This window comes from Variovorax sp. FG153 (genome assembly GCF_057809595.1).
The window spans coordinates 1-50,159 of record NZ_JBMDKG010000056.1; the positions used below are offsets into that span (position 1 = coordinate 1).

The 50,159-nt window shown below is 66.6% G+C and carries 79 protein-coding genes (1 of these 79 running past the window's edge); 33 read left to right on the forward strand and 46 right to left on the reverse strand.

Annotated features, from left to right (window positions below):
* Window positions 1–168 precede the first annotated feature (168 nt).
* From ACODT0_RS36320 to ACODT0_RS36430, 23 genes are all read right to left on the reverse strand, one after another.
* Complete coding sequence (locus ACODT0_RS36320) at window positions 169–891, reverse strand: hypothetical protein (RefSeq protein ID WP_489043472.1); 723 nt, start codon at window positions 889–891, stop codon at window positions 169–171.
* An 83-nt stretch (window positions 892–974) separates the two neighbouring features.
* A complete protein-coding gene (locus ACODT0_RS36325) occupies window positions 975–1,499 on the reverse strand; it encodes a lysozyme (protein WP_489043473.1) in 525 nt (174 codons plus the stop codon).
* Window positions 1,496–1,834, reverse strand: coding sequence for a hypothetical protein (locus tag ACODT0_RS36330; RefSeq protein ID WP_489043474.1), 339 nt, complete (start codon window positions 1,832–1,834; stop codon window positions 1,496–1,498). The genes ACODT0_RS36325 and ACODT0_RS36330 overlap by 4 nt, the downstream gene beginning before the upstream one ends.
* Complete coding sequence (locus tag ACODT0_RS36335) at window positions 1,831–2,169, reverse strand: phage fiber-tail adaptor protein (protein WP_489043475.1); 339 nt, start codon at window positions 2,167–2,169, stop codon at window positions 1,831–1,833. Before ACODT0_RS36335 ends, ACODT0_RS36330 begins: the two co-directional genes overlap by 4 nt.
* A gap of 9 nt (window positions 2,170–2,178) precedes the next feature.
* Window positions 2,179–2,781: a hypothetical protein gene (locus ACODT0_RS36340; RefSeq protein ID WP_489043476.1), complete on the reverse strand. Its 603-nt coding sequence runs from the start codon at window positions 2,779–2,781 to the stop codon at window positions 2,179–2,181.
* A 75-nt stretch (window positions 2,782–2,856) separates the two neighbouring features.
* Complete coding sequence (locus ACODT0_RS36345) at window positions 2,857–4,254, reverse strand: SGNH/GDSL hydrolase family protein (protein ID WP_489043477.1); 1,398 nt, start codon at window positions 4,252–4,254, stop codon at window positions 2,857–2,859.
* Complete coding sequence (locus ACODT0_RS36350) at window positions 4,254–4,661, reverse strand: hypothetical protein (RefSeq protein ID WP_489043478.1); 408 nt, start codon at window positions 4,659–4,661, stop codon at window positions 4,254–4,256. The genes ACODT0_RS36345 and ACODT0_RS36350 overlap by 1 nt, the downstream gene beginning before the upstream one ends.
* Before the next feature lie 84 nt (window positions 4,662–4,745).
* Entirely contained in the window at window positions 4,746–5,780 is a 1,035-nt protein-coding gene (locus ACODT0_RS36355) for a hypothetical protein (protein ID WP_489043479.1), read from the reverse strand.
* A 1-nt stretch (window position 5,781) separates the two neighbouring features.
* Window positions 5,782–7,620 carry a hypothetical protein gene (locus ACODT0_RS36360; protein ID WP_489043480.1) on the reverse strand — a complete coding sequence of 613 codons (1,839 nt, stop codon included), beginning with the start codon at window positions 7,618–7,620 and terminating at the stop codon, window positions 5,782–5,784.
* A 4-nt stretch (window positions 7,621–7,624) separates the two neighbouring features.
* Entirely contained in the window at window positions 7,625–9,178 is a 1,554-nt protein-coding gene (locus ACODT0_RS36365) for a hypothetical protein (protein WP_489043481.1), read from the reverse strand.
* A complete protein-coding gene (locus ACODT0_RS36370) occupies window positions 9,178–9,846 on the reverse strand; it encodes a hypothetical protein (protein WP_489043482.1) in 669 nt (222 codons plus the stop codon). The genes ACODT0_RS36365 and ACODT0_RS36370 overlap by 1 nt, the downstream gene beginning before the upstream one ends.
* 14 nt (window positions 9,847–9,860) lie before the next feature.
* Window positions 9,861–10,301, reverse strand: coding sequence for a hypothetical protein (locus ACODT0_RS36375; RefSeq protein WP_489043483.1), 441 nt, complete (start codon window positions 10,299–10,301; stop codon window positions 9,861–9,863).
* Window positions 10,302–10,312: 11 nt separating this feature from the next.
* Window positions 10,313–10,816, reverse strand: coding sequence for a hypothetical protein (locus tag ACODT0_RS36380; protein WP_489043484.1), 504 nt, complete (start codon window positions 10,814–10,816; stop codon window positions 10,313–10,315).
* Window positions 10,813–11,979, reverse strand: coding sequence for a hypothetical protein (locus ACODT0_RS36385; protein ID WP_489043485.1), 1,167 nt, complete (start codon window positions 11,977–11,979; stop codon window positions 10,813–10,815). The genes ACODT0_RS36380 and ACODT0_RS36385 overlap by 4 nt, the downstream gene beginning before the upstream one ends.
* A 117-nt stretch (window positions 11,980–12,096) precedes the next feature.
* Window positions 12,097–12,753, reverse strand: a complete 657-nt coding sequence (locus ACODT0_RS36390) for a phage adaptor protein (protein WP_489043486.1) — start codon at window positions 12,751–12,753, stop codon at window positions 12,097–12,099.
* Window positions 12,754–12,755: 2 nt separating this feature from the next.
* Entirely contained in the window at window positions 12,756–13,217 is a 462-nt protein-coding gene (locus tag ACODT0_RS36395; RefSeq protein ID WP_489043487.1) for a hypothetical protein, read from the reverse strand.
* A 62-nt stretch (window positions 13,218–13,279) separates the two neighbouring features.
* Window positions 13,280–13,636: a hypothetical protein gene (locus ACODT0_RS36400; RefSeq protein WP_489043488.1), complete on the reverse strand. Its 357-nt coding sequence runs from the start codon at window positions 13,634–13,636 to the stop codon at window positions 13,280–13,282.
* A gap of 66 nt (window positions 13,637–13,702) precedes the next feature.
* The gene (locus ACODT0_RS36405; protein ID WP_489043489.1) at window positions 13,703–14,743 is read right to left on the reverse strand and encodes a N4-gp56 family major capsid protein; all 1,041 of its coding nucleotides are present in this window, start codon (window positions 14,741–14,743) and stop codon (window positions 13,703–13,705) included.
* Window positions 14,744–14,759: 16 nt separating this feature from the next.
* Window positions 14,760–15,554, reverse strand: a complete 795-nt coding sequence (locus tag ACODT0_RS36410) for a hypothetical protein (protein ID WP_489043490.1) — start codon at window positions 15,552–15,554, stop codon at window positions 14,760–14,762.
* Window positions 15,555–15,585: 31 nt separating this feature from the next.
* Window positions 15,586–15,798 (reverse strand): hypothetical protein, encoded by a 213-nt coding sequence (locus ACODT0_RS36415; protein ID WP_489043491.1) that lies wholly within the window; start codon window positions 15,796–15,798, stop codon window positions 15,586–15,588.
* Window positions 15,795–17,960: a portal protein gene (locus ACODT0_RS36420; protein WP_489043492.1), complete on the reverse strand. Its 2,166-nt coding sequence runs from the start codon at window positions 17,958–17,960 to the stop codon at window positions 15,795–15,797. The genes ACODT0_RS36415 and ACODT0_RS36420 overlap by 4 nt, the downstream gene beginning before the upstream one ends.
* 1 nt (window position 17,961) lies before the next feature.
* On the reverse strand, window positions 17,962–19,398 hold the full coding sequence (locus ACODT0_RS36425) for a terminase large subunit domain-containing protein (protein ID WP_489043493.1): 1,437 nt from the start codon (window positions 19,396–19,398) through the stop codon (window positions 17,962–17,964).
* Window positions 19,391–19,939: a hypothetical protein gene (locus ACODT0_RS36430; RefSeq protein WP_489043494.1), complete on the reverse strand. Its 549-nt coding sequence runs from the start codon at window positions 19,937–19,939 to the stop codon at window positions 19,391–19,393. Before ACODT0_RS36430 ends, ACODT0_RS36425 begins: the two co-directional genes overlap by 8 nt.
* Before the next feature lie 78 nt (window positions 19,940–20,017).
* Between ACODT0_RS36430 and ACODT0_RS36435 the strand changes: the two genes are divergently transcribed.
* Window positions 20,018–20,320 (forward strand): hypothetical protein, encoded by a 303-nt coding sequence (locus tag ACODT0_RS36435; protein ID WP_489043495.1) that lies wholly within the window; start codon window positions 20,018–20,020, stop codon window positions 20,318–20,320.
* A gap of 638 nt (window positions 20,321–20,958) precedes the next feature.
* Here the strand turns inward: ACODT0_RS36435 and ACODT0_RS36440 are convergent.
* The 19 genes from ACODT0_RS36440 to ACODT0_RS36530 form a co-directional block, all read right to left on the reverse strand.
* Window positions 20,959–21,249, reverse strand: a complete 291-nt coding sequence (locus tag ACODT0_RS36440; RefSeq protein WP_489043496.1) for a hypothetical protein — start codon at window positions 21,247–21,249, stop codon at window positions 20,959–20,961.
* A gap of 142 nt (window positions 21,250–21,391) precedes the next feature.
* Window positions 21,392–21,598: a hypothetical protein gene (locus tag ACODT0_RS36445; RefSeq protein WP_489043497.1), complete on the reverse strand. Its 207-nt coding sequence runs from the start codon at window positions 21,596–21,598 to the stop codon at window positions 21,392–21,394.
* A gap of 78 nt (window positions 21,599–21,676) precedes the next feature.
* Entirely contained in the window at window positions 21,677–21,991 is a 315-nt protein-coding gene (locus ACODT0_RS36450; RefSeq protein WP_489043498.1) for a hypothetical protein, read from the reverse strand.
* A 54-nt stretch (window positions 21,992–22,045) separates the two neighbouring features.
* Window positions 22,046–22,555 carry a hypothetical protein gene (locus ACODT0_RS36455; protein WP_489043499.1) on the reverse strand — a complete coding sequence of 170 codons (510 nt, stop codon included), beginning with the start codon at window positions 22,553–22,555 and terminating at the stop codon, window positions 22,046–22,048.
* Window positions 22,552–23,016, reverse strand: a complete 465-nt coding sequence (locus tag ACODT0_RS36460; RefSeq protein WP_489043500.1) for a hypothetical protein — start codon at window positions 23,014–23,016, stop codon at window positions 22,552–22,554. Before ACODT0_RS36460 ends, ACODT0_RS36455 begins: the two co-directional genes overlap by 4 nt.
* A complete protein-coding gene (locus ACODT0_RS36465) occupies window positions 22,989–23,231 on the reverse strand; it encodes a LexA family protein (protein WP_489043501.1) in 243 nt (80 codons plus the stop codon). The genes ACODT0_RS36460 and ACODT0_RS36465 overlap by 28 nt, the downstream gene beginning before the upstream one ends.
* Window positions 23,228–23,746 (reverse strand): nuclease domain-containing protein, encoded by a 519-nt coding sequence (locus tag ACODT0_RS36470; protein ID WP_489043502.1) that lies wholly within the window; start codon window positions 23,744–23,746, stop codon window positions 23,228–23,230. The genes ACODT0_RS36465 and ACODT0_RS36470 overlap by 4 nt, the downstream gene beginning before the upstream one ends.
* A complete protein-coding gene (locus ACODT0_RS36475; protein WP_489043503.1) occupies window positions 23,743–24,288 on the reverse strand; it encodes a hypothetical protein in 546 nt (181 codons plus the stop codon). The genes ACODT0_RS36470 and ACODT0_RS36475 overlap by 4 nt, the downstream gene beginning before the upstream one ends.
* Complete coding sequence (locus tag ACODT0_RS36480; RefSeq protein ID WP_489043504.1) at window positions 24,285–24,584, reverse strand: hypothetical protein; 300 nt, start codon at window positions 24,582–24,584, stop codon at window positions 24,285–24,287. The genes ACODT0_RS36475 and ACODT0_RS36480 overlap by 4 nt, the downstream gene beginning before the upstream one ends.
* Window positions 24,581–24,802, reverse strand: coding sequence for a hypothetical protein (locus tag ACODT0_RS36485; protein WP_489043505.1), 222 nt, complete (start codon window positions 24,800–24,802; stop codon window positions 24,581–24,583). Before ACODT0_RS36485 ends, ACODT0_RS36480 begins: the two co-directional genes overlap by 4 nt.
* Window positions 24,799–24,987 (reverse strand): hypothetical protein, encoded by a 189-nt coding sequence (locus tag ACODT0_RS36490; protein ID WP_489043506.1) that lies wholly within the window; start codon window positions 24,985–24,987, stop codon window positions 24,799–24,801. The genes ACODT0_RS36485 and ACODT0_RS36490 overlap by 4 nt, the downstream gene beginning before the upstream one ends.
* The gene (locus ACODT0_RS36495; RefSeq protein WP_489043556.1) at window positions 24,984–25,442 is read right to left on the reverse strand and encodes a RusA family crossover junction endodeoxyribonuclease; all 459 of its coding nucleotides are present in this window, start codon (window positions 25,440–25,442) and stop codon (window positions 24,984–24,986) included. Before ACODT0_RS36495 ends, ACODT0_RS36490 begins: the two co-directional genes overlap by 4 nt.
* Window positions 25,442–26,854 carry a replicative DNA helicase gene (locus ACODT0_RS36500; protein ID WP_489043507.1) on the reverse strand — a complete coding sequence of 471 codons (1,413 nt, stop codon included), beginning with the start codon at window positions 26,852–26,854 and terminating at the stop codon, window positions 25,442–25,444. Before ACODT0_RS36500 ends, ACODT0_RS36495 begins: the two co-directional genes overlap by 1 nt.
* Window positions 26,851–27,873, reverse strand: coding sequence for a hypothetical protein (locus ACODT0_RS36505; RefSeq protein ID WP_489043508.1), 1,023 nt, complete (start codon window positions 27,871–27,873; stop codon window positions 26,851–26,853). The genes ACODT0_RS36500 and ACODT0_RS36505 overlap by 4 nt, the downstream gene beginning before the upstream one ends.
* Window positions 27,866–28,117, reverse strand: coding sequence for a hypothetical protein (locus tag ACODT0_RS36510; RefSeq protein WP_489043509.1), 252 nt, complete (start codon window positions 28,115–28,117; stop codon window positions 27,866–27,868). The genes ACODT0_RS36505 and ACODT0_RS36510 overlap by 8 nt, the downstream gene beginning before the upstream one ends.
* A complete protein-coding gene (locus tag ACODT0_RS36515) occupies window positions 28,114–30,738 on the reverse strand; it encodes a DNA methyltransferase (protein ID WP_489043510.1) in 2,625 nt (874 codons plus the stop codon). The genes ACODT0_RS36510 and ACODT0_RS36515 overlap by 4 nt, the downstream gene beginning before the upstream one ends.
* Window positions 30,738–31,070, reverse strand: coding sequence for a hypothetical protein (locus ACODT0_RS36520; RefSeq protein WP_489043511.1), 333 nt, complete (start codon window positions 31,068–31,070; stop codon window positions 30,738–30,740). The genes ACODT0_RS36515 and ACODT0_RS36520 overlap by 1 nt, the downstream gene beginning before the upstream one ends.
* Window positions 31,067–31,411, reverse strand: a complete 345-nt coding sequence (locus ACODT0_RS36525) for an XRE family transcriptional regulator (RefSeq protein ID WP_203205727.1) — start codon at window positions 31,409–31,411, stop codon at window positions 31,067–31,069. The genes ACODT0_RS36520 and ACODT0_RS36525 overlap by 4 nt, the downstream gene beginning before the upstream one ends.
* Window positions 31,412–31,621: 210 nt before the next feature.
* A complete protein-coding gene (locus ACODT0_RS36530) occupies window positions 31,622–31,795 on the reverse strand; it encodes a hypothetical protein (protein ID WP_489043512.1) in 174 nt (57 codons plus the stop codon).
* 82 nt (window positions 31,796–31,877) lie between these two features.
* Between ACODT0_RS36530 and ACODT0_RS36535 the strand changes: the two genes are divergently transcribed.
* Genes ACODT0_RS36535 through ACODT0_RS36560 form a run of 6 tightly spaced genes read left to right on the forward strand, consistent with a single transcriptional unit; the run spans window position 31,878 to window position 34,646 of the window.
* On the forward strand, window positions 31,878–32,204 hold the full coding sequence (locus tag ACODT0_RS36535; protein ID WP_489043513.1) for a hypothetical protein: 327 nt from the start codon (window positions 31,878–31,880) through the stop codon (window positions 32,202–32,204).
* Between the two features lie 29 nt (window positions 32,205–32,233).
* Window positions 32,234–32,683, forward strand: a complete 450-nt coding sequence (locus ACODT0_RS36540) for a hypothetical protein (protein WP_489043514.1) — start codon at window positions 32,234–32,236, stop codon at window positions 32,681–32,683.
* Window positions 32,673–33,512 (forward strand): LexA family transcriptional regulator, encoded by an 840-nt coding sequence (locus ACODT0_RS36545; RefSeq protein WP_489043515.1) that lies wholly within the window; start codon window positions 32,673–32,675, stop codon window positions 33,510–33,512. Before ACODT0_RS36540 ends, ACODT0_RS36545 begins: the two co-directional genes overlap by 11 nt.
* A 17-nt stretch (window positions 33,513–33,529) precedes the next feature.
* Window positions 33,530–33,763, forward strand: coding sequence for a hypothetical protein (locus tag ACODT0_RS36550; protein ID WP_489043516.1), 234 nt, complete (start codon window positions 33,530–33,532; stop codon window positions 33,761–33,763).
* Between the two features lie 15 nt (window positions 33,764–33,778).
* Window positions 33,779–34,330, forward strand: coding sequence for a DUF4124 domain-containing protein (locus ACODT0_RS36555; RefSeq protein WP_489043517.1), 552 nt, complete (start codon window positions 33,779–33,781; stop codon window positions 34,328–34,330).
* Window positions 34,331–34,340: 10 nt separating this feature from the next.
* Window positions 34,341–34,646: a hypothetical protein gene (locus ACODT0_RS36560; RefSeq protein WP_489043518.1), complete on the forward strand. Its 306-nt coding sequence runs from the start codon at window positions 34,341–34,343 to the stop codon at window positions 34,644–34,646.
* Here the strand turns inward: ACODT0_RS36560 and ACODT0_RS36565 are convergent.
* Window positions 34,638–34,811, reverse strand: a complete 174-nt coding sequence (locus tag ACODT0_RS36565) for a hypothetical protein (RefSeq protein ID WP_489043519.1) — start codon at window positions 34,809–34,811, stop codon at window positions 34,638–34,640. The two genes, ACODT0_RS36560 and ACODT0_RS36565, sit on opposite strands and share 9 nt — an antisense overlap.
* A gap of 374 nt (window positions 34,812–35,185) precedes the next feature.
* Between ACODT0_RS36565 and ACODT0_RS36570 the strand changes: the two genes are divergently transcribed.
* Window positions 35,186–35,395 (forward strand): hypothetical protein, encoded by a 210-nt coding sequence (locus ACODT0_RS36570; protein ID WP_489043520.1) that lies wholly within the window; start codon window positions 35,186–35,188, stop codon window positions 35,393–35,395.
* 40 nt (window positions 35,396–35,435) lie between these two features.
* Here the strand turns inward: ACODT0_RS36570 and ACODT0_RS36575 are convergent, their stop codons facing one another.
* Window positions 35,436–35,717, reverse strand: coding sequence for a hypothetical protein (locus tag ACODT0_RS36575; protein WP_489043521.1), 282 nt, complete (start codon window positions 35,715–35,717; stop codon window positions 35,436–35,438).
* Between the two features lie 177 nt (window positions 35,718–35,894).
* Between ACODT0_RS36575 and ACODT0_RS36580 the strand changes: the two genes are divergently transcribed.
* From ACODT0_RS36580 to ACODT0_RS36650, 15 genes are all read left to right on the forward strand, one after another.
* Window positions 35,895–36,107, forward strand: coding sequence for a hypothetical protein (locus tag ACODT0_RS36580; RefSeq protein WP_489043522.1), 213 nt, complete (start codon window positions 35,895–35,897; stop codon window positions 36,105–36,107).
* The gene (locus tag ACODT0_RS36585) at window positions 36,107–36,322 is read left to right on the forward strand and encodes a hypothetical protein (RefSeq protein WP_489043523.1); all 216 of its coding nucleotides are present in this window, start codon (window positions 36,107–36,109) and stop codon (window positions 36,320–36,322) included. Before ACODT0_RS36580 ends, ACODT0_RS36585 begins: the two co-directional genes overlap by 1 nt.
* Complete coding sequence (locus ACODT0_RS36590; protein ID WP_489043524.1) at window positions 36,319–36,468, forward strand: hypothetical protein; 150 nt, start codon at window positions 36,319–36,321, stop codon at window positions 36,466–36,468. Before ACODT0_RS36585 ends, ACODT0_RS36590 begins: the two co-directional genes overlap by 4 nt.
* Window positions 36,465–36,968 (forward strand): hypothetical protein, encoded by a 504-nt coding sequence (locus ACODT0_RS36595; RefSeq protein WP_489043525.1) that lies wholly within the window; start codon window positions 36,465–36,467, stop codon window positions 36,966–36,968. The genes ACODT0_RS36590 and ACODT0_RS36595 overlap by 4 nt, the downstream gene beginning before the upstream one ends.
* Window positions 36,965–37,120, forward strand: a complete 156-nt coding sequence (locus ACODT0_RS36600) for a hypothetical protein (protein ID WP_489043526.1) — start codon at window positions 36,965–36,967, stop codon at window positions 37,118–37,120. Before ACODT0_RS36595 ends, ACODT0_RS36600 begins: the two co-directional genes overlap by 4 nt.
* Window positions 37,117–37,377, forward strand: coding sequence for a hypothetical protein (locus tag ACODT0_RS36605; protein ID WP_489043527.1), 261 nt, complete (start codon window positions 37,117–37,119; stop codon window positions 37,375–37,377). Before ACODT0_RS36600 ends, ACODT0_RS36605 begins: the two co-directional genes overlap by 4 nt.
* Window positions 37,362–37,553: a hypothetical protein gene (locus tag ACODT0_RS36610; RefSeq protein WP_489043528.1), complete on the forward strand. Its 192-nt coding sequence runs from the start codon at window positions 37,362–37,364 to the stop codon at window positions 37,551–37,553. The genes ACODT0_RS36605 and ACODT0_RS36610 overlap by 16 nt, the downstream gene beginning before the upstream one ends.
* Window positions 37,554–37,567: 14 nt before the next feature.
* Window positions 37,568–38,566, forward strand: coding sequence for an ERF family protein (locus ACODT0_RS36615; protein WP_489043529.1), 999 nt, complete (start codon window positions 37,568–37,570; stop codon window positions 38,564–38,566).
* Between the two features lie 12 nt (window positions 38,567–38,578).
* Window positions 38,579–40,318 carry a YqaJ viral recombinase family protein gene (locus tag ACODT0_RS36620; protein ID WP_489043530.1) on the forward strand — a complete coding sequence of 580 codons (1,740 nt, stop codon included), beginning with the start codon at window positions 38,579–38,581 and terminating at the stop codon, window positions 40,316–40,318.
* Between the two features lie 26 nt (window positions 40,319–40,344).
* A complete protein-coding gene (locus tag ACODT0_RS36625) occupies window positions 40,345–40,629 on the forward strand; it encodes a KTSC domain-containing protein (protein ID WP_489043531.1) in 285 nt (94 codons plus the stop codon).
* Window positions 40,630–40,631: 2 nt separating this feature from the next.
* On the forward strand, window positions 40,632–40,871 hold the full coding sequence (locus ACODT0_RS36630) for a hypothetical protein (RefSeq protein ID WP_489043532.1): 240 nt from the start codon (window positions 40,632–40,634) through the stop codon (window positions 40,869–40,871).
* A 121-nt stretch (window positions 40,872–40,992) separates the two neighbouring features.
* Entirely contained in the window at window positions 40,993–41,856 is an 864-nt protein-coding gene (locus tag ACODT0_RS36635; protein ID WP_489043533.1) for a hypothetical protein, read from the forward strand.
* A gap of 5 nt (window positions 41,857–41,861) precedes the next feature.
* On the forward strand, window positions 41,862–42,029 hold the full coding sequence (locus tag ACODT0_RS36640; protein WP_489043534.1) for a hypothetical protein: 168 nt from the start codon (window positions 41,862–41,864) through the stop codon (window positions 42,027–42,029).
* A complete protein-coding gene (locus tag ACODT0_RS36645) occupies window positions 42,026–44,038 on the forward strand; it encodes a DNA cytosine methyltransferase (RefSeq protein ID WP_489043535.1) in 2,013 nt (670 codons plus the stop codon). The genes ACODT0_RS36640 and ACODT0_RS36645 overlap by 4 nt, the downstream gene beginning before the upstream one ends.
* Complete coding sequence (locus tag ACODT0_RS36650) at window positions 44,035–44,307, forward strand: hypothetical protein (RefSeq protein ID WP_489043536.1); 273 nt, start codon at window positions 44,035–44,037, stop codon at window positions 44,305–44,307. The genes ACODT0_RS36645 and ACODT0_RS36650 overlap by 4 nt, the downstream gene beginning before the upstream one ends.
* Window positions 44,308–44,582: 275 nt before the next feature.
* Here ACODT0_RS36650 and ACODT0_RS36655 read toward each other — a convergent pair whose 3' ends face one another.
* Both ACODT0_RS36655 and ACODT0_RS36660 read right to left on the reverse strand, forming a co-directional pair.
* Window positions 44,583–44,825 carry a hypothetical protein gene (locus ACODT0_RS36655; protein ID WP_489043538.1) on the reverse strand — a complete coding sequence of 81 codons (243 nt, stop codon included), beginning with the start codon at window positions 44,823–44,825 and terminating at the stop codon, window positions 44,583–44,585.
* 3 nt (window positions 44,826–44,828) lie between these two features.
* On the reverse strand, window positions 44,829–45,107 hold the full coding sequence (locus ACODT0_RS36660) for a hypothetical protein (RefSeq protein WP_489043539.1): 279 nt from the start codon (window positions 45,105–45,107) through the stop codon (window positions 44,829–44,831).
* A gap of 29 nt (window positions 45,108–45,136) precedes the next feature.
* On the opposite strand from ACODT0_RS36660, the gene ACODT0_RS36665 reads away from it, so the two are divergent.
* The 10 genes in view from ACODT0_RS36665 to ACODT0_RS36710 are tightly spaced (each overlapping or abutting the next) and all read left to right on the forward strand, a layout consistent with a single transcriptional unit that may run on beyond the window.
* Entirely contained in the window at window positions 45,137–46,366 is a 1,230-nt protein-coding gene (locus tag ACODT0_RS36665) for a phosphoadenosine phosphosulfate reductase domain-containing protein (protein WP_489043540.1), read from the forward strand.
* Complete coding sequence (locus ACODT0_RS36670) at window positions 46,366–46,563, forward strand: hypothetical protein (protein WP_489043541.1); 198 nt, start codon at window positions 46,366–46,368, stop codon at window positions 46,561–46,563. Before ACODT0_RS36665 ends, ACODT0_RS36670 begins: the two co-directional genes overlap by 1 nt.
* Window positions 46,553–47,572, forward strand: coding sequence for a phage Gp37/Gp68 family protein (locus tag ACODT0_RS36675; protein WP_489043542.1), 1,020 nt, complete (start codon window positions 46,553–46,555; stop codon window positions 47,570–47,572). The genes ACODT0_RS36670 and ACODT0_RS36675 overlap by 11 nt, the downstream gene beginning before the upstream one ends.
* Window positions 47,559–47,882, forward strand: a complete 324-nt coding sequence (locus ACODT0_RS36680) for an ASCH domain-containing protein (protein ID WP_489043543.1) — start codon at window positions 47,559–47,561, stop codon at window positions 47,880–47,882. The genes ACODT0_RS36675 and ACODT0_RS36680 overlap by 14 nt, the downstream gene beginning before the upstream one ends.
* Window positions 47,879–48,109, forward strand: coding sequence for a hypothetical protein (locus tag ACODT0_RS36685; RefSeq protein ID WP_489043544.1), 231 nt, complete (start codon window positions 47,879–47,881; stop codon window positions 48,107–48,109). The genes ACODT0_RS36680 and ACODT0_RS36685 overlap by 4 nt, the downstream gene beginning before the upstream one ends.
* Window positions 48,106–48,933, forward strand: coding sequence for a riboflavin biosynthesis intermediates N-glycosidase (gene ybiA / locus ACODT0_RS36690; RefSeq protein WP_489043545.1), 828 nt, complete (start codon window positions 48,106–48,108; stop codon window positions 48,931–48,933). Before ACODT0_RS36685 ends, ybiA begins: the two co-directional genes overlap by 4 nt.
* Window positions 48,930–49,478: a ribbon-helix-helix domain-containing protein gene (locus ACODT0_RS36695; protein ID WP_489043546.1), complete on the forward strand. Its 549-nt coding sequence runs from the start codon at window positions 48,930–48,932 to the stop codon at window positions 49,476–49,478. Before ybiA ends, ACODT0_RS36695 begins: the two co-directional genes overlap by 4 nt.
* A complete protein-coding gene (locus ACODT0_RS36700; RefSeq protein ID WP_489043547.1) occupies window positions 49,475–49,825 on the forward strand; it encodes a hypothetical protein in 351 nt (116 codons plus the stop codon). The genes ACODT0_RS36695 and ACODT0_RS36700 overlap by 4 nt, the downstream gene beginning before the upstream one ends.
* A complete protein-coding gene (locus ACODT0_RS36705; protein WP_489043548.1) occupies window positions 49,825–50,031 on the forward strand; it encodes a hypothetical protein in 207 nt (68 codons plus the stop codon). Before ACODT0_RS36700 ends, ACODT0_RS36705 begins: the two co-directional genes overlap by 1 nt.
* A protein-coding gene (locus ACODT0_RS36710; protein ID WP_489043549.1) for a J domain-containing protein crosses the window boundary here: on the forward strand, window positions 50,028–50,159 show its 5' end (the start). The gene runs 534 nt beyond the window's last position; 132 of the gene's 666 nt are visible here — the first part of the coding sequence; its start codon is at window positions 50,028–50,030; the stop codon falls past the right edge of the window. The genes ACODT0_RS36705 and ACODT0_RS36710 overlap by 4 nt, the downstream gene beginning before the upstream one ends.

The following is a 50,159-nucleotide window of genomic DNA, read 5'->3' on the forward strand; positions in this document are numbered from 1 at the left end:
CGGCCGCAGCCACTGGCGTGGTTCCAGCACTGTCCTGGAAGAGCGTCGAGATGTCCGAAGGGTCGTACCAGGCTTTCGCGGGGCCAGAGATGGACGCCATGAGCGCAGCCACGCGCGCGGCCAGCGCTGCGGGCGCCTTGTTGCCGCCCATGCGTGTCGCGCGCTGCCTCACGAGAGCTCCGTGACTTCCAGCGTGCCAGTGGTCAGGGTGGCGCCGAGCACCGCGATATTGGGAGTGGCCGGGACCGCTAGATCCAAGCGCTCGCCGGCCGCGATGAAGTGGCTGCCCGACGTTGCGGTCTGCCCGGTCGATCCGATCGCATACCGGATGTCGGCGCCGCGGGCGTAGATGCTGATGCGCCGGCAGGTCGTGGTCAGCGCCAAGTTGGCGCTGGAGCCACTCGAAGCCGCTGCCGCAACTTGTCGCGCCACCAGCGCCTGCTTGATCGTCTCCACGGGAACCGCACCGGTGGACTGCGATGGCAGCTTGCCGTCGATGCTGGACAGCGAGTTGTTGCCCGTGGTCTGGGCGGCGCTGGTGGCCGCGCCCGTAGGCAGCGGCAGAGATGCCGCGCTGATCGGGTGCGTGACGCCCGATCCGTCGACGGGCATGCGGCCGGAGACCAGCGCAGGAATGCGCGCCAGCAACGTCGTCCAGTTTCCCAGGGCGCGCTTCGCCAGCGCGATCAGGGAGAACGTGCCGCTGTCGCTGGTGGCCGCGGCATCGGCCTTGGCGCCAAGTGCGGCGTCCGCGCCGTCGGCCACTGTGACAGCGCCGCCACCACCAGGCGTATCGCCCGCAACGACGACGCGGCGCGCAAAGGTGCCATCGCCCATGTCGACCAATAGCTCGTCGACACCGATGCCTGAAGGGATGCGTTGGTCTGCCATGGTGAATTCCTGCTGTGGTTGCCCAATCGATGCAGTGATTCCACCGTGATGGCCGCGTCCGGCCTATCCCTGCTGGGGGTCTGCTACCAGTGCAGGCAGAGTTCTTCGGTGGTGCCGCGCCGATCGACCAAGCCGGGCAACTTCACGAGCTGCCCCTTCACGCGCCCGTTGACCCAGCGCGAGAGCTCGTCGCAGCCTCCTGCGATGTCCCCACGGTTGAACTTGGCACGCAGGGTCGAGCCGAGCGTCGCGTCATTGACGCCAAGGTTGTAGAACCAATCGATTAGGGCGGCCTGCTGCCACTGGTTGAGCTGTTCGAAGCCGGCGATGTAGCGCCGCGCTGCTGCCTCTGCAATCTGCAGGTGCTTGCGCTCGAGCACGTCGCATTCGGCGCGCGTGTAGAGCTTGCCGGACACGACGTCGGCACCGGTGATGCCGCGGCAGACAGTCGGGACGCCGCCGATGTCCTTGTAGACCTGGTGGTATGTAATGCCATCGCGCACCACAGTGGGTCCGTCACCCTCGTACCACTGCTGCAGCACGCCGGCGATCGCCAGCGCGCCGCCCGCGCCGGCCATGATGAGGCGGTTCCGCAGGGTCGGGTTCATTTGAAGAAGCCCTTGAAGGTGGCCCACAGGCTCAGCACGGCAACGCCGAGACCAGCGATGGCCGCCAGCGGCTTCGCCAGCTTGCCCAGCCCCTCGAGCACCTTGAACGCGCCCTTCCCGCTGGCAAACCAGTCGAGCAATTCGGCGGTGTTGGACTCCACGCGCGCGGTCGCCGCAGTGTTTGCGGCGAGGCTGCGCTCGATGCGCTCCATGCGCTCATCCATCCGCGCCATGCGGCCGTCTCCTTCGTCGAGGCGCTGATGGATAGCGACGACCTCGGCATGCGTGGGCGCGGCGCCGTCGCCGCTCAAATCTGGTGTTCCGGTAGCGCTCATCGCTCAACGATCCTCAAGAAGATGGACCGGTCATCGATCCGTGGCGGGGTGTTGGTGGTCGTGATGCGACAGGTCACGCGCAGCTTGTTGGGCCCGCTGGTCGGCTTCGTGCCGCCCAAGAGCCAGACGGTCGCCGTCGTCGCATCGGAGGCCTGCTGCACAACGGTCAGCGACGGGTCGACAAGAAACTCAACTGAGGCGATCTCGTCGTTGCCGTTCAAAGCGAGCCAAGGCGCCCAGTCGAAGGCATAGTCGAGCGTGGCGTTCGGGTCCTTGTCGATCACGAGATCACCGGAGCGGTCTGGAACGTAGGTCGTGGGCTTCTGGGTGGCCATGTCGTTCTTTCAATCGGTGACGGCAACGGTTCGGCGCTCACCCGCTACGGCATGAGCTCGGGCTTCGGCGATCGCGATGGCGCGCCGCTGCTCTGTCAGCACGCCGGCGCGGCGCCACTCCGCGACCACTGCAACGGTGCGCTCGTTGCGCTCGAAGACATAGGCGTGCTGCACGTGAGCCACCTGCACGGTCGCTGCGGCGGTCTGCTGAGCAGCCACCGAGTTCGCTGGGACGCTGAGCGACGCGAGTTGAGACGTTGGCGCTGCAGCCTGCGCAGCCGAGGCCTGCACCCTGGCGATGAGGACCGCAGCCTGTTCAGTGACCTCGGCAAGTTGGTCGGCCGCCACCGCGCCCGGCCGTGCCAGCACGCAGACCTGTGTCGTCATGGCGGCAGACTGCATCCCCTGCACGGCAGCTCGCACCGCGATTGCGGCCGTCTGCGACGTCGGCGCGGCATGCTGGTCGGCGGTCACGCTGATCGGGGTGGCATCCACCAGCAGCGCCACCTGCGAGGTTTGCTGCGCGAGCTGGGCCGCCGCGGCGATGGCCAGCGCGCCGACGGCGGCGACCTGTGTGGTGGCTGCGGCCGTCTGCGCTGCGACGATCGACACAGCGACGGCACCGGCGCGCGCTGCGCTACCGAGGGGCCTGGAGCTGATGGGGGCGGCGCCGAGCACGTTCGTCCCTCAGAGGCCCGCAGCCCGCAGGAAGCCGTACAGATCGTTCGCCGCCGCATCCGATCCAGTCAGGTTCGGGTGCAGGCTGTCGTAGGCATAGCCCTTGTCGGTGACTCGCGCGAAGCTGCGACCGAACACCCTGCGGCTGTCGTAGAAGAACCAGCCGTAGTCGTTGGCCAGGTTCTTCAACAAGGTCGCGAGTGCGTCGTAGTAGCTGTCGTTCGTGGCCGCCATACTGGCGGGAAAGCCAAGGCACAAGCAGCCGCCCGACGTCACGGAGAGGGCCTTCACGAAGGCTTCCAACGCCGCGTAGTACGTGTTGCCCGCCGTCTTCGCGTTGGCGTCGTTGATCGTGCAGTAGACGATCGTGAAGTCGGGCGCCATCGCGACCAACGAATTGCGGTAGGACCACGGGTCGGTCGACCCGTTGATGTCTGCCGCCTTCGCGCCGCTCCAGCCGCCCTGCAGCATCACTGGGGCGCTCGACCCGTCAAAGGTCTCGATGCCCGTGACGTAGGCCGTGCCGGTCGCCCCGCCACCGATCCCGATCACGTGTGTGCCCGGGGTGACGTTGTAGTCCTTGAACGCGAATGCGCTCGAACCGGCCTGATTGATGGTGTCGACCAGCACGCCGTCGACATACACGGTCATCGCGGTGTTGGCACCTGAGGCAATCGGGTACCAGACCCGGAACTTGCTGAACGCGGCCGCGGGCGTGAAGGTGAGTCGGCCCGCAGGCGCTGCCGTCGATTTCATGAATCGGGCGCCGAAGGTATTGGGCGCCGTGTCACCCGCCCATCCCGAGCCCAACGCGATTCGCGGGTCGTAGCCCGCCACGGTGCCGCCGGCGGCGAGCACGTTCTGCTCACCGAAGAAACTCTCGATCTGGAACCCGGCCAGGGTCGCGAGCTTGCGTGCCATACACGTCGCGGCGGCGCCGGTCAGGCCGTTGGTGCCGGTACCGGTCCCCTGCCCTGCGACATTGCTGTCCCCGCAGAATGCCAAGCGCGCGGGGTTGGTCGCACCGCGTGCTTTCGCGGTCACCCACTTCGCCAGGCTGCCGATGGCCACGGTGGGGTCCAGCAGCTGCAGCCTGCTCGCGACTGCGCTCAGTCCGATGCGTCGCGTCCCGGCCGCCCAGTTCACCGCCGCGTTGCCGTTGCTGCTGGCCTCAATCGTCGTGCGCGCCAGCGTGCCGCCAGTGCCCCAGGTGTAGAGACCGATCTCCCAGCCGCCATTGGGCACACCGCTGCCATCCACTTCTTCGACGAAGCACCGCACGGTGTCGCCGTTGGCGCACACCGACGAGAACGCACGGAAGCCCGAGATCGCACCCGCGAGCGTGTACGAGCCCGTGCTCGTCGTGGTGCTGGTCTCGCAGACCCGGTCAGCGGTGATCTCGGCCATCAGGCCCCCGGCTCGGACACCGTCCAGCTGCCGATGTTCACGGCCTGGCCGCTCACGATGCTGGTGTTGTCGATGGTGACGTCGCCGCCGCCACCGGCGGCAGTCACGCTGCCCTGCTCGTGGCACGTGGTGCCGGCCGAGTCGACGATGCGGTAATGACCCGCCGTCCCGAAGCCAACAGCCGTCCCGGAAATCGGCGTGGCGTTGAAGGCCTTCGAGCCGCCGGACGCGGCCGCCGCCCAATCCGCCCCGAGGGGGTACTCCACCAGCAGCGTGCCTGCTGCTGCGGCGGCGCAGTTGGCAGGCTGCGCGCCGCTGCGGATCTGCACCTTCGCCGACGCGCCGATCGTGGTCTCGATGGCATCGAGGCGCGCGTTGCGCACGGCGGTAGAACGTTGGACGGTCATCGGAAGCTCCTTGATTGGCCGGCATCGTGCCGACACCGGAGCCTCGAGACCAACCCTACTGGGGGACTTCTCCGCGTCCCAAAATCACAGGGATGACGAATCGTTGCCGCTGATGCTCGCGCCGGCGTTGATGCCGTTGAGCGATGCCGCTGCTGCGCTGGCGACTGACTGCGCGTTCGCCAGCGCGGCACGCAACCGATCGCTGATGGCCTGGCTCTTGGCCCGCAGGTTCGAATCCCCGGCCTGAGCCTGGATCTGCGCGTCGGTGATGGCCAGCCGGATCGCTGGGTCGGTGGCCGCGACCTGCGCCTGGAAGAAGGCCACCAGCGTGCGAGCGAACTCCGTGCGCAGACCCATCTGCGACGTTGCTAACTGCGCGGCGACGCGCGGCCCCTCAAGCAGCGCGCCGATGTAGGCGCCCGCGGCCTGAATGGCTTGCAGCCGCAGATTGATGGCCTGCTGCACAGCGAAGCGCGTGTTCTCGAGTTCTGCGCGGAAGGACTCGATGCTGATGTCGCGGCTCTGCTCGGCGAGCTTGTTGCGCAGGTCCTGGTCGACCAGCTGCGTCGCGTGCAGTAGCGGGCCCGGCGGCAGCGGAAAGCCGCGATTTGCGAAGCCCTGCACCAGGTCTGCCTTGGCGCGCTGCGCCTCGACATTCAGGCGGGCGCGGCCACGCTCATAAAGGTGCTGCTCGACCGCAGGCTTGATGCCGCTACCGCCGTCGACGATGGCGCGCTCGAGCCAGCCGAGCGCTGCGCTGTAGTAGGCCCCGTCGGGGAAATAGGTCTCCAGGAAGCTCGTGTAGCCGCCTTCGGTCAGCGCCTGGATCTCGAGCCGCGCATCGTCGTACAGCGCCTTGGCCTCGGCCGGGTCCATGTCCGGCAGCAAGGGCGGCGCCGGCGGCAGGTAGCTCTTGTCGAGCACGGGCGTCAGCATCTGCGGCGCCGGATCGGCGAGGCCTACCGCAGCGTCGCTCAGCGCGAACGACTTGTTCAACAGCATGATGCCGTTGCGCCAGTTGCCGTTGATGACTTGAGAGACGATGACCGGCGCGCCGGCCCCGCCAGTGCTAGGGTCGGGAACAGAGACGAGATCGCCGGGGTTAATGGGGGTAGTCATTTCAGATTCTCCGGGTGAGGTCGACCACAACAAAGTCGATGGTGTCTATCTCAAAGGGTTCGCCATCGGTGTTGCTGAACGTTGGGACCACGTAGGTGCTCTTTAGGCCTTGACCCAGTTGAAATCGAACCTCGCGCATCGAAGCCCCATGACCGCGTGCGCTGTAGATGAAGCCAACGAGCTCGTCCTTCAGCAGCGCTTGGAGCGTCAAACTCATTGCTCCTGCTGCGGCGCCCAGATAGCAATGACTGACCGTCTTTTTCTGAGGACTGCCGAAGTTCAATTCGCCGAAACCGAACACAGCGTCGATCGCCTCGCCGTCGTCGTCCTCACCCTCGAGCAGGAACAGGCCGTCGAGCTTCGCACCGTAGTAGCGGTCGCCGATGCGCGCGAAGCTGGTGAACGGGTAGCCGGTGTAGGCGGTGCTGCCGTACCCGTCGAGATTCACCGCGTGCACCTCCAGGTCGGCGCCGGGCAATGAGAGCGCGATCGAGAACCGGATCGTGTCACGCATCTCCACCACCTCGACCTCGGTGGTGGTCATGACGACGTCCAGCACCAGCATCGCCAGCAGTTCGACGTCGGCCACCGTGGTCGCAGTCATCTCGACGCCAAGGCGCAAGACATCGCGCATCTCGACGCGATCGACCTGGATCGCATCCAGGGCCACGCTCAGGCGGATCGTCTCGAGCATGGTCGCCATCGAAGGGTCTTCGACGTAGCTCAGCGCGACCAGGCCGGGCAGCACGGCCGTGGAACTGCCCGACGGGTGGTCGGCCGACAGCGCGCGCATGCCCGGCAAGATGCCCGTGCCGCCCCCGGTCTCGCCCACCAGCAGGATCGATGCCGCGGTCAGGCCCGGCAGTTGAGCGAGCGACGATGTGCTGGGGACCACCACCAGCGTGCCCCCGTAGGAGTTGGCGGCCAGGGCCGGCATGTCGGCCCGCGACACGCCGCCGGCATGATCGCTCGAAAGCGCGCGCAGTGCAGGCAGCACCGCCATGCTGCGCGCCAGGATGCCCGAGCTCGCGCGCAGCGCCGGGAACACGGCGAGCGACGTCATGACGGCAGCGTCTTCGACGCTGAACGCGGACAGCGCCGGCAGCGTGGCCAGCGACGTGCCGGACTGGAATTCGACCAGCGTGGGATCGTCGACAGCGTCGCCAGCGCCATAGAGCGCGGCCGCGAGGAACAGGCCCTCGGTGCTGCCGTAGCCGTTGGCTTCGGTCGCCAGCGGCGCGTCGTTCTTCAGGTAGGCGACGCCGCCCTGGCGCACGCGCATGCGAAACACGTCCGAGGCCGTGTAGCTGCCCAGCGCGGCGCCGGTGCGCAGATTGCGCACGGCATCGCTCGAGAACAGCAGGCCTTGCCGGATGTGGCTGTAACCCGGGCTCGGCACGGCAACACCGGACAGGCCGACTGCCACGCCCGAGGCCTTGCTCGACACCGTGAAAGTAGCGTCGCCGGTGCCGTGGATCAGCGCAACGGAGTGACCGTGCGCCGTCCACCCCAGGGGCGGATCGTCGACGCGCACAGCCGGCGTGCCTGGCGTCGGTGGGATCGCCGGGTGGTAGGTGGCCTCGACCACCGTGTAGCTCTTGGTGGTGCTGGTGATGATGTCCGACTGGCCGCCGGTACCGAAAGGCACCCAGATGACGCGGCGCGTGTAGCCATCGAAGTACGTCACCCAGCGGCCACCACCAGGTGCACCAGGCCTCACGGTCAGCGTCGTCTCGGTGATGACGCGGGTCTCGTAGGAGGTGTAGGCCGGGCGCCCCGGCGTGCCCGGCACCTCGGGGATGGTGTAGGAGAAGCCGTTTCGGATGAGCTTGTTGGTCATGGCGTCACACCGGTGCGGGGATGCGGCTGTCCATCACCCACGGCGCGGCCGGCATGAAGCTAGCCGGGAAGCCGTCCTGGCGCAGGAAGGTGACGATCCCGAAGTTGTCGAGGAAGAACGGCGCGTACTGCGCGAAGCGGTCCGGCGGTTGCGGCGCCACGCCGCGGGCGGTGATGGTTGCGCGCCGGCGCCAAGTGGCGCCAAGGTCAGCGGACTCGTACAGCCAGTGCCGACCGTCGTACATCGGGCAGACCAGCGTGCGCCGATCGACGAACGACGGCGCACCGGTGCGGTAAGAGGGAAACGGCATAGTGCCGATGTCATCGAGGCTGCCGCCGTCGGCGGTGAAGCGGATGCGACGCGGCTGCGCCAGCGCGTCATACCAGTCCAGCGGGTCGACCGCATCCGGCACTACCGGTCGCGTGAGCACCAGAGCGCCGCCGGGCGCGGCCATGATGCCAGCGTTGTAGGCGATCGCCTCCGGCAGTTGGCCGTCGAACAGCGTGGCCGTGGTCGTGATGGAGCCGCCGCCGGTCAGGTCCATGATCCCGAGCTTCACGCGGCCGCGCTGTTCCAGGCCGGGCCCGATGTACGGCACCACGGCCAGCACGGCCGCGCGCGTCGCGCTCAGCGGTGCGCAGGAGATGGTCGCCGCCGACACCACGTTGTTGAAGATCAGGACCGCCGTCGGGCCGGTGCCCAGCGCGATGATCGATGCCATCTCGGCGGCGAACATCGAGACGCCGCCGACCAGGCCCCAGGTCGCGCCCGCATCCGTCGACATCGTGAAGACCAGGCCGGGGCACGAAGGGACGTCGACCGTGCTCCCGCTGTAGTGGGGCCGCAGGTAGCGCGTCATCATCAGCCAAGCCGCGGGCCCGAGGCGGATAACGTCCGAGTCGTTGGTGAGCTGGTCGGGCACCGATACGGTGGCGCCCAGCACCTGGCCGGCACTGCCGAAGTCGCGCACGAACAGCGGCGCATGCTGCCCGTCGCCCTCGATGCGCATGCCGGAGAACGCGGACTGGAAGACGTGCTTCGAGCCGTCGAAGTAGTAGCCGCCGGGGTGAATTGCGAACTGGCCGCTCTGCTGGTAGTCGATGGAGTGCGTGACGGTGTACAGCTCGCGCAGCCCGCGGCCGGTGCGCGTCACGGACACGGCCGTGTCGTAGGTCGGGCACGGCTTGCCGTCGAAGTCCACCAGCGCGCCGCCTTCGACGGTGCCCATGACCGCGCCGAAGCCCTTGCCGTAGTAGGCCAGCGTGGCGACCTCGAAACCACCAGCCTCGGGCGCTGGGCCGCGATCGGTGAAGACGCCGCGCGCCGTGGGCGAGCCGACGATGCGAGTTCCGCCTCCCTCGACCTGGCCGAGCGAGTAGTAGCCATCCTCGGTGTCGGTCTTCGTGACGTAGAGGAAATCACCCTTCTTCTCGGCCAGCGAGCCAGGCGCTCGGTGCTTCAGGAACGGAACGTCGATCGTGTCCAGCATGCGAGCGTCGGCGCGGCCGCCGGGCGCGGTGCCCAGGCCCCGGTTGTGCGGGAACTTCGTGTAGTCCATCAGACCACCTCGCGAGCCGCGATCAGGTCGGTCCAGAAGTTCGCGAGGACCAAGACGTCGGCATCGACCTTGAGGGAGCTGAGGAGAAAAGCACCGCCGCCGTCGATGCTCCTCGGATTCAGCAGAAGCCCGAGCTGTATCGCGCCTGTGTTCATCGGGCTCGAGCTGGCCGCGGCCTGAGTCAGCACGGTGGCCCCGTCGATCTTGACGACGCAGTCGCAGGTCTCGGCATCCACCTCGAGACGCAGCGTCAGCGGAAACGAAAGCGACGGCATCGGCGACACGGGGAACGAACTGACGTCTCCGTAGAGCGTCAGCGAGGGCGCGAAGCCACTGTTCAGGCGTCGCAGCGTGATCGACAGCGAGTTGCCTCCGTCGGCGAACAAGTCGACGTTCACGCTGGGCCCGCCGTCGGTGCCCGGGTCGCCGGACCACGACCCGGTGTAGCTGATCACCGCCTCGACGACCAGCGCACGAGCCGCTGGCAGATTCTCCGACTGGTTCGACCCGAAGTCGCTGTCAGCGCATCGCACGTTGCCCGACCCATCCAAGAACAGCGACGGGTCACCCAGCCCTGTGTCCGGAAGCCAGGCGCCGACGTCAGCGTTGCGCCCAAAGAGAGACGTGTCCGCCGGGCCCGCGAAGGTGTCGAGGAATACGGTGTCCACGCGCTCTCCCAGGATCAGCCCGCTGGCAGCGCGACGGCGTGATAGTCCAGCGTCTGGGTGGCGCCTGAGCTCAGCGTCGGCGCCGTCAGATTCATGTCGCCACCGCCGATGCCGACCGTGCCCTGGTAGCGCGGCGCGGTGGTGCTGGCGTTGTTGGTGTCTGCGGTGAGCACGTGCCGATAGAACGAAGGCGCGCCAGAGGCGGCCACGATGCCGCTCCAGGTCTCGGCCGGGTTCTTGGCCAGCACACCGCCCGCGGGCGTGGCGTCGAAGGTGATGCCGCTGGATCCGTTCTTGATCGTCACCAGCAGAGTCGCACCGGTGGTGGCGTCATCGGCGCTGGCCGGCACCGGGCCCGCGAAGATGCGGATCTCGCTGCCGGCGTCGAAGATAGCCTTGAGGCTGCTCGATGCCAGCAGCAGATTGCGCAGGCCGTTGGAATTCTTGATCGACATGAAATGCTCCTTTAAGCAGAAACGGCCGAGGGGCCAACGAATGCGCGCAGGATGGAACCCACGTCGTAGCTCTTGGGGGAAGGCAGTCGGACCACGCTGGCCGCAACGCCGGAGCCGCTGCCCTTGGCCGATGCGGAGGTCAGGGCGAGCACGCGCACGGTCTTCACCGCGGTGAAGGTGAATTCGGCCAGTGCCGCTGCGTTGCTCACGGCACCGTCGTCAACAACTCCGGGCACGAACTGCGGGCGTGTGCTCGGGGTGTAGGTTGTGATCTCGGTAGCAAGCGCACCCAGCGTGGCCGCCGTGACGTCGGGCGTCGGGGTGTAGTCGCCCTCGTAGATGCTCACGTACCAGGCCGGCACCACCGAGCCGCTCTTGAACAGCAGCGACAGCGCGAAGTTCAGGCCCTCCTCGGGCACCAGGTTGTGAGCCTCGAAGCGATCGATGACGTCGCCTGCAGGGCTGAGAACCTCGAAAGACCAGTTCAGGCCGAGGGGCGGATGGATGGAGGTCATGGCTCGTTTCCTTTGACGATGGATTCGATGGCGGGGAACGCTGACGAGGCAGCGAACGGCCGCGCGGCGTCCTGGCGCGCGGCGAGGATGTGGTGGGCGCCATCTCGTTCGCGAAAGAGCGTCGCGCCGGCGCTGGCGCCGCCGAACTTCAGCGCGCGCTCCTGCACGTTCACTGCAGCGCCGTCGGGCGTGCCGATCACGAGCCCGCGCGGTGAGAGCCAGAACGCCTGCTGGGTGGTCTGCGCGCCGTCGGTGGTCCGCACGGCACCGCCGCTGCCTGGCAGGCCGCCATACGGCAGCACCGCTGTCGGCGTGGTGTCCAGCAGGCCGCCCGGCAGCCAGTAGGTGCGATCGGCGCACACGAACACGCCGGTCTCGCAGGGCTCCATGACGGTGATCGGGGCTGGGAACGGGATGTAGCCCTTCGAGGGCTTGTACAGCGCGTAGTAGAACGGCTCGGAGAAGAACAGGTAGGGCCCGTCCGCGACCAGCAGCGATCCCTTGTAGTGGCGCACGATACTGCCGGGCGGCATGTCGGCCAGCATCGGGTCGGCCAACTCGGCACCGGTGTTCGCGAGGCTCACGATGGCCGCACCAGCGTCGATGCGGTTGAAGATGGCACCATCGGGCCCGGTGATGTAGACCGCAGTACCCTGCCCCAGCCCGCTCAGCGCGAGGCCGCCGCCGTCGGCCGGGACCTCGATCGCCACGGGCACCGTCGACCCCGACTCACCGAGCGGTCCGATCTGCGTGAACGCGAGCTGGTACCGGCCCTTCGGCAAACTGCCGCTGGTCAACGCCACGACCGGAACCGGGGATGGCCGAGCGGTGCCCAGCGGCAGCGAGGCGGCGCCGCGCAGCCGGCCAATACGGTGTCCATTCGACCAGACGACATCGCCATCGGGCATGCGCGTGTAGCTCAGCAGCTGCAGCTCGGGCAGGCCGCCCAGCGCTACGGTGCGATCGAGGCCGCGTTCGCCCGGCAGCAGGTGCACCAGCTCGTTGCCGAAGACGCAGTAGCCCTCGGTCTCGTCTCCCCACACCGAGTGCGTCGCTGGTGCGCGGTGCTCGGGCACAAAGCCGGTCCGGCTCTTCAGGAATCCACCGCTCACAAGGTCCACGTTCTGCGCGACTCTGAGATACGCACCGGTCTTATCGACCATGCGCGACAGCGCCAGCCTGTTGTTCAGACCGAGTACAGGACCGACGGGAACTAGACGCGACGCCATAAGCAGGCAGTGTTCCCGCCGCGCCTCCCCACGTCTAACCCTAGTGGGTGCCTATGCGAGAGGCGCCGGACTCGACACGTTGGCAGATCGCGACCATTCTTCGTTGCGCGCGCCGGTGCGCTTGCCGAACTCGGCCTCGAAGCGCTGCAAAGCCTCGGCAGCCAGACCTGGTGCAAGTTGGTCGGCATCTCGTCGGCTGTATGCCCGATAGAGCATCCAATCGACCAAACCCTGGTGCCATTCCGACCGGATCTCGGGCTCGTCCTCGTATTCAGCGAGTTGGCGAAGGGGCAGCCTGTAGACCTCAAGTTGCAAGATGCCGCCGCTGTTGGGCCTTGGATAGAGATGCAGCTTGCCAGTGTCCAGGCCTCGGATGAGACTCGTAGGTGTGTCACGCATCGGATCGGCGCGCCATGAGGGGAATCTGCAAGCCATCGCTTCCGCGGTGAGCAGGGCCATCTCCCTGGCGCCATTCCATGCAGCTCGCACCTCCAGGATGAGCGGATCGAGGCTGATCGTGGCGTCGTTGGGCCCGTAGCTCACCGTGCACAGAGCAGAAGTCGAGTCAGCCAGCAGGAACGCCCGGCGGCAAGCCTCGACTTGCCCCTCATTCGCAAACCGAGTTAGCCGCTCGTCGGAGCAGAAAGGCGGCTCGGCGACATCGTTAGACTCGTCGCGGTACGCTTCGATCAACTCCTCGAGCGTCATGATCAGCGGGCCCCGGCAAGAACCCGCTTGAGCCACTCAGCGCCGGCCGGGTTCTTGTCTTCGATCACGGAGAACGGGTACTTCAGCGCGCTGCGCTGCTTGAGCTTGTTCATCTGCTCGCCGAGCATGGGGTTCAGGTCTTGCTTGTAGTCGGAAAGCTTCGCGCGGGCGAGCACTTCGACGTACTTGCGCTTCACGGTTTGGGTATTGCCGCGCTGCAGATACTGGGTGACGCCATTGACACCCACGTGCACGAGATCCGGGTCGTTCTCGTCGGTGGATTCATGGACCATGATCGTCACCGGTTCGTTCATGAAAGCCTCGAGTGCCATCGCGTCCTGAGGTACGACACGATCCACGACTTCGATGTCGCTGTCGTGATGACCGATCTCCCCAATCTCGCGGGTTTGTTCGGCGCCGAGGTATTCCGATGCGGCTTCGAGTTCTTTGGTTCCACGTGCCATTTCTGTTCTCCAATTCAATGTTGTGACAGGACCCGCCCCACGCGCGGGAGCGGGCCCACGGGTTACATCACAGCGATGTAATAGACCGTCTGGGATGCGGCGATGGCGGCCAGCGTGGCGTTCTGCGAGATGCGGAAGCCGCGCGGATCGGTCTTGATGCCCGCCGAGCCCGAGGTAGTAGCCGCGCCGGCGGCATCCAGCTTAAAAGCCGAGCCTTCGGCCATGCCTTCGAAGAACTCGATGCTCACGCCGTTGGTGTTGCGCACCTTCACGTACCGCGGCTTGAATCCGCAGTTGACGAAGGTGTCGTCGCCCGCGGTGATAGCCGTGGCGTCAAAGACGATCTTGCCGGTAGCGTTGCCCGAGATGCCAGGGTCGACGGAGGGTGTGCGGGTTTGGCCCGCGGTGTTGTCAGCCATGATTTTTCCTTTCATGCGCGGGGGCACTGAGGCCCCCGCATTTGGATTAGCTCGAGTGAGCCTCGCTTACAGCGCGGTAACGCCGGCTTCGATGAGGGACATCCAGCCCTCGTTGAGCAGCTTCGCGTTCATGTAGAACTTCGCACCGATGTAGCCGCGCTGGCCCAACGGGTCGGACTTCGTCTTCTCACCCGGCGGGATATAGGTCGGGTCGATCGCGTCTTCACCACGGAGCGCCAGTTGGCCCCAAGCATCCTCGCCGGTCAGGATGAAGGGGTAGACGTCGACGTTGACACCACCGATGGACACCAGGTTGGTCGAACCCACTGCAGCCCCTGCGCCCGGGTAGGGAGCCAGTTCCGGCGACGTGATGAACCGGAAGTTCTCAACGCTGCCCAGCTCGTATTGGCTCACCACCTTGCGCGTGCCGTACTGCGCCACCGGCACGAAGCCAGTCAGGTCCCGCACATCGCTCTCGGCATCCGTGTGCACGAACACCAGGTACGAGGCTTCGATTGGCGAGGTCTTGATGTCCTCTGCCGGCGCCAGGATGGCGGTGATCCGCTTCGCGTGGTTGGCCTGCAGGTTCCGGCTCACGCGACGCAGCAGCTGCAGCGTGATCTTCGAGGCCACTGCAGTACGACTGGAGCCACCGGCATAGTTGACGTTCGTGCAGGCCTTGAGCACGCCGTAGCGCACCATCTCCTGCACCAGCGAAACCCGCTCGCCGCACTGCTTCTTCATCTCGGCCGGAACGTCGTCCTCGTAGAGGTCGGCAGTCTTGTCGGTGAGCTGATAGAGGCAACCGAATTGCCGCAGCGAAACCTGCACGTCCTGCGGCACGAGGGTATCAGCCGACGGCGTGACGCCTTCCTGCAGCTCGTGCGCCACCGGGTCGGCCTTCGGGCGATTCTGCGTGTTGAAGTCCACCGCAGTCGCGCCGTAGGGCAGGTAGCGACGGTACACGACCGTGTCGCCCTTGTTCTTGGGCAGGTCGCGCTGCATGCCGGTGATGCCCATCACTTCGATGGCAACGGCGTGGGCGAGGATCTCGCCCTTGAGCTTGTTGATGCGGCCCGGGGGCAGCGAATAGGTAAAACCGCTCATGTCCAACTCCTAGCCCTTAGCGGGCCATGATCGACCGGAAACCGGCCTTGAATGCTTCTTTCTCGCTCGGCTCCGTCTTGGGCCGCACAGGGTTGCCTGCCGGCGTCAGAGAGTTCGCAAGCCGAGCGCTGCTCTTAGCCTGTTGCGTCTGCTTGGCAGCGCCCCAGGCGTCAAATTTGGCGATGACCGCGCTCAACTCCTTGGCTTTCGACGTGGAGTTGAAGGTGTTGCGGACATCCTCCGGCTGGGCAGCGAGCCACAGTTGGAAGTCCTGTGATCCGATCTTTTCGCGCCAGCCCTCGTGGAAGTGGTCCATGAGCTCGGCCTGCAAGTCCTGCTGTTGACTCGGCAGCTGTTGTTGCTGCGGGGTCGGCGCGGACTCGGGGGCCTCGGCCACGGGCATGCGTGCATTGATGAACGCGGCGACGTCGGGATGGCTGGCCTCCAACTCCTTGATCCGCTCGGGCGTCAGCGCCTGGGGCGCCGGGGCCTTTCGCAGTTCTTGGATGAAGCCGCCGTACTCACCGAGCTTGCCGTTGACCTTGCGCAGCGCACTCTCGAGCTCGGGCACGCGGCCCAGCAGCGTTCGCACCTCGGTCTCGGTCAGACCTGCGATGCGGGGCTGATCTTCGACATTGGCGCCCGCTTCGGGCTGAGCTGTGCCACCGGCCGGCTGCTCGCCACCCTTGTCCTCGGCGCCAGGGTTCTCCTGCGCGGGGGTGTCCAAGGGCTTCTCAGCACCGGCAACGCTGGCAAATCCAGCGGAGAAAGTGGCACCGCTTTCCTGTTGTTGCTGCGTCAGTTCGTCCATTTGCACTCTTCTCCTAGTGTTTTGCCGGGGGTCAGTACTGATCGCCAGCTGGTTGCGCCGGGTCTGCCGAGTTGGACAGAGCCAGCAATTCTTTCCAGGCCGCGATCTGCCCGCGCGTATAGGCGGTCTCGTCGGGGCCCATGTTCATGCGGTCGTTCTTCAGGCGCAGCTCGGCCAGACGGCTAGTGCCGTGCGCCTCGAGAAATCGCCATGTGCTCGATTGCGGATCGATTTCGAGCTTCACGATTGGCCGCCTTCAATGCCGGCGTTCAAGCCCACAGCCGGATTCACGGGGTTGGCCGGCGTGAGCGGATTCGTGTTGTGCTCGGGCGGCAAAGCCGGCACGTCGGCTGCGGGGATCGCCGGATCCTGCGGCGTCGCGTCCTGGCCACCGGCGGCCGCCCACATGGCGTCTGCGACCGGAGCCACCTCGGGATTCATCGCAATGTTCTGGCCCGCCTGCGTGGCGCTGTACATACCCTCGACGTTCTTGGTCGCGGTCTTGGCCTTCGTTTCCTCGGTCTGCGCCGAGAGCAGGCCCGCCCGTGCCGTCGCTTCTCCTGCCTTGGCCTGCGCCAATGGATCCGGCGCGGGCTGGCCCTGCTGCGCCTTCTCCTCCGGCGTGAATTGGATGCGCTTCGGATCGATGCGCTGCCCCTTCAACAGCTCGGCCATGAACTTGCCGGGGTTGATTTCGTACGCAGGATCCTTGACCACGTTGACCAGGCCGAGCAGGAACTGCTGCTGGGCATCGCGCTCGACCAACGCCGAGGAGGCGCGCACGTCGACCTGCATGTCGCCCTTGATCGCGTCGTCGGAGCTGTGCTGCATCATCCAGTCGAAGTAGCGCTCGATGTGCGGCCGCGTCACGTAGTCGTCGAAGCGCTTGGCAAGGCGGCGCAGAACGCTCGAGGCGTTGTTGTTCTGCATCTGCATGCCGCCCAGGGTCTTGGGCGCATCGCCGCGGATGCCTTGGAGCATGGCGGGCATGCCCGTGGTGTCCTCGGCCATCTTCAATGCGAAGTTCACTACGTTCATGAGCTCCGCCTGAACGGACGGCACGACGAACGAATTGAAGGCGGCGCGCACGTCTGGGACGTCGGCCTCAGGGGTCACCCGCCACGTCTTCCCCGGTCTCAGGGAAAGATCGTTCCCACCATCAGCGGGGGTCACGCCGTTGCCGAGGATGATCTGCGGCGCTGAAGACAGGGCCGAGTTGTCCATCGTGGCGCGCACTGCACCATTCAGCATGCGCTGCACCGTGCGGATCTGGCGCGAGATGCCCATGCCCCAAGGGAGGCCCGGCCGCGCCTGCCAAGCGAGCACGTCGTATGGGAAGTCGCCCGAGTCCAGAGCCGACAGCGTGACCTTCACGAGCCGGTCATTGACCAGCACCGCCATCGCGGGAATCTTGTCGTCCTCGACGTCGTCAATGTCCTCGACACCCACGGCGCGCAACTGCTCGGTGTCGCAATACCCGTAGAAGATCCACATCTCCCACTGGTCATCTTGACGCAAGGTCGTGCCGTCCTTGGCTTCGCGCGCTCCGGTTTGGGAGGGCCCTTCCTTCAAGGCCGCGCGGATCTCGTCGACGTCAAAACCCGGCATCGAGATCATTTCGAGCAACTGCCGGCGGCTCAGGTATTCCCGCTCCCACGTGTAACCACCGTTGTGGATGTCGTCGCCACAGTTCGGGTCGGGGAAGAAATTCCAAGGGTCGATGCGCTTCGATCCCGGCTTGATCTCGCTCACAACAATCTGCGAGACGTTGCCCAACGCGTCGCGTTGAACGAGGCGCGCCGAGCGTTTGACGGGGAACGGGCCCTTGAGCACGCCGGTCCCCAGGCGCCCTGAGTCCTCGATGAGTTTGCGCACCTCCCCGTGCCAATTTGCCTCGACCAAGCAGTCATCGATAGCACGCTGCATGCCGTCAGCAGCCTTGTCGGCCTGGTCCTTCTGCTCTTGGACGAAGGCTTCCATCTTTGCCTGGTCGTAGATGCCGCCCATGAAGTCGACAAGCTGCTGTCGGATAGCCGAGCTCAGCTCTGGGAGGGGCGTCGCCTGAAGCTCCCACGATCGATCGTCGGTCGGCAGCAACATGTCTGCAACGCGCGCGGCGGCTGAGTCGACATATGGCCGCGTGATGTTCAGGAAGATCACCGAGCGCGTCGCTCCCTTGCCGTCTTCGCGCTGCTCGATCCAGCCTTTCAGATTGCTCGTGCGGTAGGTGGCCTGGTAGCGACGATTGGCATCGTCAATGCCCTGGTAGTGTTCCTCGTCTTCCTGCCAGTCGGTCTCGATGCCCGAGGAGCTGCGTCCAGTCACGGCCTCGCGACGCTTTCCGGTCAGCGTGGCCAGCAGCTGCGAACGCAGCGCGTCGTCGGGCTTGTCTTCGGTGTTTTCCATATCAGTACCCGACCTCAGCATCAAGAGGCTTCCAGCCACCGCGCGAGCCCGTCGCCTCGATTGGGCGCACGATGGCCTTGCGTTTCATCATCAGCGCGTAGCGCGAGGCGCTCAGCAGGTCGTCCAGCTTCTTGACGACCTTGCCGTCCTTGCGGTGGTAGAGGCGGAATTCCTGGAACCAATCGTCCAGGTTGGAGAAGACCTTGAAGCGGCCGGTCTGCATGCGTTCGAGCATGTCCATGAGCCCGGCTTCGACCCCGTTGCTGCCGTCATCGAAGGTGGCGCGGTCACGCAGCATCTTCAGGCCCGCGCCGGCGTATTGCTTGGCCAACTGCTCGCCACTGCCCTTGTCGTGCTGCTCGCCGTCATGCGGCCAGGCAGTCGGCACCCAGGCGCCCCAAGGCTTGATGGTGGCCGCGTGGATAGCCGGAACGGCCTCGCGCAGCCGGTGGGCGCGCACGATGTACCAGCAGTCGGCGTCACGGTCCCAGGCGCAATGCACAGCGGCTGTCGGGTGGTCCCACCCGAAGTCGATGCCGTTGATCCGCGGCCAGTGCGCGGGGATCGGGAACGGCGCGACCTTGATGGCCTCCTCCTCGATCGGGAAGATGCGGCCGCTGCCCAGAGTGGGGATGCCCTTGGCGCGCGCCTCGCGCTCGTGCGCCGGGTAGCTAGCGATGATCTTGGCGCGCTCCTCGGGCGTGTAGTGCTCTGCGTCCTCGATCGTCATGTTCGTGACGTGGCGCGCGGTGCTACCGGCATCCTTTCCTGGTAGTAGGAACAGCGTCACAACCGCCGACATGCCCATCAGCGGCGTGAAGGTCATCTGCGCAAACTGACCGCGCTGGCCGTTGTTCGTGCGGGTGAGCCCTTCGCTGTAGATGTCGAGGGGAGGCTCCTCGTCGTACCAGACGCCGTCGATCGTCGGGCCCTGCCACTTCTCGCGGCCCTTCTCATAGGCCTTGAACGAGAGCACCGACTCACCGGCCTGCACGTCGCCGCCGCCGCCCCAGCGCACGACGACGCTGTCCAGGAGGTTCGGCACGCCCATGGCGCGGCTGTAGTCCTTGATGGCGCCCGACGGGATCATGCCGGTGCCCCAGGCCTCAGCGGTCGCCGGCGGCCCGATCAGGATGCGCTGCGGGTTGTCGCGCGTGGCCTCGCCTGTCACTGAGCCGGCCCAGAGCGTGACAGGCTTCTCGAAGACGGCGCCCTTCCACCAGTCCGGATACCGGCCGGTGAGATGGATAGCCCATTCGGCGCCACCAGCCAGCGTCTTGCCGAGCTGGTTCCCGGCCATGAACAGGCGCTCGGAGTACTGCGCGCCAGCCGCATGGAAGGCGATCTGCTTCGCATACGGCCCATATTGCTCGAGCCGGCGGCGCGCCAGCTCGGCCTCGACCTGGACCAGCATGGCCCCTCGCAGATCGTCACGCACCGGCCAGCTCCTTGCGCAGCTTCATCAGCTCGGCCGTGGCCACCGAGGCCAGGTTCTCGTCCCGCGCCGGCTCGACCTTGATCCCATAGGCTTCGCGGTCGATGGCGACCATGCTGCCGAAGGCATCGACGAGGTTCTTGGCGATCCGGGCCTGTTCGGCCAGCGGCAGCTTCTTCCCGACCTCACCGTCGAGCTCGTCCCCAAGCCGCTTGAGCGTCTGATTCAGCCGCAGCGCGTCCGACCGGTGCCGCAGGCGCACGTTTGCCTGCAGGTGCGCGTTCGAGTCGACGACGGCGCTTTCGCTCTGCCGTTTGGCGGCGGATACCTCGCTGGATACGGCCTTCGACACGATGGCGTCGGCCTTGGCCTGGATCTTGGCCTTGAGGTCCCGGGTCCACACGTCGCGCTTGGCCCGCTTGTTGATCGCGCCATGAGTGATCCCGTTCTCGGAAGCGATCTGGCGGACGGACTTCACACCGGCGCGGTAGTCGCGCTCGATCGCTACCCAATCGGGTGGTGTCTTGACGGTGTTGGTATCCATGGCCGGTATGGTTACCAACCGCCCTGGATACTGGAAACCCTAGTGGGGGTGGGTGTTGCACGCCCCTAGACTCACGGTATGCAGAATCAATACGACGTGATGGTCATCGCCGAAGGCGTGCTGCCTGATCAGCTCACCGCGGCCAGCGGCAAGTTCCGTCTGGTGCTGGAAAGCAGGCTCGGGGGCGCCCAACGAGTGCGCGATTGCTTCCTCGCAAATGCAAAGCGGTCACTGGAGGGAGAGAAATCATTGTTCCCACAGGAAGTCGTCGATGCAGACGCCTACCATGCAGCCTCGACTGAGGCTGAGGCTGCTGCGAAACAGGTCCTTCACCGCGAGGACGTCGGATTTCTGGTGAAGCTCGGCTTGCCAGTGCACTGACGGTGGCACCATCTTCCCTCTTGCCCGCCTACTTACCGGGGCGCTGGTGCTGACCACAGCTTCTGCCTGGGGTCGAGGCTGGCGAGGAGAAAGCGGCCATCTGATCCCGTTGTGGCAGATTGTCCTTACGGTCACGGTGCTGCTGGTGCTGGCGTCGATCTGGCGCGCACATTCGGGAAAGCTCCTGGCGATTGCATTGTTCGCCGTGTTGGCGCGCGAGTTGCTCAGGGCATAACGGGTGGGCGCCGCTGGCCGCGCCCGGTGGGATCAATATCCCCGCCATTCCCCTTTCGCCAGACCGCAGGTTCACGGCCGATACTTCCGACCCACTACACCCTGGGCCGCGCGCTGGCGCGCGAAATGGAGGGTCCGCTGGCGCTGCCTATTCGGGCCATCAGTCCGACCTAGGCGTGGAGGAGCAGCGCTGCGCTTGTCTCGCAATGGTTGATGGGAGAGGCCTGCTGCAGCTCCTTGGCCCGCCGCGCGTTGGCACGACAGCCGGGATTCGAACCCGGATCACCATCAAGGATGCGGCCTGTGCGCTCCACCAGGATCCCCCGATGGCAAGCCGCATGCTTCATGGTTGCCGGTTGCCTCCGGCGCTGCTCTTGCGGCAGCGGCTTTCCCTTCAGGGTTGATCAGATCGACGGGCACATGCGCCAGCCCGGCATGAAGCGGGGGCGCTCGCGCTTGGCCAGGCTCAGGGCGTGGGCGCAGGCCTGCACCAGCTCGACCGGGCGGGCGGTCAGGCGCAGCGCCGGCTGCTCGAACTTCTCGACCACGGCGCGCGCGGCCTCGATCGCGAAGTCGCGCGCAGCGACCACGATGCGATGCACCTGGTGGAACGCGGTGGAACAGGCGCCGGCCACGGCCAGCATGCAGCCGGCGATGAGGAAGGCGATGGAGCGGGACGATCGGGCGTGAGCCATGGGGGGAAACCTCCGAAGTGGTGCCGCGGCTACCGGCGGGAACCCCTTGCCATGGCGGGGAAGAATGGTGCCGGTCACCGGCCAGGTCGGGCGCGCCCGCTTAGCCACCGCACGGTGCACGCGCGGCGGACCCTGCCGGTGATCAGGCGCTGGCGGTGGGCTCGTGCGGGCGCACCAGCGGCAGCTCGGGCGCGGTCACGAACTCGCCGTGTTCGCTGACCTTGATCTCGCCGCGGCCGTGGACCAAGAAGGAATGGTGCGCGCCGGGCTGCAGGAGCGTCACGCCAGACTGGGTCTCGACGGTGACCTGCTTGTTGCCGGTGATGGCGATGTGGACGGTGGTGGTCATGGTGGCCTCGATGTGTTGACAGGCCGGAATCTTCTTGCTGCCCTGCCGCACGCCCAATCCCTACTGGGGTGCCAGCCCTCAGGGCAGCTCGAGGCGGCCGAGGGCGTCCTGGGCCAACGCGTCTAGGCCTCGCACGCGCTGCAGCACGTTGTAGAGCTGACTGCCGAGGCCGGTGTAGGCGGCCATCTGGCTTCCGGTATCGCCCGCTGTTGGGCTCGCCGAGCGCAGCACGGGGTCGATGCGCTTAACCAGCATGTCGAGCGACGTCGACGCGGATTCCGCGGCGCCCATCAGCTGGCCGAGCAGGTCGGGAATCTCGCGCTCGCGCGGCTGTTCGGCGCCGGCGGGGATGGCACGGCCTACCGCGAGGCCGTGGGGGTGGTTGAGGTTCATGGTCTTCTCCTGGTTGAAGTGGGCCGGAGCCCGGGGTTGTGGCCTCGCGGCCGGTTATGTGAAGGTGATCTCGGTCTGCTCGGGGATGCCCTGCAGCTTGCGCAGGACGTCGTCGCGGTCCTTCTCGCGCGCCGCGGCCGCGACCTGGTGCCGGCGCAGTTCCGCCACGCTGTCGGCGAGCTCGCGCGCGTTCTGCAGGCCGGCCAGCTCTTCGGCGCTGCCACGGAACAGCGAGCCGATGCGGCGCTGGTCGGAAGGATTGAGGTCGAGGCAGACGTCGCCGACTTCGAGCTTGGCCATGCCGTTGGGCAGCACGGTCAGCGAGATGGCTTGCGCCGGCGGCAGGTCCTCGACCGGTTCGAAGACTCCGGGCGCGACACGGCGCAGCCGGCCGTCCTCGAGCATCCGCTTCACGTGGTCATCGACCACGCTGTAGCTCTGGCCCGTCATCTCCTTGACGACGGGGCGCGTCGCGACCCGGCCGGCGTTGTGCAGGTCCAGGATGGTCTGGTAGACCAGCTCGCCGACGTTGCGGCGCTGCGGCGGTGGTGGCTTCTGGTTCATCGGGCTCCGGTGGTGGGAGTGGCGTGTTGGGGCGCGAGGTTCGCCAACACCGCGGCGAAGTCGCTCATGTGGACGTGGTGGCCGCGCAGCTTCAGCTCGAGCTCGCACGCGGAATCGGTGAGGCTGCGGCGCGCGAAGGTCGGCACCAGGCGCTCGGCCGCGCGCAGCCCGCTGTCGATCGAGGCGCGCCGCGCGGCGGGGATGGTCGGGCTGCCGGCCTGGTCGAAGACGGCATTGACGGCGCCCCGGATGATGCGGAGGTCAGGCGCCTCGGCATCGCTGTGCTCGGCCACCGCGGCGCCCAGCACCACGAAGAAGACGCGGCCGGCAGCGTTGACCATGCCCTCGCTGCTGTCGCCGATCAGCGCGTGGATGCGCGCCGTGACGGTGGTGGCGTGCCACTCCTTCTCGATCATGGCGCGCTCGAAGAGGCTCAGCCCTGGGTTCCGGCGTCGCTGCACGGCGTGCTCCTGGTGAACCGGTACCGGCCGACGGCGTTGCGCTCGATGCAGCCCTTCTTCTCCAGCGCGACGAGGTACTCGAAGCTGGCGTTCGTGCTTCGGAAGCCGAAATGGCGCGCGATCTCCGGTCCGGCCGGCAGTTGGTCGTTCTCGGCGAAGAACTCGCGCATGAACGCGAGCACGTCGGCCTGCTTGGGTGTGAGGGCGGCGCTCATGGCGTGAACAGGACCACGGGGGTCGCGTTGAGGAGGTCGAGGGCCCAGCGCACGGCATCGCGGTCGCGCTGCGGCAGCGACATGTCGGCCAGCACCGCGCGCCAGTGCAGCACTTGGTCGGCGTGCGCGCGCATGAAGGTGGCCAGCTTCGTCTCGGCAGGCGCCGGGCCTTGGTCAAGCCACCGATGGCAAGCCACGCAGCCGGGCACGTGGTATTGATCGTTGGCCTTGCGGGCCAGGCCCTTGCCGTGCCGGATGAGGTTGCTGTGGCACGGTACGGTGGTGTCGGTGCCGCCAACGCAGATTCCCGGCACCAGCAGCAGGCACGGCCGCCCGCGAACCATCGCCAGAAGGTGCGGGTTCCTGGCCCGCTTCGTCTTCGGACGCGCGGGCGCCGGCGCGGCGCCGATCGCCGCCGGCATCCGGAAGGCGGCCGTCGGTACCGGCGTGGAGCGGACGCGATCAGAATCGCGATGCTGGTGCGGCGCGCGGCGCGCGATCGTGCGCGCCTTCATGCCGTCGCTCCCTCGCGGCGGTCGGCCAGCACAGTCTCGAGCATCTCGTGTCGCTTCGGATCGGGGAGGTGCGGCCAGAGCCGGCGCAGCGCGTAGCCGGTGCGCAGGAACGCCACCATCGCCTCGTGGACCTCGCGCATCTCGTCGTCGCTGCAGTGCTCGTAGGCTGTGCTGCGCGGCACGAACTTCATGGGGCCGCCGTCGTGGCGCTGGTACTCGCCCCACCCTGCCCCGGTCTTCAGCCAGTTCCGGAAGGGCTCCATCTGGCCCCAGCGTTCCTGGCTCTCGAACAGCCGCTGCTCCATGCCCATGTGCATGCGGTGGAACGGGCCCGAGCGCTCGACCACGTTGTCGAGCTGGAAGACCTGGCCGGGCTCGGCCTTCCAGATCCGGCCCCAGAGCCGGCGCCAGCGGGCCTCGTGTTGTGCGTTGAGCCCGCGGATGCCGTCGAAGATAAAGCGGCGCACCACGGACAGGTCGCGCTCGCTCCAGGCCTCGAGCGGCTGAGCCTTCATGATGAGGATGGCAGAGGGTTTGGTCATAGATGGTCCTTCATCGGAGCCATCGCCTTGAAGACGAATCCTCCAGCACTGCTCATCTTTCCATCGATACACCGGCCGATATGGTCCGGCCGCACGCGAAGATCGCGCGCTGCAGACTGAATGCTCGGATATGTGCGCAGCACCCTGCCCTGCAGATCGCACTGCGCAACTGCTCGGCTCCAACTTGAGCTGAGCGGAGAGGCAAGCAACCCGCGTTTGCCCCCTTTGTGCCGCCGAGCGCTGGTGTCCTCGACCTTGATTTGCGCAGGCTGGCCGCGCCACTCGAAAGCGTTCATGCGTTCCTCCATTGCAGCCAAGCGCCGCGCACATAGACCAAGCTGTACGCGAGCGACAGGGCCAGCAGGCCCCATGCGCTGGTCTGCACGGCAAAGGCCAGCCAGAAAGGCTGACCGCAAAGTCCGACGAGCGGAGCCCATTTCCTGGCCCGCGCGCTCTTGCCCATCGCCATCCACATGGCGCTGAGCCCGAAGAATGCGAGTGCGAGCTGAATCACGAGCGCAGCACCTTCGTGACTTGGCGCGTGCACACGGGGCAGCGCACCTCCCAGTAATCGCCATTCCGCAGGTCAGAGACGCGCTTCGCCTCTTGGCGTGTGGCCTCGAAAACGGTCTTGCAATGGGTGCAATCGAACCGGATCGGTTTGAGATCGGGCACTTCGCCCCGGCTGATGATCCTCACGCCGCCGCTCCCAGCAGGTCGCCCTGGACAGCTGGCGCGGCGCCGAGCAGCTCGACGCGCACGCCGACGCCGGGCGCCAGGCTGTAGAACTTCGACACTGCGATGTCGACCACCTGGACGTCGTCTTTCCACACCACCCCGTTCATCGCGTCGAAGACGGCCTTGATGACGTTGTCGGCGTCGGGCTTGCTGGTCGGTCGGATCTCGCCGGCGGCCGCGGCGCGCTGCTTCTTCTGCGACCAGCTCGCCGGGATCTGGCAGTCGATGCGCAGCTTGACGTCGCAGGCCCCCTCGATCAGAGGCACGCCGGCCATGGCCTGCTGCGCCGAGTACTTGACGAGGTTCTCGTAGTTGACGGTCTTCTCGGGCGTGAACATGCGGGCGTGGCCGCCGACCTTGCCGATGCGCGGGCGGCCCTTGCCGTAGGGCTGGCCCGGCACGTGGAATTGAAGAATCACAGGTCTCCTTTCGATGTGCGCGCGACGCGCACTTGACTGGTGGGGATAGGGGTCTCGGCGGGCCAGTCCTGGAACCGGGTGTTCTCGCCGACGTACATGAGGTCGATGACGCCGGGCTCACCGTCGCGCAGCTTCGCGACGGAGACCTTGGCGTAGTACTTCCATTCGTCATCGAGGCCCGGCTTGGCCGCGTAGGGCCGGTGCACGAACATCACGACGTCGGCGTCCTGCTCGATGCTTCCGGAATCGCGGAGGTCCGAGAGGACCGGCATTTGGTCGATGCGCTGCTCGACGGCGCGGTTGAGCTGGCACAGCAGCAGGACCGGGCAGCCGAGCTCCTTGGCCAGGCTCTTCAGCCCCTTCGTGGCCTCCTCGATCTGGTAGACGCGGGGCATCTTCGGATCGGTGCCGCTCATCAGGCCGAGGTAGTCGACGATCAGCGCGCCCATGCGGCCGTTGCGGCGCAGCAGGCCCCGCGCCGACGCGCGGACCTGGTTGATGTTGAGGCCGCCGCGGTCGCTGACGTGGAAATTCGCTTTGGCCAGCAGTTCCGCGGCGCCGGTGAGTTGCGGCCAGTCGTAGTCCTTCAGGCGCTCGCCGCGCTTGATGCGACTGAGGTGAATGCGCGCGAGCTGCGACATAGCGCGCGCCACGACCTGGCGCTTGGGCATCTCCATCGAGAACATGCCCACCGTGCGGCCGGTGTTGAGCCCGACCGTCAACCCGATCGTCAGCGCCAACGCGCTCTTTCCCATCCCGGGCCGCGCGCCGATCACGATCAGCTCGCCGTCGCGCATCCCGCCGTCGAGTCGGGCATCCAGATCGCCGAGTCCGGTCGCAATGCATTCTTCCGGAGCGGACCCGTCGGCCTGCGCCGTGACGCGATCGAGGAATTGCGTGACGCCCGAGCCGATCGCCTGCCAGTCGTCGTCCCCCTGCGCGCCGAAGAGCTGCGTCAGCAGCGCAGTCGACTGCTCCAGCGTCTCCTCGAAGCCGACGTGGCGCTGGTGCGCCAACTCGACGATGGAGCTGCTGGCCGCCATGAGCCGGCGGCGCAGTGCGAGATCGCGCACGATCTCGGCATAGCGGCGCACGCTCGCCGGGCCCGGCATGTACTGCGCGAGGCTGTGCAGGTAGGCCAGCCCGCCGGCGTCGTCCGCCTTTCCGGCCCGCTGCAGCTGGTCGAACACCGTGAAGACGTCCGCCGGCTTGCAGGAGCCGATCAGGGCCGAGATGGCGCCGAAGACAAGCCGGTTGGCGTGCGAGAAGAAATCGGCTTCGGCGAGGAGATCGCCGACGCGGTCCCAGGCCCCGTTGTCGAGCAGCAGCGCGCCGAGCAGCGGCCCTTCCGATTCCGGGCTCGAGAGCTGGATCGGCGTGAAGAGGCGATCGTCGGTGCGGTCGTTCATGGCTGATCCGCCGTTTCCTCGATGACCTTCTTCATGCCGCGGCTCGACAGCAGGTACTCGATGCTGCAGCGCCAGTTCTGATGGTCGGGCGAGCGCGGGCCGCGACCCATGATGAAGTCGTTGTTGCGGGCGCGGCCGAAGTACTCGCGGGCCCAGTCCAGCACCTCGGTGTCGTTCGTCGCACGCGGCGTGCCGTCTTGCCGCTTCGAGGTCAGCACCCAGTCGCGGAAGTCGCGCAGCGCCTGGTCGCGGCCCTTGTCCATGACCCGGACACCGGGCAGCTCGGGCAGCACCTCGTGGTACAGCGAGACGAGCCCGGTCATCCACGTCGGCAGGTTGTCTGCCGACAAAGGAGCTTTAGCTCCTCTTCTTTTCTTCTCTACTCTTCTCTTCTCTGTGGTGACGGTGTCACGTGACGCGTCACGCTTTCCGTCACGCTCTGTCACGTGACGTTCCGTGACGCCTTCGGAGCCGTCGAGAGCGGCCTGCTCCTTGAGCCTCTTGCGGCGTTCGGCCTGCCGTTGGGCCGGGGTCTTCGCGCCGGTGGAACGTGCCTCGCCGACCGTGTTGTGCTCATCGAAGTTGATAAATCGGACGCCACTTTCATTGGGAAGAAGCTCAATCCAGCCCACCGACTGCATCGCCCTCCCCAGGCCAGGAACGCCCGACATCGTGTCGATCTCGAACAGGCTGGCACCGTCAAGCACGCCGTCTTCGCCAGCGCAATCATTCGCCTGCGACCACAGTGGAACGGATGCTCCGACAACGATCCGCGTAACGATCGTCACGTCAATCGCGTGACGCTGAGCGTGACGGTCCGTGACGAAATCGGCGATATGAGTCACGCCCATTTCGTGACGGTCCGTGACGTTGCGTGACGCGTCGCGTGACGGAGCGTGACGCAGCGTGATGCCGAACCAGTCCTGAAACGCGGCGTCCTCGAGCAGCGCCCGCGCTGTTCGAATGACCTTCGGATTGGTCAGCAAGCTGGCGCGCATCTTGATCCAGCTCTCAGCCACCCACGACCTCCCTGGCCTCGGCCTGTATGCGCGCGGCGGCGCCGGCGGCGGCGAAGTAGCTGTCGCCCTCCTCCTCGGCCTGCTGGATTGCGGCGCCGCGCGCCGCGATCAGTGCTTCCATCTCGCGGCGGTGGCGCTGCGCGCCGGGCCGGTCGCCCAGCAGCATGCAGATCTCGATGCCCAGGCCCTCGGCCTGGATCATGTGCTCGCATCGGCGCAGGATCTTGACCTGGACCGGTGTCATGCCGCGAGCTCCTCGAGGTCGAACAGGCTGGGCGTGCTGAGCTCGCGGGCCATCGACTCGCAGAACAGCACGCCATCGGCGAAGTAGCTGGGGCTGAGCTCGCACCCGCGACCGCGCCGGCCGAGCTTCAGGGCGCGGTACGGCACCGTCATCAAGCCGCCGAAGGGGTCGTAGACCTCGTCGCCGGCATTCGAGTACTGGGTGATTGCGCGGTCCGCGATGTCGAACTGCATCGGGCACAGGTGCATCTCGCGCCCGGCCGCCGACTGCGCGCTGTTCAGGGTCAGCATGCGCGTGATGTCGGTCCAGACGTCGTCGTGCCAGGACTGCGGCTGCAGCAGCATGAAAGACGGCGGCAGCATGCCCTTGGCGGCGAGGGCCTCGCCGAGACGCACGTCGTGCTCGAAGTCGAAGACCTCGCGCAGGGAATGCGCCTTGAACAGCTTGAAGATCTGGTCAGCCGGCATGCCAACCATGTCCTCGGGCTGCAGCAGACGATCGCCGCTCGAGCGCGTGAAGCCGTGCGCGTCGACCTGCCAGCGCGCGCGAGAGTACTTCGCCTTGTCCTTCACCACCGGCACGTCGGCGTAGCCGCGGCTGGCGTCCGTCGGGGCCTTTCGAAACAGCAGCAGGTACTCGTTCATGCCGAAGCCCATGCGGGAGCCGTCCTTGCACTGCTCGGTCCAGCCCAGGCGGTAGGTCTGCGAGTTCTCGCGCACGACGTCGGTCACGATGGTCTTGCGGCCGACGAAGTGGAAGCCGTGCCGGCGGAAGCACGCCACGGTGTCGAGGTCGAAGGGGTACTCGGTCTGGAACCCGACGCCGGGAACCATGCCGCTGGGCACGATCCGGTTCTTGACGTGGATCGCCGCCACCCGGCCCGGCTGCAGCACGCGCAGCAGCTCGGGCACCAGGAAGTCCATCTGCTCGAAGAAGTGCTCGTTGGTGTCGGTGTGCCCGAAGTCCGCGTAGTTCGGCGAGTACTCATACTGCGTCGAGAACGGGATCGAGGTCAGGATCAGGCCGACGCTGTCGGATGGCATGCGGCGGGTCTCCTGCACGCAGTCCTCGTTGACCAGCGTGTAGCCCGGGCCCTGCACTTCCACGCGGGGCACGCCCATCGCGCGCGCCAGGGTCTGGGCCATCGCAATGCGCGACAGCCCGTAGGTGCGAATGATCTCGCTCATCTTTTGCCTCAGCTCGATGTCTTGTTGCCACTTCCGCTCGAGGTTGCGGCGAACCTCCCGCTCGGCTTCCGTGTAGATCAGGTCGACGCGCACCGTGTGCTCCTGCAGGAAGCGCTGCACGCGGTGAATCGCCTGGATGAAGTCTTTAAATTTGTGGCCGATGCCGAGGAACACCTCCCAGTGGCAATGCCGCTGGAAATTGCAGCCGGCGCCAAGCATCACGGGCTTGCCCGCGAGCTCGCGGATCTGGCCGTTCGCGAACGCGATGACCGAGGCCTCGCGCTCCTCCAGCTCCTGCGAGCCGTAGACGGTGACCACCTCCGGCATGGCGCGCTCGATCGCATGGCGCTCGGCCTCGAGGTCGTGCCAGATCACGCGGTGCGCCGCGGGGTCCTCGGCGCGGATCTCCTGCAGCTTGGCCAGCCGGGCCGGAAGGCTGTCGCGCTTCTCGCGCGCGGCATCGACGACGCCGATGGCCTGGTGCTTGAACATCAAGCCCTGGCCGCGCGAGTCGGCGCCGGCCTCGCTGTGGTCGCTCGGGATCTCGTGCCAGCGCACATCGAGCTCGGGGAGTACATAGCCCTCGTCGGAGAAGCTGGGGTCGAGGTCCGACGGCAGCTGCACGAAGAGCGCCCAGCTCGCCATCCACAGCCAGAACTCGCGTTCCTTGTGCGGGTGGATCGTGAGCTGGTCGGCTTTCTCGCTGTTGCGCTTGAAGAAGCGCGTCTTGGCCTGGCCCACGTCCATCACGCCGAGGTAGGCGCAGTACGCCAGCAGCTCGACGTACTCGTTCGGGCTCGGCGTCGCCGTGGCGACGAAGCGGTAGGGCACGCCACCGCGGCGCACGCGGCGGTGCATGTTGCGCCGGTCATCGCCAGCGAACAGCGCCATGAACTCGCGGAAGGTCTTGCTGCCGCCGAAGCCGCGCAGGCAGTCGGCCTCGTCGAGGCTGGTCACGGTGAAGTTCTCGGGGTCGAGCTTCCCGTCGCGTACCGTCTCGTAGTTCGTGATGTAGACGCCCTCGGGGTCGTCGCACTCATCGATTGAGCGGACGAACTTCAGCTTTGGAACGCGGCCCGGGCCCGCGGCCTGCCATGCCGCGAGCTCGGCGCGCTGCGCGTCCGAGAACTTCGGGTCGTCGCCGGTGGCGAGCTTGCGGGCGTCGATCAGAAATTCCTGGCGCACGCCCAGCGGCAGCACGATCAGGCCCATGCCGCCGGCTCGGTTGCGCACGATGCGCACGATCTCGATCTGGTCGAACGTCTTGCCGAGGCCGAAGCGCTTGAAGATGGCGCGGCGCCCGCCGGCCACGGCCCAGCGCACAGTCGCGCGCTGGAACGGTGCCAGCAGCGGATTCACGTCGCTGTCGGCGATCTCGAAGCCCAGCGACTGCGCGACCTGGACCTTGGAACGGAGGAACTCCGAGTACTCCATCACGCCGCTCCCCACACAGTCGCGAGCGCCGGCCGCGCGCGAATCGCGGCGGCCACCATCGTTTCACCCGTGATTGGCTCGGCGGCAGGCGGCGTCAGCAGCGCGCGGCCGGCGGCAGTGGCGAGGAAGAAAGCCTGATCGCGGTTCGGAGCGTCGGGGTTCGCACGCTCGATCAGCCCGCGCGCCTTCAGGTGCGACGTCTTCGCCATCAGCAGCCGGTACGGGATGCCGGTGATCGCCGACATCTGGGTGTAACTGACACCGGTGCCGTCGAGCGGCGCGTGCTCGTGGATGGCGCGCAGCAGCGCCAGGAGCTGGCCGCTGGCGCTCATGCCGCGGCCCGCAGGAAGGACATCTCCTCGACCACCGCCAGCTTCGCGCCGACGTTGTGCCACTGGGAGATGGCGGTATTGCCGCAGGCCCACTCGAAGCCGCGCACGGCCCAGCCGGGCAGATCGCGCTGGCGCTTGCTGTCGCGCAGGTAGGTGGTGACGTGCGGCGCGTAGAGGCCGGCGCGCTCGGCGAGCTGCGACTTCGTCATGTTGCGCACGCGGCGCAGCTCCCAGCAGAGCTTCACGGCGTCGCGGTAGGTGGTGCATTTGGCGATCAATCTCGGGTCCACGACGCTTGGCGCGTCGAGCCTCCCCAGCAGCGCGAGCTGCAGCTGTTCCATAGGTGCCTCTATGAAGAAATCAAATGGGATTACCTGTTGAATGACCCGTTGGCACGGGACAAAACTGAAGGCATGTCGAACCCGAAAAACATGCCCTTTCTGACGTGCCCGAACGCCTTTGCCGATGCCTTGGGAGGCACCCCGCTGGCAAGCAGCGCGAGCGACGGACACGTCAGAAAAGACACGGATGGCTGGGTGCATATCGGTGACCTAGCGCTTGAGCTGCTCGAGCGCCTTCACGCCGAGCAGCGCCGCGTCGCGGGCGCGGCGCCGGCGAGCGACGTCATCGAGATAGAGGCCGCCGGTGCAGGCGCCGATCACCAGTGCGCCGACGAAGAACAGGGCCTGCACACCGACGGGAAGCTGGTTGATGAGGTCGAACACGGGTCAGACCTCCGAGGTGTCCGCGCCCTCGCGGGGCAGAATCCCAGTCACCACAACAAGGACCCCGCGAGGGGCGAACAACATGGAAGAGCGAATCGCGAAGCTCGAGGAAGACCTGCGAGTACTGCGAAACGATGTGTCGACGCTGCGGATCGAGCGCCGGGGATTGATGATTGCGCTGATGGCGATCATTTCGACGCACCCCCGCCATGCGGACTGCCAGTTCCTGCTCGATCACTTTCTGAACGCGCATCTGGAGAATGGGGACACCGGGAAGGCACTGCCGGACGTTGCCAAGGACTACCTGCGAGCGTTTGTGCGCTCATTGCAAGATGCAGCGGACCATCAAGACCCAGAAGCTGTTCGCGCGCTTCGGAAGAAGATGTTCCCTTGGGAGAGCGAGAACTAAATCCACCACCAGGGCGCGGCTTCTGGGTGTTGCTCTGGATCGAGGGCTCCGGCTCCGGCGGCTCGCGGCGCTGGGCGTTCCGCCACATCGCGTCCATTACGGCGACGGTGGTAGAGGCGGCACCGGCCGAGTACATCGCCTCGAGTAGCCGCGCAGATTCCAGCGCCAGTTGGGCGCGCGCTGCTGCGCGCATCACATTGCCGTCCGGCCGCGCCGCATGCATCAGCTTCACGGCGCGCGTGCGCGGGCCCTTCTTCTGGGTGCTGCGCATCTCAGGCCGCCTGCTGGGTGGAGTCGTCGGCGGCTGCACGTTCGCCGCGGAGTTCGGGCGACAGGTGCTTCCGGGCAAGCGCCGCGAGGACGCGGTCCTCTATGCGAGGTGGGAGATCCTCTGGCCACTTGTCGACAGCTTGGTAGGTCACGCCGATGGCGGCGGCGGCGGAGGCGGTAGTGCCGCCCAGCAGTTCAATGGCTTTTGACTTCAGCATTCCGACATTGAACTACAGTTCAATGCAAAACACAACCTCGGTTCACCTTCGTCATGAGACGATCACAACGATGGTTGAACTTTCCGAACGATTTCAGGCGGCGCTGAAGCATGCAGGCAGCACGGTGAGCGCCGTTGCTGCCGCTACAGGGCTGAGCTACCAAGCCCTCAAAAAGGTCTACGACGGCAAGACCAAGAGCCAGGCCGCGCCGAACAACAGGAAAATTGCTGAATTCCTTGGGGTCTCCAGCGACTGGCTGAGTGAAGGCATCGGAGAGATGACCCCGCCGGCTGCGGGGCTGGCCGCGGCGCCGCAACCTGCCCCCATGGACTCGCCGCCACCGTCTATGCAGCCGGTGCTCGCGTGGGAGCACGAGGACGATCTACCAGCAGGCGAGTTCGTCCTGATCCCAAGGTTGAATATAAAACTTTCAGCCGGGCCTGGCCACGAGCAAGTGGAGATTGAGTTCGTGGACAAGCAGCCGCAGGCCTTTCGCGCAGATTGGATCCGCAAGAAGCAGCTGAAGCCCAAAAAGCTCGCCTCGATGGTCGCCGACGGCGACTCCATGGAGGATCGAATTCACAGGGGCGACGCGCTGGTGGTCGACACGTCGCAGACAACGGTCATCGACGGGAAGGTCTACGCACTCTGGTACGACGGCGGCGAGCGCGTGAAGCGCCTGTATCGGCTGCCTGGTGGAGGGCTGAAAATCAAGTCCGACAACGACACCTACCCGGCAATCGAGCTGAGCGCGGATACCGTCGAGCTAGTGCGAATCATCGGGCGGGTGGTGCACGTTGCCGGAGAAGGCGGCCTTTAGAGGACTAGGAGCGCGACATGGAGGTTCTCGCCATCATCGTTGCCATCTTTGCGGTGGCGTACGCCTTTTCGATTAAGGCGGACATCAAGAAGCTCGATCAGCGAGAACTCACGCATTGGAACGAGTTTGATCGAGCCATTCGTCACCTGCAGGACCTCAGCTTGAACGCAGCGGATCGAGCGATGCTAGATCGACTGAACGCCGCAGCCGATCGGGCACGTCAGCGTAGCCGGGATTCAGACGACGGCTGATTCCGGAGAGCTGCCATGACATCCAAGAACTGTTTGACCTTGCTACTTCTCGGCCTGACGCTGACTTCGCATGCCCAGGTGCATCGCTGCGTCGACGCCGCCGGCAAGACCTCCTTCAGCGATCAGCCCTGCCCGACCAGCGCGAAGAGTGCGGCGCGCGTGCTCGGCGCCGATGCCACCGACCGGCGCTGGGAGAACGAGGTCTACGGGCGCGAACGGAACATGCGGAGCATCGAGAACGCCTCGAGGATCATCCAGGAACCGACAAGCGGCGCGCGCGGAGATTTCGGCGGCGGGATCATCAACAACGGCCCCGACGGGCCCGGCGGGACAAACACCATCCGTGCGGAGGAAGACCGACGCCGAGCCGAACTGGCACTCGATGCTGCGCGTCGCCGCGCCGCCGCGGAGGCCGCGCGCCAAGCGGCGCCCCAGCTGGCATCGTGCGATCGCGCCGGCTGCTGGGACACGAACGGCATCCGCTACAACCGGGTCGCCGGCGGAAACCTCCTCGGCCCCGATGGACACCTCTGCGTGCGGGCCGGCAACACCTATAACTGCAATTAAGGAGAAGACTGTGAAAATTGTTTCTGTTAATAGCGAACAAACCGTCAGCAATGATCAGGTTGCATTTAACCTCGATGAAGACCTTTCACCTGAGCTGCTTCAGCAACTTGAGTACGGGAGCCTATCGTTTCAGGGAAACCGAAATGTCTTGATCGTAACGCTTGACCCTGAAGATAACGAACCGATAGACCCCCATACGGTAACAAGGCTCAATGAGCGGCTAGAAGCGGCTGCGGAGGCACTCAATACAGCAGCATCGCAACGCAGACGGATGCTTGCCACGATTGCAAGGAATGCGGGCTTGCCACTAGAGTGAAGCAGCCTTCTCGCGCTGGACTGCTTCGATTGCTTCGTTGAGGGCAAAAGATCCGGATTTGTCCAAGGGCAATCCGGTCTGCTCGGAGAGGCGGACCAGCATTTCCGCACGTTCGCGCAGCGATTTTGACTTGTCCGCGTGTGGTGCGGCACGACTTTGGTCCATTACCTATCCTTTGTGATGTGTGTGAGCCTCTAGCCTAAACAAGCGCCGATGCAACACAAACCCTAATGGGGCGTTCCACGCTAATAAAAAATGCAGGAAAATAGTTCTCCGACTGAAGCTCAACTGGCAATGGCGTCAGCCATTTTTTCCCTTCATTCCGCCATGGGGAAATTAATTTCCAAACTGGAATGGAGTGAGCAGGAAAAATATTCCTCGGATATGAACGAGGCCGCAGAGTCGTTAAAGAAGCTCGTGCGCATTTGGAATTTGTAGCCGTGAGCTCGATATCGAACATCGATGAAGCTCGTAGCCGTGTGCAACGGGCCAGCCGAGAAGGTGGCACAGGAGGACCGAAGCCGCCGGATAATGACGACATGGAACCCCGTGTCAAAGCCCTCGAAGATGCCGCCCGGGAGACCCGTGAGCGGCTCATTCGCATCGAGGCCAAGCAAGACGAGTTCATCAAGCACTACGCAACTAAGGCCGATCTAACGGATGCGAAGAACAGCATCATCATGTGGGTGGTCAGCGCCATCCTCCTGGCGCAACTGCTGCCGGCCTTGCTCAAGAAGTTCGGCATGTAGCCAGAGTTTGCTTGTCGAAGCCCGCCGCGCGCGGGCTTTTTTACGACCGCGGCACGCCGAACCCAAACCCGAACAGCCCGCCCTTCCGCTTTGGAGGGGGCGCGTCCGGATCCTCCTCGCGCGGCCCGACCGCCAGGTTTTCGACCATCCCCTGTAGCTGCACCAGGCCGGCCGCCATGGCCGCGCTGTAAGTCTTCTCGCCTCCCTGCTGCTCATCGAGCGTGAACCACTTCCCATCGGGCGTGAGCTCGGCCACGCGCCAGCGGTAGGCCTTGTCGGCGGACTGGATGACGGTGACGGCTAGGTGACGGAGGGGCTGCATGGCGCGATCTTCGACCGATGCAGAGCCAGCGACCGTCAGACGTCAACGCACGACGCGAGCCACGGAGTCGGCCCAGCTAGCCGGGCCAAAATGAACCACGGTTAAAAATAATCTGAACTCTAGTTGTATTTGCTTTTGAACTGTGGTTCAATAAATCCCATCGACAAGGAGATGGGCATGAACAAGGCAGAGCAACGAGAGGTGCAGAAGGCGGTGAACACCGCCCAATCGGCACCGCACTACGCCGCCGCCACGCTGGCATGCGTGATGCGCTCGGCGACGAAGAAGACCCTCGGTGAACTGGTCACCGTGATGGACGAGCTGGGGCTGCGCGACCACATGGAAGTGGTCAACGGCTGCTACATCGCCAAAGAGCCGGTGGCCGCGTGATGAGCCGCTTCACGCAGTCCAACCTGTCGCGGCGCCGTGACGCGCGCCGCGAGCGCGCCGAGGTCAAGCGCCACCCCGACGCCTTCGAGTTCTCCGAGGAGCAGCTCGCGGCTTTCGACAGCGCCTACGCGGCCGCCAAGGACACCGGCCTCCTGCAGCAGGACCAGCAGCGCAGCGCGCTCGAGCTGGACCTCCGCCACGGTGGTGCGCTGTGAACGGCCCGCACTTCCTCTTCGACAGCATGCACGTGCTGGCGGCGGCGGTGAAGGCCGCGATCAGCGTGCAGACGGTGGATGGCGATGCCGCGGCGCGGCTGTTCGCCCTGCACTTCGCGCAACTCGACCTGGAGTTGGGATCGTGAGCGACACCAAGAACACCGACGGCGTGATGAAGCACGCCTCGTTGATGGGAACGATCAACACCGGCTTTCGCGACGAGGCGATCTTCCACTGCGGCCTCGGCCTTCGCCACAACTCTTTCGTGCACGAGCAGGAAGCCAATGCGCGCCGCCTCGCCGCCTGCTGGAATGCCTGTGCTGGCGTGCCCGTGGAAGTCCTCGAGGCGAAGGCCTCGGGCGGCCTGCCCTGGATGGTCGCAGACCAGATCGATGCTCTCGCTGAGCGCCGCGCGCTCGTCGCCGCGCTGCAGCCCTTCGTCGCGCGCAACAGCTCAGACGAGACGATCACGATCACCGTGCGCACCGCGGACGTGACGCACGCGCGCGCCGTCATCGCCAAGGCCACCGGGAATTCGCAGGCTACGGCTGCACCGGCGTCGACTTCGTCGCGCTGCCCGCACTGCGGCGACTGGCTGGGCGAGCACGACAATGACTGCATCAAGTTCGGACGGGGTACGGCATGAACGCGCCGTTCCTCACCGACGAAGAAGCGCTCGCCGTGCTGCGCGACCTGCGCGACAGCTTGGTGATCAACAGCGTGCAGGCGAAGGCCGTGTGCCATGCCATCGCTGTTCTGACCATCCGCATCCAGGACAGGAAGGCGGCCACGGCATGAACGCGCACCGCCTTACCGCGCCGCGGCAGTTCGTCGGCACCGTCGATGCCACGCACGACACCGACCGCGCCACCGCGCGCTGCCTCGAACAGCTGCAGGGCGCGCAGCGCAGCAGCACCGCCGTGATCGTGCCGATGGGCACGGCCGCGCGCATGCCGCTGGCCGAGCGCGCCGTGGTCATCACCAGCGCCGCAGCAGGCGCCTTCGTTGTCGCCCTCCTCCTCGCCGAAAGGTTCACGCCATGGCTGTTCGCATAGCCGTCGACAACACGCGCGGCCAGCGCGCCGCCGCGTTCCCCTCGGACACGCCCGAGCCGATCGCGCAGCCCTACGCAGCGATCGACGCCCTCCTCACCCTGGCGCGCCGCGCCTTCTACGTCGCCGCCGGCTGCATCGCAGTGGCCGGGCTCCTCCTCCACTTCTTCATCCGTTGAAAGGTCCCGCACCTGTGAACGCCACCACCACCTCCGAGCACGAGGTGCTCGAACTCGAAACCATCAGCCGCTCCGCCGCAGCGCCAGTCCCGGCTATGCAGCAAGGTGGCGCACTGGCCTCCAACATGCCCGAATCGTCGCCCTTCGGGATGATGCTCACAGCGCTCGGTCGCGGCGCGTCGCTCGACTTGGTCGAAAGCGCCATGAAGCTGCAGGAGCGCTGGGAGGCCAACGAGGCGCGTAAGGCTTTCGTGAAGGCCATGGCCGACTTCAAGGCCGAGCCGCTCGAGATCTTCAAGCGCAAGAAGGTCGGCTACGAAACGAAGGAAGGCGGCTTCGTCGGCTACAAGCACGCTGAGCTGTCACACATCACCGATGTGGTGGTGCCGGCCATGGCGCGCCACGGGCTCTCGCATCGCTGGGACCTGCAGCAGGGCGGCGGCCGCATCGTGGTCATCTGCACGATCACGCATCGACTGGGTCATAGCGAGTCGGTGTCGCTCGACGGCGCGCCTGACAACAGCGGCAAGAAGAACGGCATCCAGCAGGTCGCCTCGACCATCACCTACCTGCAGCGCTACACGCTGCTGGCCGCGACCGGCTTGGCCACGAAGGACGATGCCGACGACGACGGCCGTGGTGCGGGCGATGACGACGGCGCAGGAGCGCCGCCGCCCCCGCCGGCCGCACCTGCCACGTACCCGCCAGCCCAATTCGACGCCAACCTCCCGAAGTGGCGCGAGGTGATCGCCGCCGGCCGCAAGACGCCGGACCAAATCATCGCGATGGCGCAGACCAAGCACCCGCTCACCGACGAGCAGAAGCGCGCGATCCACCAGTCGCCTCGCACCACCGGCCCTACCTACGCGCAGATCGCTGACCAGCTGAGCAAGGCTGCCGACGAAGACGCTCTCAACGTCGCCGCCGACCTCATCAAGGCCGTAGCCGACGCCACCCATCGCACCGAACTCCACGCGCTCTACGACAAGCGCCGCGCCGAACTCAACGCCTGAAGGACCGTCACCATGAAGCAAACACACGACCTGGTGCAGGGCACCGAAGCCTGGGACCTGTTCCGCCTGCAGCACTTCGGCGCCAGCGAGGCCGCGGCCATGCTGGGCCTGTCGAAGAAGACCACGCGCAACGATCTGCTGCGCATGAAGAAGACGGGCATCGCGAAGACGTTTTGCGAGTGGCTGCAGGTCAACGTGCTCGACCACGGCCACGAGGTCGAGGCGCTGGCGCGACCGCACATCGAGCAGCTGATCGGCGAAGAGCTCTACCAGGTCACCTGCTCGGACGGCAAGCCTTCGGCCTCCTGTGACGGCCTGACCTACGACGACCGCATTGCCTTCGAACACAAGCAGTGGAACGAAACGCTGGCCGCGCTGGTCGCTGCGGGCGAAGTTTCCGATGAGCACATGCCGCAGTGCCAGCAGATCCTGATGGTGACGGGCGCCGAGAAGCTCATCTTCGTGGTGTCCGACGGCACGCCCGAGAAGATGGTGTTCGTCTGGGTGCTGCCGGATCCGGTCTGGTTCGAGCGCCTGCGTGCCGGCTGGGCCCAGTTCGAGCACGACCTGACCACCTACGAGCCGACCGAACCTGTCGTCGAGGCCGTGGGCCGCACGCCCGAGACGCTGCCCGCGCTGCGCATCGAAGTCACCGGCGAGGTGACGGACAGCAACCTCGAGCAGTACCGCGAGCACGCGCTGGCTGTATTCGCCGGCATCAACCGCAACCTGCAGACCGACCAGGACTTCGCCAACGCAGCGAAGACCGTCACGTGGTGCGGCGATGTCGAGACGCGCCTCAAAGCCGCGAAGGAGCATGCGCTCAGCCAGACCGAGAGCATCGACAAGCTGTTCAAGACCATCGACGCCATCACCGAAGAAGCGCGCGCCACGCGGCTCGAACTGAACAAGCTGGTCGAGGCCCGCAAGCTGGCGCGCAAGGGCGAGATCGTCGCAGGCGGCGTCAAGGGCTTGGCCGACCACATCGCATCGCTCAACGCACGCTTGGGCAAGCCCTACATGCCGAATGTTCCCGTCGACTTCGGCGGAGCCATCAAGGGCATGCGATCGTTCGACAGCATGCAGAACGCGGTCGACACCGCGCTGGCCAACGCAAAAATCGCGGCGAGCGCCACGGCCGATCGCATCCAGGTGAACCTCGAAGTGCTGCGAGCCCGCGCCGCCGAGCACGTGTTTCTGTTCCCCGATACCCAGGCCATTGTTCAGAAGGCGCCCGAAGACCTGATCTCGCTGGTGACAGCGCGCATCAGCGAGCACCAGGCCAAGGAGCAGGCGCGCATCGACGCCGACCGCGAGCGCATCCGCAAGGAAGAGGCCGCGCGCATCGAGCGCGAGCAAGAAGCCGAGCGCCAGCGCATCGCCCGCGAACAGGCCGCACAAGCTGCAGCCGCTGCTACGCCGCCCACGCCGACGCCAAGTACTGCCTCCGCCGCTGTCACGCCGCTGTCGGCAACGCCCAGTAGCGGCCCCGCCGCTGCACCTGCGCCCACCGTTATCCCCATGCCCGTGCGCACGGCAGCCGCTCCCGCCAGCGCGCCCACGCTGAGCATCGGTGCCATCAACGAGCAGCTGGTGCACTTCACCACCACCGAAGCGGGCCTCCGCGGCCTGGGCTTCGAACCTGCCGGTCGTGAGCGCAGCGCACCGCGCTACCACCAGACCGACTTCGCACACATGTTGGCCGCCATCGTGGCCCACGTGCAGTCCATCCAGGCCAAGCAGGCGGCCTGATTCCCCGCAACTACTGGAGCTCAACTATGCCCAAGACCTATGCGGCCCCGGCCGCCTTCACCGAAAAAGAGTACGTCGCCATTCCGCTGACGGCAGTGCAATCGAACCAGGTCGCAGCGATCGGCTACGACGCAGCGCGCAAGACGCTGGCGGTGACCTTCACGCGCGGCCCCGGGAACATCTACCACTATCCCAACTGCGAAGCGAAGCTCCACGCCGACTTCATGGCCGCCGAGTCGAAGGGCAAGTTCTTCGGCTCGCACGTCAAGCAGCTGCCGTTCGACAAGTTCCCCGCGTCCGCGAAGGCCTGATCGTGGAACGCCTCGAATTCTGGCTGGTGTGGAGTCCCGAGGGAGAACGTCCCCCTCGCTACGAGCACCACAGCGCCAAGGCCGCGGCCCACGAAGCGGAGCGGCTCGCCTCGGTGTACCCGGGAAAGTCGTTCTACGTGCTCCACGCGATCGAGATGCGGCGCACCGCTGACGCGCCGGTCGAGGCCTGCACGCTGCTGAAGCGGCCCGAGCCCGAGCTCGACGACGAAATCCCGTTCTGACACCCCTTTCCAGGGCGATTCCAGCCGGCCGGGCTCCCTCCTCCTCCCTCCCTCCTCCATTCCCGGCCGGCCCGCGCGAGCGGCGCCCTCTTTCTTTTCAACCCGTACCGGAGCCAACCGCATGTTTCAGCTCACCGAAGTCACGAAGATCCTGATCACCAACGCGAACCCGCGCCGCGAGCTGCACGGCGACGAGAAGGTCCGAGCGATCGACCTCGCCTGGTCGCTCACCGGCGAGAACACGCTGCTCGACCTCATCGAGGCCGGCCTGCGCGAGCACCACTACTTCAACAAGGCGCTCAAGGACGGGCAGCAGCCGCTGCCCGACGTGCTGATTCCGCTGCCGAACATTCGCCACCCGCGGCTGCCGACCAGCTATGCCTTCGCGCGCGGCGAGAAGTGGCGCGGCTACCGCTTCATCTGGGACTGGGGCACCGAGGGCGAACACCTCGACCTCACCGACGTCGTGCTCTCGAACCTGCACTACGAGATCAACGAGGGCGGCTCGGTGAAGGTGGGCGGCACGCTGCAGTACAACGGCGAGGAGCTCCAGGACAACGACCTCTACGGCGAGCTGTCCGGCCTGGCCTCGGAGGGCGAGATCTACGTGAAGCTGCTCGCGCCCGGCGAGATCGTGCCGGCGAAGAAGGGCTACCGCGCCGGCAAGCCCGACACCCCGCAACCGCAGGAGCCGGCCGGCGCCCAGGGCGATCAGCCCGAGGCCGGTGACATCTTCGCCGCGTCGGCCGACGGCGAGAACTCCGCCGCTTCCGAAGGCCAAGAGCAAGCCGACGCTGCCGGCGGCGGCGGTGGTTCCGGCGTATCGGCTGATGCAGCTGCGGGCCAGGCCGCGGGGGACGGTACGTGGCCTTTCCCGAACGGCGCCTCGGAAGACTCGCCGAAGGAACATGCGCCGGCCGCCACCAGCCGCCGCAAGGGCGGCAAGACGGCCGAAGAGATCTTCGCCGGCACGTCGAGGGACTGAGCGGCATGGACTTCACCGTCATCTCCATCGAGAAGGTGAAGGCCGCGCTCGCGCGTGCCCTCGCCCTTGGCCAGGACCGGGAGGCGGCCGAGCGCGCCGCCGCGCAGGCCCTGGGCATCACCGCCGACGCGGTGCGCGAGGCCGTCGCCATCAGCGAGGACGCGCCGGCATGACGCCCGTCGAGATCCGCCACTTCCACGCCTTCGTCGGCCTCGGCGGCGGCGCGCGCGGCTTCAACAAGGCCAACCCGCGCGTCGGCAACCTGCAGGCGAAGTTCCGCTGCATCGGCGGCATCGACGTCGACGCCGCGGCCATCCGCGACTTCAACCGCTTGGCCAACGCCACCGGCACCGTGCTCGACCTCTTCGACCGGGCCCAGTTTGAGGCCTTCCACGGCCGGCCGCCGCCGGCGGGCTGGCGCGAGGCCATGCCGGCCGACATCCACCGCGCCGCGGGCGGGGAGCGGCCGCACATCATCTTCCTTTCGGCGCCGTGCAAGGGCTTCAGCGGCCTCCTCGCCGAGGGCAAGAGCAAGAGCGACAAGTACCAGGCGCTGAATCGGCTCACGCTGCGCGGCGTGTGGCTGATGCTCGAGGCCTGGAAGAACGATCCGCCCGAGCTGTTCGTCTTCGAGAACGTGCCGCGCATCGCGACGCGCGGGCGCCACCTGCTCGACCAGATCACCAGCCTGCTGCGCAGCTACGGCTATGCCGTGGCCGAGACGACTCACGACTGCGGCGAGCTCGGCGGCCTGGCACAGAGCCGCAAGCGCTTCCTACTCGTGGCGCGGCACATCGAGAAGGTGCCGCCGTTCCTCTACGAGCCCGAGAAGCGGCCGCTGCGCGCCGTGGGCGACGTGCTCGGCCGCATGCTAATGCCCGGCGACATGCGCGCAGGGCCGATGCACCGCATCCCAGCGCTGCAGTGGAAGACCTGGGTGCGCCTCGCCTTCGTGGAGGCCGGCAGCGACTGGCGCAGCCTGAACAAGCTGGCCGTCGAGAACGGGCACCTGCGCGACTACCTGATCGTGCCCAGTACGCAGGAAGGGACCGGCGCCTACGGTGTGACCCGCTGGGAGGACCATTCGAAACTTGTGGCGGCGCGCAGCGGCCCGAGCAACGGGCCGTTCTCCGTGGCCGACCCGCGCCAGCAGCTCTACGCCGCGGGCTACGGCGTCAGGCCATGGGATGCCACGGCCGGCGCCGTGGCGGGAGAGTCCCTGCCGTCGAACGGCAAGTTCTCGGTGGCGGATCCGCGCGCGCCTGCGGCGGCCGCGCAGTACCAGCAGTACGGCGTGCTCGACTGGGCCGAGCCAATGGGCGCGGTGATCGGCGTGAAGTCGCCCGGTCAGGGCACCTTCAGCGTCGCCGACCCGCGCGGCCCGCAGGATCGCGAGCCATTCGGCAAGTACGCGGTGACTCCATGGGATTCGAGCGCCGGTACCGTCATCGGCGGAAGCGACACGGGGGCGTACGCAGTGCAGGACCCGCGCGCCAGCGGCGTGCGCCACAACAACGTGTTCCGCGTGGTGCCCTGGGACAAGCCTGGCACAACGGTCACGGCCGGCACGGGCCCGTCAGCTGGCGGCACCGCGGTCGCGGATCCGCGCCAGCCCGGCCTGCCCTTCGCGAAGTACTCGGTGACCGCCTTCGGCGAGCCCGCCGGCACCGTGATCAGCGGCAGCACCACCGGCCAGGGCGCCTATGCGGTGGCCGATCCTCGCAGCGGCATGCAGCGCGGCAAGGGCGATGCATACCTGACGGCCGGCCACTACGGCGTCACGCCGTGGAACGAGCCCGCCGGCGCGGTGAGCGCGGCCGCAGGCCACGACAACGGCCGGTGGAGCGTCGCCGACCCGCGTATACCTGCGGCGGCCGACAAGGTCGTGTGTCGCATTCAGGCGCTCGACGGCACCTGGCACCGCCCGTTCACGACGCTCGAACTCGCCGCCCTGCAGTCGCTATTCGATCCCGAGGAGCGCTTCGAGCTGGACGGCCTGAGCGATCAGGCCTGGCGCGAGCGCATCGGCAACGCAGTGCCCAGCGACGCCGCGTGCGCGATCGCCGAGGTGATGGGCACCACGCTGCTGCTGGCGCTGACCGGCGAGACCTTCATGTTGTCGGCTCAGCCGATCTGGGTCCGCGACGTCGCCATGGCGCTCACCGTCAGGGGGGCAATGTGACCACCGCCTCGTGTGCTCATCTCAATTTCGCGGCCGAGTGCAGCGTCGCGCGGCTCGAGGATTCCGGACGCTTCATGCTCGAGGTGCGCGTGAAGTGCACCGAATGCCAGCGGCCCTTCCAGTTCCTCGGCCTGCAGCCCGGCCTGAACTTCGACGGCGCCACTGTCAGCCTCGACGGCCTCGAAGCGAACCTCGCAATCTGCCCTCAAGGGCAGCGGCCCAATCCGTTCCAGGAGCTGCAGGGCTACACGATCAGGGGGACAAACTGATGTCAGTCCGCCAAGTCCGCGTCAATCCGCCGCTGCGCCTCCTCAATGAGGGCGCTATGGGCTGCCTCTCCACTCACAAACGATCCGTCGACGGAGACCGTGAAAACTGTATCGTTAGGACGGCGAATGGTGCAGCTCGAAACCGCAGGGGCGCCGTTGACGTCTCCGACTACCGCCGTGATGGTGTGCCCGCGATACAAGGTAGCAATTGGAGCGTAAAAAGGCTTCTCGTTCATGGTGTCCTTGCACATCTGGGGCAAGCGGTAGCGCCCTGCTCAATCTTCAAGATCGTACTGCCGCTGCAGGTCGCGAATGATCCGCGCGATGTCAGCGCGGTGCGTGCCGCGGTCGGTCAGCACCGGCACGGTCCAGTTCGGGCCGCCCTCGCCGTCGCCGCCTGTACCCATCACGCCGCCGCGGTGCACGTCCGTCTCTTGGCCGGCCAGGTCAGGAATGGCCTCGATGCGCTCGAGCAGCAGGTCGCGCAACTGCTTGGCGCTGCGGGTTGGCTTGCCCATGGATCAAATGCTACGAGGGTGCCCGAGAGCCTTGAAGCGCTCTGTCAAAGCAAGTCGAACTCGCGCAATCGATGCGGGGTCTTCTGGGTTGTCAACCTGAATAAACAACTGCCCAACATAGGTGGGCTCTGGCTTCGCAAACGGCCCATAGAAGGCGGGCAAGATTTTGGTTTCGTAGACGGTCTTGGCTACGTCCGTGGTCCCCTTCTTCAGGAGCAAAAACGCGTTGAACTCAAGGACGTTTGTCGTCGCGATCTGATCCTCGGAAATCGTCATCGTCATGTCCGCCTCCTAGTGTTGGAGCCTGCAGTATGAGGCACCAGCCCAGCTTCTTCGACGGCGGCCAGCGCCTGCAGATGACGGAGAGCATCGAGCTCACGATCCAGTCGCTCCAGGCCTACGGGCCCGATCACCCGCACTGGGGCATTGCCTGGTCGGGCGGCAAAGACAGCAGCGCCACTTTGACGGTCGTCACCTGGCTGATCGACACCGGGAAGATCCGCGCGCCACAGACGCTAACGGTCTTCTACGCCGACACGCGCCAGGAGCTGCCGCCGCTGGCGATCGCGGCCGAGCAGATCATGGACGAGCTGCGCGAGCGCGGCATCCAGGTCGAGGTGGTGACAGCGCCCATGGACAAGCGCTTCATGGTCTACATCCTGGGCCGCGGCGTGCCGCCTCCGAACAACAACACGCTCCGTTGGTGCACGCGCCAGATCAAGATCGATCCGATGGAGCAGGCGCTGCGCGAGCGGCTCGACCAACTCGACGGTCAGATCCTGATGATCACCGGCGTACGCCAGGGCGAGAGCGCGATCCGCGACCGCCGCATCGAGATGTCGTGCGGCAAGGACGGTGCCGAGTGCGGCCAGGGGTGGTACCAGCAGGTGCTGCCCAACGCGCGCGGCCTGCGCGGCCGCATCGCAACGTTGGCGCCCCTGCTGCACTGGCGGGTGTGCCACGTCTGGGAATGGCTCAAGCACTGGGCGCCGCAGGCCGACTTCGGCGACTGGAGCACGGCCATGATCGCCGACGCCTACGGCGGTGACGAAGCCGAGGAGATCAACGCGCGCACCGGTTGTGTCGGCTGCGCGCTGGCCGCCGAGGACACCGCGCTCGACGCTGTGCTGCTGGTGCCGCAGTGGCAGTATCTGCGCCCGCTCAAGGGTATCAAGCCGCTGTGGCGCGAGCTGCGGGAGCCGAAGCACCGGATCAAAAAGGCTGGGCTCGAGCGGCTCAAGGACGGGAGCATCGCGAAGAACCCGCAGCGCATGGGCCCGCTCACGCTCGAGGCGCGCGCGATGGGCCTCGAGCGGATCCTGGGCATCCAGGCCGAGTGCAACGACGCGGCACGCGCGCAGGGCCGCCCGCCGATCAGCCTTATCAACAGCGACGAGGAGGCGCGCATCCGCGCGCTGATCGCCGCCAACACGTGGCCCGACGGCTGGGAGGGCGACGAGCCCGCGGCCGACACGGTCATGCCCATCGTCTACCAGAACGGCGCCGTGCAGCCTCTGCTCTTCGGCGCGGAGGAATCCTGATGCATCTCATCGACACCTCGCTCGATCGCGAGCGCGCCAAGCAAATCCAAGCGGTACAGATGGCAGCTCAGCAGCTACTCGAAGCGGCCCGTGCCTACGGCCTCGTGGTCACCGTCTCGCTCGAGCCGCGCACGCCGCTGGCGATGGGCTCTTACGACATGGTCTTCGACGTCCGGGAGGCTCGCGATGGCCGCTGACACGAAAATCGAGTGGACCGACGCCACCTGGAACCCGGTGACCGGCTGCAGCGTGCAGAGCCCAGGCTGCAAGAACTGCTACGCGATGAAGCTGGCTGGCACGCGCCTTCGTCATCATCCCAGCCGCGCCGGCCTGACGCGCGAGAGCGCTGCCGGCCCGGTATGGACTGGCGAGACCCGATTCAATGCCGAGTGGCTGGAGCAGCCGCTGCAGTGGACTCGGGCCCGCATGATCTTCGTCTGCGCGCACGGTGATCTGTTCCATCCGTCGGTGCCGGACGAGTGGATCGACCAGGTATTCGCCGTCATGGCGCTAGCCGGTCACCACACCTTCCAGGTGCTGACCAAGCAGACGCAGCGGGCGGCGGAGTACTTCGCGCATCCTGTGCGCGAGGCCTTCATCGGGCAGCAAGTCGGGCAGATCAACCTGCGCCGGACAGGCAACCCTGTCGCGGAGTGGTCGGGCCTGCCCCTGCCGAACGTCTGGATCGGAGCCAGCGCCGAAGACCAGCGCCGGCTCGACGAGCGACTGCCACACCTCGTTGGTGTGCCAGCCGCAGTGCGCTACCTGAGCCTGGAACCACTGCTGGGAGCGATTCAACTCGACCAGCGCCTTATCGCGCCAATCGACGGCACGTCCCAGCACGGCCAGCGCTTCATCGACTGGGTGATCGTCGGCGGCGAGAGTGGCCTCGGCGCGCGGCCGATGCATCCCGACTGGGCGCGAAGCCTGCGCGACCAGTGCCTGGCAGCGCGCGTTGCCTTTTTCTTCAAGCAGCACGGCGCATGGGTATCGGCAGGCGAGCCAGCCTTCGGCACCGTCAAAGGGAACCGGGTCGCACTGATCAAGCCGGATGGGTCGATGGTGGATACCGCTTCCGAGGAGGGCCGCGACGAGAACGCCGACATCACGACTATGTCGATGGTGGGGAAGAAGGCCGCCGGCCGCCTGCTCGACGGCCGCACGTGGGACCAGTTCCCGGAGGAGTCCCGCCATGGCGCCGCCTGAGGTGGTCAACACGGAGCCGTTCCCGCCGGTACCGGCCGGCGTGCTTCACCTGCCGCTCAAGCGCGAGTACTTCGAGCAGATCCGCGACGGCAAGAAACGGTTCGAGTACCGCCTGCGCACGCCCTACTGGTGCCGCCGGCTCGAGGGGCGCTTCTACAGCGGGATCGTGCTCACCTTGGGCTACCCGGCGGCCGACGACGTCGCGCGCCGGCTCGAGCTGCCATTCCGAGGCTACGAGCTCGACACCATCACGCACGAGCACTTCGGCCCGGCGCCGGTCGACGTGTTCGCGATCAGGGTCTGGCCATGACGCGCCCCGGCTTCGGCGCCTTCTCCAGCGCGGTGGCACGCGCTATGGCCGTGGTGCGCTCCCAGCACTGCGCGCCTCCCCACTTCCGCCCTGCGCAGACCACGCAGGGAACGATCCGCTGCACGAAGTGCGGCGGCAACCTCACCTACACCGCCAGCGCGATCGACGGCCGCACCACCGGCCGCTGCTCGAGCGCGGGCTGTGTGAATTGGAGTGACCCGAAATGACCGACACCTTCAGCGGCGACAACGCCGCGCTCATCGAGAACATCGACGCTCTGCTGCGACTCGACGCCGCGGGCGCGCTGTTCCCGCACGGCGTCGGCGGCCTGGCGCGCCAGTTGCTGTCCTCCGCGGCCATGCGCCTCGCGGCCGCGCCGCCGCAGCCCTACTGCGCGCACGACGGCACCTGCTCGTGCCAGAAGTTCGCCGACGACCCCGTCACGTGCGAACGACGCGCGGAGTCGGCCCTGCCCGTGCTGCCTCCGATGCGCCGCATCAGCGGCGTCAGCCTCGGCGTCCTGCAGCGCGCGGCGGCGGCCAGCAGCCGCACCACACCGGTCGAGTGCCACGGGCTCGACACAACGGAGCGCGTCTGCTTCTACGAACAGGACTTCTACGTCCTTTCGAACTTCAGCAGCTTCACGCTGCAATGGTGCGGCACGCGATTCGACACTTCCGAGGCCGCCTACCACTACGAGAAGTTCATCGGCGGCAACACTGCCCGCTACGACATCGCCCAGTCCATCATCGATGCCCCCTCGGCCCATGAGGCATTCAAGGTGGCTGAGCGCAACAAGGCACACCGTCGCCCTGACTGGGATGACGTGAAGGTCGGCGTCATGCGCGACATCCTGCGCTCCAAGGCCTCCCAGCATGAGTACGTGCGCCGAAAGCTGCTCGCCACCGGCGACCGCGAGCTGGTCGAGAACAGCTGGCGCGATGACTTCTGGGGCTGGGGGCCGAATCGCGACGGCCAGAACATGCTGGGCAGGCTGTGGATGGAGATCCGCACCGAGCTGCGCGCCGCCGAGTCGAAAGGGCAAGCATGAGCACGCTGACCCTAAACCTCGATGACCGCCACGACGAGGTGCTGACATCGCTCGCGGCCGAGCAGGAACTGAGCAAGACCGCGCTGGTGCGCCAAGCCTTGCGCCTCTATCAAACGGTCCACCTCGAACTGAAGCGCGGCCGACAGCTGGCCTTCCAAAACAAGGATGGCTCGTTCGTGTCGATGGTGATGCTCGGCGGCCCCATGGCAGCAGAAGCCGCGCCTGTGCAGCAGGATCCGGTAGGCGACATCGCAACGCTGAACGACGACTTGATCGCCATCCTCGGCCGGCCCAACTTCAGCTGCATCCGCCTCGCGCAGGCCCTGCGCCTCTGCGGAGTCGAGATCGAAACGAAGGCTGAGCACGAGCAGGCCGCGGTGATTCACTTCCTGCTGATGCGCTACGTGAACCACGGCAGCGAATGGGCGAAGCACGCCGAAGCCGACCTGCGCGCGATGCTCGACCAGGCCAAAGCGAAGAACAAGGCGGCGGCCCAGTCTGGCCCGGCAGCGACACCCGACCAGACGGAGGGATCCGCCCAATGAGCACCTGGACCGTGGACCAGTGGAAAGACATGCTCGAGTGGGCTGTCCTGATGTTCCTGATTGCGCTCGCCGTCACCCTGTGGCTGCTCGACTGGTATCGCGAGCAGCGCGCGGCCGCGGCGCCCGACCTTAGCGCCGAGGGCTTCGATGCGGTCTGCGAGGCCGTGGCGGAATCCCTTGGCGATGCCTACGACTGCACGCGCGTTTGGTCGGCGTGGGGCCACGGCACCATGAGCTCGGCCGACTTCTCGCCCGTGGGCCATGACGGCGACCGGGTGGCCGAGATCGCGCAGGCTGCGGTCGATGCCTACCGCGCCGCCATCGCCGAAGCGAAAGGAGCCGCGTGATGTGGATCGACTTCCTCATCCTGACGCTGGTGATCCTCGGCACGGCCGCCAGCTCGGCCCTGCTGCTCTTCCCGACCCTGCCCTGGCCCGCCTACGCCTACTGGCTCGGCGCGATCTTCGTGCTGTGTGTCGGCTCCTGGTGCGCGTGGTCGCGCTGGCACTGGGCGATCGAGAACACTGCGTGGAAGGAGCGGCAAAAGCAATGACGATCACCGCATCCCCTCTGTGCTGGCCACCGGGCTGGAAGCGCACCGCCCCCGAGCGCCGCGCCTTCGGCAAGTTCGGCACGACGAAGCAATCCAAGGTCGGCAGCTGGCGCTCGGTGCAGGACATC

Bases quoted from the DNA above. Each gene is read 5' to 3' on its own strand.
- ACODT0_RS36320 (WP_489043472.1), bottom strand. From the start codon at position 891: ATGGCAGACCAACGCATCCCTTCAGGCATCGGTGTCGACGAGCTATTG.
- ACODT0_RS36325 (WP_489043473.1), bottom strand. From the start codon at position 1,499: ATGAACCCGACCCTGCGGAACCGCCTCATCATGGCCGGCGCGGGCGGC.
- ACODT0_RS36330 (WP_489043474.1), bottom strand. From the start codon at position 1,834: ATGAGCGCTACCGGAACACCAGATTTGAGCGGCGACGGCGCCGCGCCC.
- ACODT0_RS36335 (WP_489043475.1), bottom strand. From the start codon at position 2,169: ATGGCCACCCAGAAGCCCACGACCTACGTTCCAGACCGCTCCGGTGAT.
- ACODT0_RS36345 (WP_489043477.1), bottom strand. From the start codon at position 4,254: ATGGCCGAGATCACCGCTGACCGGGTCTGCGAGACCAGCACCACGACG.
- ACODT0_RS36350 (WP_489043478.1), bottom strand. From the start codon at position 4,661: ATGACCGTCCAACGTTCTACCGCCGTGCGCAACGCGCGCCTCGATGCC.
- ACODT0_RS36355 (WP_489043479.1), bottom strand. From the start codon at position 5,780: ATGACTACCCCCATTAACCCCGGCGATCTCGTCTCTGTTCCCGACCCT.
- ACODT0_RS36360 (WP_489043480.1), bottom strand. From the start codon at position 7,620: ATGACCAACAAGCTCATCCGAAACGGCTTCTCCTACACCATCCCCGAG.
- ACODT0_RS36365 (WP_489043481.1), bottom strand. From the start codon at position 9,178: ATGGACTACACGAAGTTCCCGCACAACCGGGGCCTGGGCACCGCGCCC.
- ACODT0_RS36375 (WP_489043483.1), bottom strand. From the start codon at position 10,301: ATGTCGATCAAGAATTCCAACGGCCTGCGCAATCTGCTGCTGGCATCG.
- ACODT0_RS36380 (WP_489043484.1), bottom strand. From the start codon at position 10,816: ATGACCTCCATCCATCCGCCCCTCGGCCTGAACTGGTCTTTCGAGGTT.
- ACODT0_RS36385 (WP_489043485.1), bottom strand. From the start codon at position 11,979: ATGGTCGATAAGACCGGTGCGTATCTCAGAGTCGCGCAGAACGTGGAC.
- ACODT0_RS36390 (WP_489043486.1), bottom strand. From the start codon at position 12,753: ATGACGCTCGAGGAGTTGATCGAAGCGTACCGCGACGAGTCTAACGAT.
- ACODT0_RS36395 (WP_489043487.1), bottom strand. From the start codon at position 13,217: ATGGCACGTGGAACCAAAGAACTCGAAGCCGCATCGGAATACCTCGGC.
- ACODT0_RS36400 (WP_489043488.1), bottom strand. From the start codon at position 13,636: ATGGCTGACAACACCGCGGGCCAAACCCGCACACCCTCCGTCGACCCT.
- ACODT0_RS36405 (WP_489043489.1), bottom strand. From the start codon at position 14,743: ATGAGCGGTTTTACCTATTCGCTGCCCCCGGGCCGCATCAACAAGCTC.
- ACODT0_RS36410 (WP_489043490.1), bottom strand. From the start codon at position 15,554: ATGGACGAACTGACGCAGCAACAACAGGAAAGCGGTGCCACTTTCTCC.
- ACODT0_RS36420 (WP_489043492.1), bottom strand. From the start codon at position 17,960: ATGGAAAACACCGAAGACAAGCCCGACGACGCGCTGCGTTCGCAGCTG.
- ACODT0_RS36430 (WP_489043494.1), bottom strand. From the start codon at position 19,939: ATGGATACCAACACCGTCAAGACACCACCCGATTGGGTAGCGATCGAG.
- ACODT0_RS36435 (WP_489043495.1), top strand. From the start codon at position 20,018: ATGCAGAATCAATACGACGTGATGGTCATCGCCGAAGGCGTGCTGCCT.
- ACODT0_RS36440 (WP_489043496.1), bottom strand. From the start codon at position 21,249: ATGGCTCACGCCCGATCGTCCCGCTCCATCGCCTTCCTCATCGCCGGC.
- ACODT0_RS36445 (WP_489043497.1), bottom strand. From the start codon at position 21,598: ATGACCACCACCGTCCACATCGCCATCACCGGCAACAAGCAGGTCACC.
- ACODT0_RS36450 (WP_489043498.1), bottom strand. From the start codon at position 21,991: ATGAACCTCAACCACCCCCACGGCCTCGCGGTAGGCCGTGCCATCCCC.
- ACODT0_RS36455 (WP_489043499.1), bottom strand. From the start codon at position 22,555: ATGAACCAGAAGCCACCACCGCCGCAGCGCCGCAACGTCGGCGAGCTG.
- ACODT0_RS36465 (WP_489043501.1), bottom strand. From the start codon at position 23,231: ATGAGCGCCGCCCTCACACCCAAGCAGGCCGACGTGCTCGCGTTCATG.
- ACODT0_RS36470 (WP_489043502.1), bottom strand. From the start codon at position 23,746: ATGAAGGCGCGCACGATCGCGCGCCGCGCGCCGCACCAGCATCGCGAT.
- ACODT0_RS36475 (WP_489043503.1), bottom strand. From the start codon at position 24,288: ATGACCAAACCCTCTGCCATCCTCATCATGAAGGCTCAGCCGCTCGAG.
- ACODT0_RS36480 (WP_489043504.1), bottom strand. From the start codon at position 24,584: ATGAACGCTTTCGAGTGGCGCGGCCAGCCTGCGCAAATCAAGGTCGAG.
- ACODT0_RS36500 (WP_489043507.1), bottom strand. From the start codon at position 26,854: ATGAACGACCGCACCGACGATCGCCTCTTCACGCCGATCCAGCTCTCG.
- ACODT0_RS36510 (WP_489043509.1), bottom strand. From the start codon at position 28,117: ATGACACCGGTCCAGGTCAAGATCCTGCGCCGATGCGAGCACATGATC.
- ACODT0_RS36515 (WP_489043510.1), bottom strand. From the start codon at position 30,738: ATGGAGTACTCGGAGTTCCTCCGTTCCAAGGTCCAGGTCGCGCAGTCG.
- ACODT0_RS36520 (WP_489043511.1), bottom strand. From the start codon at position 31,070: ATGAGCGCCAGCGGCCAGCTCCTGGCGCTGCTGCGCGCCATCCACGAG.
- ACODT0_RS36525 (WP_203205727.1), bottom strand. From the start codon at position 31,411: ATGGAACAGCTGCAGCTCGCGCTGCTGGGGAGGCTCGACGCGCCAAGC.
- ACODT0_RS36535 (WP_489043513.1), top strand. From the start codon at position 31,878: ATGGAAGAGCGAATCGCGAAGCTCGAGGAAGACCTGCGAGTACTGCGA.
- ACODT0_RS36545 (WP_489043515.1), top strand. From the start codon at position 32,673: ATGGCTTTTGACTTCAGCATTCCGACATTGAACTACAGTTCAATGCAA.
- ACODT0_RS36550 (WP_489043516.1), top strand. From the start codon at position 33,530: ATGGAGGTTCTCGCCATCATCGTTGCCATCTTTGCGGTGGCGTACGCC.
- ACODT0_RS36555 (WP_489043517.1), top strand. From the start codon at position 33,779: ATGACATCCAAGAACTGTTTGACCTTGCTACTTCTCGGCCTGACGCTG.
- ACODT0_RS36565 (WP_489043519.1), bottom strand. From the start codon at position 34,811: ATGGACCAAAGTCGTGCCGCACCACACGCGGACAAGTCAAAATCGCTG.
- ACODT0_RS36570 (WP_489043520.1), top strand. From the start codon at position 35,186: ATGGAACCCCGTGTCAAAGCCCTCGAAGATGCCGCCCGGGAGACCCGT.
- ACODT0_RS36575 (WP_489043521.1), bottom strand. From the start codon at position 35,717: ATGCAGCCCCTCCGTCACCTAGCCGTCACCGTCATCCAGTCCGCCGAC.
- ACODT0_RS36580 (WP_489043522.1), top strand. From the start codon at position 35,895: ATGAACAAGGCAGAGCAACGAGAGGTGCAGAAGGCGGTGAACACCGCC.
- ACODT0_RS36585 (WP_489043523.1), top strand. From the start codon at position 36,107: ATGAGCCGCTTCACGCAGTCCAACCTGTCGCGGCGCCGTGACGCGCGC.
- ACODT0_RS36600 (WP_489043526.1), top strand. From the start codon at position 36,965: ATGAACGCGCCGTTCCTCACCGACGAAGAAGCGCTCGCCGTGCTGCGC.
- ACODT0_RS36605 (WP_489043527.1), top strand. From the start codon at position 37,117: ATGAACGCGCACCGCCTTACCGCGCCGCGGCAGTTCGTCGGCACCGTC.
- ACODT0_RS36610 (WP_489043528.1), top strand. From the start codon at position 37,362: ATGGCTGTTCGCATAGCCGTCGACAACACGCGCGGCCAGCGCGCCGCC.
- ACODT0_RS36620 (WP_489043530.1), top strand. From the start codon at position 38,579: ATGAAGCAAACACACGACCTGGTGCAGGGCACCGAAGCCTGGGACCTG.
- ACODT0_RS36625 (WP_489043531.1), top strand. From the start codon at position 40,345: ATGCCCAAGACCTATGCGGCCCCGGCCGCCTTCACCGAAAAAGAGTAC.
- ACODT0_RS36635 (WP_489043533.1), top strand. From the start codon at position 40,993: ATGTTTCAGCTCACCGAAGTCACGAAGATCCTGATCACCAACGCGAAC.
- ACODT0_RS36640 (WP_489043534.1), top strand. From the start codon at position 41,862: ATGGACTTCACCGTCATCTCCATCGAGAAGGTGAAGGCCGCGCTCGCG.
- ACODT0_RS36645 (WP_489043535.1), top strand. From the start codon at position 42,026: ATGACGCCCGTCGAGATCCGCCACTTCCACGCCTTCGTCGGCCTCGGC.
- ACODT0_RS36655 (WP_489043538.1), bottom strand. From the start codon at position 44,825: ATGGGCAAGCCAACCCGCAGCGCCAAGCAGTTGCGCGACCTGCTGCTC.
- ACODT0_RS36660 (WP_489043539.1), bottom strand. From the start codon at position 45,107: ATGACGATGACGATTTCCGAGGATCAGATCGCGACGACAAACGTCCTT.
- ACODT0_RS36665 (WP_489043540.1), top strand. From the start codon at position 45,137: ATGAGGCACCAGCCCAGCTTCTTCGACGGCGGCCAGCGCCTGCAGATG.
- ACODT0_RS36670 (WP_489043541.1), top strand. From the start codon at position 46,366: ATGCATCTCATCGACACCTCGCTCGATCGCGAGCGCGCCAAGCAAATC.
- ACODT0_RS36675 (WP_489043542.1), top strand. From the start codon at position 46,553: ATGGCCGCTGACACGAAAATCGAGTGGACCGACGCCACCTGGAACCCG.
- ACODT0_RS36680 (WP_489043543.1), top strand. From the start codon at position 47,559: ATGGCGCCGCCTGAGGTGGTCAACACGGAGCCGTTCCCGCCGGTACCG.
- ACODT0_RS36685 (WP_489043544.1), top strand. From the start codon at position 47,879: ATGACGCGCCCCGGCTTCGGCGCCTTCTCCAGCGCGGTGGCACGCGCT.
- ybiA (WP_489043545.1), top strand. From the start codon at position 48,106: ATGACCGACACCTTCAGCGGCGACAACGCCGCGCTCATCGAGAACATC.
- ACODT0_RS36695 (WP_489043546.1), top strand. From the start codon at position 48,930: ATGAGCACGCTGACCCTAAACCTCGATGACCGCCACGACGAGGTGCTG.
- ACODT0_RS36700 (WP_489043547.1), top strand. From the start codon at position 49,475: ATGAGCACCTGGACCGTGGACCAGTGGAAAGACATGCTCGAGTGGGCT.
- ACODT0_RS36705 (WP_489043548.1), top strand. From the start codon at position 49,825: ATGTGGATCGACTTCCTCATCCTGACGCTGGTGATCCTCGGCACGGCC.